Source organism: Massilia sp. IC2-278 (assembly GCF_020708045.1).
Lineage (GTDB): Bacteria > Pseudomonadota > Gammaproteobacteria > Burkholderiales > Burkholderiaceae_D > Telluria.
In genome coordinates, this window is sequence record NZ_JAJFES010000002.1 from 228,303 (window position 1) to 285,973 (window position 57,671).

Annotated in this window: 50 protein-coding genes and 1 tRNA gene (2 of these 51 cut by a window edge); 27 read left to right on the forward strand and 24 right to left on the reverse strand. The window is 63.5% G+C overall.

Annotation, left to right across the window (positions count from 1 at the left end):
• Positions 1-1,480 carry the 5' portion of an acyl-CoA ligase (AMP-forming), exosortase A system-associated gene (locus LK540_RS05880; RefSeq protein ID WP_229436112.1) on the reverse strand. Its footprint begins 95 nt before the window's first position, so the window shows 1,480 of its 1,575 coding nt (coding positions 1-1,480); it begins with the start codon at positions 1,478-1,480; its stop codon lies off the left edge, out of view.
• Positions 1,481-1,777: 297 nt separating this feature from the next.
• Here LK540_RS05880 and LK540_RS05885 point away from each other — a divergent pair, with 297 nt between their 5' ends.
• The 9 genes from LK540_RS05885 (at position 1,778) to LK540_RS05925 (ending at position 9,172) form a co-directional block, all read left to right on the forward strand.
• Positions 1,778-2,965, forward strand: coding sequence for a DegT/DnrJ/EryC1/StrS aminotransferase family protein (locus tag LK540_RS05885; RefSeq protein WP_229436113.1), 1,188 nt, complete (start codon positions 1,778-1,780; stop codon positions 2,963-2,965).
• Positions 2,962-4,035 (forward strand): GNAT family N-acetyltransferase, encoded by a 1,074-nt coding sequence (locus LK540_RS05890; RefSeq protein ID WP_229436114.1) that lies wholly within the window; start codon positions 2,962-2,964, stop codon positions 4,033-4,035. Before LK540_RS05885 ends, LK540_RS05890 begins: the two co-directional genes overlap by 4 nt.
• On the forward strand, positions 4,032-4,280 hold the full coding sequence (locus tag LK540_RS05895) for an acyl carrier protein (RefSeq protein ID WP_229436115.1): 249 nt from the start codon (positions 4,032-4,034) through the stop codon (positions 4,278-4,280). The genes LK540_RS05890 and LK540_RS05895 overlap by 4 nt, the downstream gene beginning before the upstream one ends.
• The gene (locus LK540_RS05900) at positions 4,281-5,120 is read left to right on the forward strand and encodes a hydrolase 2, exosortase A system-associated (protein ID WP_229436116.1); all 840 of its coding nucleotides are present in this window, start codon (positions 4,281-4,283) and stop codon (positions 5,118-5,120) included.
• Positions 5,113-5,988, forward strand: coding sequence for a hydrolase 1, exosortase A system-associated (locus tag LK540_RS05905; protein ID WP_229436117.1), 876 nt, complete (start codon positions 5,113-5,115; stop codon positions 5,986-5,988). Before LK540_RS05900 ends, LK540_RS05905 begins: the two co-directional genes overlap by 8 nt.
• 94 nt (positions 5,989-6,082) lie before the next feature.
• Positions 6,083-6,841, forward strand: a complete 759-nt coding sequence (gene modA, locus LK540_RS05910; protein WP_374041327.1) for a molybdate ABC transporter substrate-binding protein — start codon at positions 6,083-6,085, stop codon at positions 6,839-6,841.
• Between the two features lie 20 nt (positions 6,842-6,861).
• Positions 6,862-7,533, forward strand: a complete 672-nt coding sequence (gene modB, locus LK540_RS05915) for a molybdate ABC transporter permease subunit (RefSeq protein WP_229436118.1) — start codon at positions 6,862-6,864, stop codon at positions 7,531-7,533.
• A gap of 9 nt (positions 7,534-7,542) precedes the next feature.
• Complete coding sequence (locus LK540_RS05920; RefSeq protein WP_229436119.1) at positions 7,543-8,268, forward strand: sulfate/molybdate ABC transporter ATP-binding protein; 726 nt, start codon at positions 7,543-7,545, stop codon at positions 8,266-8,268.
• An 88-nt stretch (positions 8,269-8,356) separates the two neighbouring features.
• Positions 8,357-9,172, forward strand: a complete 816-nt coding sequence (locus tag LK540_RS05925) for a TOBE domain-containing protein (RefSeq protein ID WP_229436120.1) — start codon at positions 8,357-8,359, stop codon at positions 9,170-9,172.
• A 93-nt stretch (positions 9,173-9,265) separates the two neighbouring features.
• On the opposite strand, the gene LK540_RS05930 is transcribed toward LK540_RS05925, so the two are convergent.
• The 6 genes from LK540_RS05930 to LK540_RS05955 all read right to left on the reverse strand — a co-directional run bounded on the left by LK540_RS05930 (position 9,266) and on the right by LK540_RS05955 (position 18,149).
• The gene (locus LK540_RS05930; protein WP_229436121.1) at positions 9,266-10,684 is read right to left on the reverse strand and encodes a right-handed parallel beta-helix repeat-containing protein; all 1,419 of its coding nucleotides are present in this window, start codon (positions 10,682-10,684) and stop codon (positions 9,266-9,268) included.
• The gene (gene prsR, locus LK540_RS05935) at positions 10,681-12,042 is read right to left on the reverse strand and encodes a PEP-CTERM-box response regulator transcription factor (RefSeq protein ID WP_229436122.1); all 1,362 of its coding nucleotides are present in this window, start codon (positions 12,040-12,042) and stop codon (positions 10,681-10,683) included. Before prsR ends, LK540_RS05930 begins: the two co-directional genes overlap by 4 nt.
• Positions 12,043-12,096: 54 nt before the next feature.
• Positions 12,097-14,190: an XrtA/PEP-CTERM system histidine kinase PrsK gene (gene prsK, locus LK540_RS05940; RefSeq protein WP_229436123.1), complete on the reverse strand. Its 2,094-nt coding sequence runs from the start codon at positions 14,188-14,190 to the stop codon at positions 12,097-12,099.
• Positions 14,191-14,265: 75 nt separating this feature from the next.
• Positions 14,266-15,669: a TIGR03013 family XrtA/PEP-CTERM system glycosyltransferase gene (locus LK540_RS05945; RefSeq protein ID WP_229436124.1), complete on the reverse strand. Its 1,404-nt coding sequence runs from the start codon at positions 15,667-15,669 to the stop codon at positions 14,266-14,268.
• A 34-nt stretch (positions 15,670-15,703) separates the two neighbouring features.
• Positions 15,704-16,750: an SDR family oxidoreductase gene (locus LK540_RS05950; RefSeq protein ID WP_229436125.1), complete on the reverse strand. Its 1,047-nt coding sequence runs from the start codon at positions 16,748-16,750 to the stop codon at positions 15,704-15,706.
• A gap of 109 nt (positions 16,751-16,859) precedes the next feature.
• Positions 16,860-18,149 (reverse strand): nucleotide sugar dehydrogenase, encoded by a 1,290-nt coding sequence (locus LK540_RS05955; protein ID WP_229436126.1) that lies wholly within the window; start codon positions 18,147-18,149, stop codon positions 16,860-16,862.
• A 468-nt stretch (positions 18,150-18,617) separates the two neighbouring features.
• Between LK540_RS05955 and LK540_RS05960 the strand changes: the two genes are divergently transcribed.
• Positions 18,618-19,703 (forward strand): GNAT family N-acetyltransferase, encoded by a 1,086-nt coding sequence (locus tag LK540_RS05960; protein ID WP_229436127.1) that lies wholly within the window; start codon positions 18,618-18,620, stop codon positions 19,701-19,703.
• A gap of 100 nt (positions 19,704-19,803) precedes the next feature.
• Here the strand turns inward: LK540_RS05960 and LK540_RS05965 are convergent, their stop codons facing one another.
• The 3 genes from LK540_RS05965 to LK540_RS05975 all read right to left on the reverse strand — a co-directional run bounded on the left by LK540_RS05965 (position 19,804) and on the right by LK540_RS05975 (position 23,961).
• Positions 19,804-20,727, reverse strand: coding sequence for a hypothetical protein (locus LK540_RS05965; protein WP_229436128.1), 924 nt, complete (start codon positions 20,725-20,727; stop codon positions 19,804-19,806).
• 320 nt (positions 20,728-21,047) lie between these two features.
• Positions 21,048-22,076: a hypothetical protein gene (locus LK540_RS05970; RefSeq protein ID WP_229436129.1), complete on the reverse strand. Its 1,029-nt coding sequence runs from the start codon at positions 22,074-22,076 to the stop codon at positions 21,048-21,050.
• A gap of 1,192 nt (positions 22,077-23,268) precedes the next feature.
• Entirely contained in the window at positions 23,269-23,961 is a 693-nt protein-coding gene (locus tag LK540_RS05975) for a hypothetical protein (protein ID WP_229436130.1), read from the reverse strand.
• Positions 23,962-24,035: 74 nt separating this feature from the next.
• Here LK540_RS05975 and LK540_RS05980 point away from each other — a divergent pair, with 74 nt between their 5' ends.
• Positions 24,036-24,191 carry a hypothetical protein gene (locus tag LK540_RS05980; protein WP_229436132.1) on the forward strand — a complete coding sequence of 52 codons (156 nt, stop codon included), beginning with the start codon at positions 24,036-24,038 and terminating at the stop codon, positions 24,189-24,191.
• Positions 24,192-24,615: 424 nt separating this feature from the next.
• Positions 24,616-25,509, forward strand: a complete 894-nt coding sequence (locus LK540_RS05985; protein ID WP_229436133.1) for a DUF5677 domain-containing protein — start codon at positions 24,616-24,618, stop codon at positions 25,507-25,509.
• Positions 25,510-25,598: 89 nt separating this feature from the next.
• Here LK540_RS05985 and LK540_RS05990 read toward each other — a convergent pair.
• Positions 25,599-25,674: transfer RNA gene (locus LK540_RS05990), tRNA-Arg, on the reverse strand.
• 217 nt (positions 25,675-25,891) lie between these two features.
• Between LK540_RS05990 and LK540_RS05995 the strand changes: the two genes are divergently transcribed.
• Together LK540_RS05995 and LK540_RS06000 are read left to right on the forward strand one after the other, a co-directional pair.
• On the forward strand, positions 25,892-26,824 hold the full coding sequence (locus LK540_RS05995) for a cytochrome c5 family protein (protein WP_229436135.1): 933 nt from the start codon (positions 25,892-25,894) through the stop codon (positions 26,822-26,824).
• Between the two features lie 365 nt (positions 26,825-27,189).
• Complete coding sequence (locus tag LK540_RS06000) at positions 27,190-29,667, forward strand: hypothetical protein (protein ID WP_229436136.1); 2,478 nt, start codon at positions 27,190-27,192, stop codon at positions 29,665-29,667.
• 73 nt (positions 29,668-29,740) lie between these two features.
• On the opposite strand, the gene LK540_RS06005 is transcribed toward LK540_RS06000, so the two are convergent.
• The 5 genes from LK540_RS06005 to LK540_RS06025 all read right to left on the reverse strand — a co-directional run bounded on the left by LK540_RS06005 (position 29,741) and on the right by LK540_RS06025 (position 37,202).
• A complete protein-coding gene (locus tag LK540_RS06005) occupies positions 29,741-30,811 on the reverse strand; it encodes an acyltransferase (protein WP_229436137.1) in 1,071 nt (356 codons plus the stop codon).
• A gap of 189 nt (positions 30,812-31,000) precedes the next feature.
• A complete protein-coding gene (locus LK540_RS06010; RefSeq protein WP_229436138.1) occupies positions 31,001-33,070 on the reverse strand; it encodes a M13 family metallopeptidase in 2,070 nt (689 codons plus the stop codon).
• 117 nt (positions 33,071-33,187) lie between these two features.
• On the reverse strand, positions 33,188-35,242 hold the full coding sequence (locus tag LK540_RS06015) for a M13 family metallopeptidase (protein WP_267498685.1): 2,055 nt from the start codon (positions 35,240-35,242) through the stop codon (positions 33,188-33,190).
• A 68-nt stretch (positions 35,243-35,310) separates the two neighbouring features.
• Positions 35,311-36,414, reverse strand: coding sequence for an OpgC domain-containing protein (gene opgC / locus LK540_RS06020; RefSeq protein ID WP_229436139.1), 1,104 nt, complete (start codon positions 36,412-36,414; stop codon positions 35,311-35,313).
• Positions 36,415-36,617: 203 nt separating this feature from the next.
• The gene (locus tag LK540_RS06025) at positions 36,618-37,202 is read right to left on the reverse strand and encodes a hypothetical protein (RefSeq protein ID WP_229436140.1); all 585 of its coding nucleotides are present in this window, start codon (positions 37,200-37,202) and stop codon (positions 36,618-36,620) included.
• A gap of 301 nt (positions 37,203-37,503) precedes the next feature.
• On the opposite strand from LK540_RS06025, the gene LK540_RS06030 reads away from it, so the two are divergent.
• Both LK540_RS06030 and LK540_RS06035 read left to right on the forward strand, forming a co-directional pair.
• Positions 37,504-38,925, forward strand: coding sequence for a S41 family peptidase (locus LK540_RS06030; protein WP_229436141.1), 1,422 nt, complete (start codon positions 37,504-37,506; stop codon positions 38,923-38,925).
• Between the two features lie 362 nt (positions 38,926-39,287).
• Entirely contained in the window at positions 39,288-40,409 is a 1,122-nt protein-coding gene (locus tag LK540_RS06035) for a beta-ketoacyl-ACP synthase III (RefSeq protein WP_229436142.1), read from the forward strand.
• A gap of 171 nt (positions 40,410-40,580) precedes the next feature.
• Here the strand turns inward: LK540_RS06035 and LK540_RS25240 are convergent, their stop codons facing one another.
• The 6 genes from LK540_RS25240 to LK540_RS06075 form a co-directional block, all read right to left on the reverse strand.
• The gene (locus LK540_RS25240) at positions 40,581-42,611 is read right to left on the reverse strand and encodes an NADPH-dependent 2,4-dienoyl-CoA reductase (RefSeq protein ID WP_267498712.1); all 2,031 of its coding nucleotides are present in this window, start codon (positions 42,609-42,611) and stop codon (positions 40,581-40,583) included.
• A gap of 225 nt (positions 42,612-42,836) precedes the next feature.
• Positions 42,837-43,292, reverse strand: coding sequence for a hypothetical protein (locus tag LK540_RS06055; RefSeq protein ID WP_229436143.1), 456 nt, complete (start codon positions 43,290-43,292; stop codon positions 42,837-42,839).
• 16 nt (positions 43,293-43,308) lie between these two features.
• Positions 43,309-43,770: a DUF2721 domain-containing protein gene (locus LK540_RS06060; protein WP_229436144.1), complete on the reverse strand. Its 462-nt coding sequence runs from the start codon at positions 43,768-43,770 to the stop codon at positions 43,309-43,311.
• 68 nt (positions 43,771-43,838) lie between these two features.
• The gene (pip, locus tag LK540_RS06065; RefSeq protein WP_229436145.1) at positions 43,839-44,795 is read right to left on the reverse strand and encodes a prolyl aminopeptidase; all 957 of its coding nucleotides are present in this window, start codon (positions 44,793-44,795) and stop codon (positions 43,839-43,841) included.
• A gap of 51 nt (positions 44,796-44,846) precedes the next feature.
• A complete protein-coding gene (locus LK540_RS06070; protein ID WP_229436147.1) occupies positions 44,847-46,163 on the reverse strand; it encodes an amino acid deaminase in 1,317 nt (438 codons plus the stop codon).
• Positions 46,164-46,172: 9 nt separating this feature from the next.
• A complete protein-coding gene (locus tag LK540_RS06075; RefSeq protein ID WP_229436149.1) occupies positions 46,173-46,580 on the reverse strand; it encodes a DUF2750 domain-containing protein in 408 nt (135 codons plus the stop codon).
• Between the two features lie 118 nt (positions 46,581-46,698).
• Here LK540_RS06075 and LK540_RS06080 point away from each other — a divergent pair, with 118 nt between their 5' ends.
• Together LK540_RS06080 and LK540_RS06085 are read left to right on the forward strand one after the other, a co-directional pair.
• Entirely contained in the window at positions 46,699-47,316 is a 618-nt protein-coding gene (locus tag LK540_RS06080; RefSeq protein ID WP_229436150.1) for a nucleotidyltransferase domain-containing protein, read from the forward strand.
• Positions 47,317-47,397: 81 nt separating this feature from the next.
• A complete protein-coding gene (locus tag LK540_RS06085; RefSeq protein ID WP_229436152.1) occupies positions 47,398-47,676 on the forward strand; it encodes a hypothetical protein in 279 nt (92 codons plus the stop codon).
• A gap of 74 nt (positions 47,677-47,750) precedes the next feature.
• Here the strand turns inward: LK540_RS06085 and phbB are convergent, their stop codons facing one another.
• Together phbB and LK540_RS06095 are read right to left on the reverse strand one after the other, a co-directional pair.
• Entirely contained in the window at positions 47,751-48,491 is a 741-nt protein-coding gene (phbB, locus tag LK540_RS06090) for an acetoacetyl-CoA reductase (protein ID WP_229436153.1), read from the reverse strand.
• A gap of 69 nt (positions 48,492-48,560) precedes the next feature.
• Entirely contained in the window at positions 48,561-49,739 is a 1,179-nt protein-coding gene (locus LK540_RS06095) for an acetyl-CoA C-acetyltransferase (protein WP_229436155.1), read from the reverse strand.
• 384 nt (positions 49,740-50,123) lie between these two features.
• On the opposite strand from LK540_RS06095, the gene minC reads away from it, so the two are divergent.
• The 9 genes from minC to LK540_RS06140 form a co-directional block, all read left to right on the forward strand.
• Positions 50,124-50,924, forward strand: a complete 801-nt coding sequence (gene minC / locus LK540_RS06100; protein WP_229436157.1) for a septum site-determining protein MinC — start codon at positions 50,124-50,126, stop codon at positions 50,922-50,924.
• 34 nt (positions 50,925-50,958) lie between these two features.
• Entirely contained in the window at positions 50,959-51,774 is an 816-nt protein-coding gene (gene minD / locus LK540_RS06105) for a septum site-determining protein MinD (RefSeq protein ID WP_229436160.1), read from the forward strand.
• Position 51,775: 1 nt separating this feature from the next.
• Positions 51,776-52,027: a cell division topological specificity factor MinE gene (gene minE, locus LK540_RS06110; RefSeq protein WP_056340553.1), complete on the forward strand. Its 252-nt coding sequence runs from the start codon at positions 51,776-51,778 to the stop codon at positions 52,025-52,027.
• 543 nt (positions 52,028-52,570) lie between these two features.
• The gene (locus tag LK540_RS06115; RefSeq protein ID WP_229436161.1) at positions 52,571-53,260 is read left to right on the forward strand and encodes a response regulator transcription factor; all 690 of its coding nucleotides are present in this window, start codon (positions 52,571-52,573) and stop codon (positions 53,258-53,260) included.
• 296 nt (positions 53,261-53,556) lie between these two features.
• Entirely contained in the window at positions 53,557-54,840 is a 1,284-nt protein-coding gene (hemA, locus tag LK540_RS06120; protein WP_229436162.1) for a glutamyl-tRNA reductase, read from the forward strand.
• Positions 54,841-54,923: 83 nt separating this feature from the next.
• Positions 54,924-56,000 (forward strand): peptide chain release factor 1, encoded by a 1,077-nt coding sequence (prfA, locus tag LK540_RS06125; RefSeq protein WP_229436164.1) that lies wholly within the window; start codon positions 54,924-54,926, stop codon positions 55,998-56,000.
• Between the two features lie 119 nt (positions 56,001-56,119).
• The gene (locus LK540_RS06130; protein ID WP_229436166.1) at positions 56,120-56,590 is read left to right on the forward strand and encodes a disulfide bond formation protein B; all 471 of its coding nucleotides are present in this window, start codon (positions 56,120-56,122) and stop codon (positions 56,588-56,590) included.
• A complete protein-coding gene (gene prmC / locus LK540_RS06135) occupies positions 56,587-57,405 on the forward strand; it encodes a peptide chain release factor N(5)-glutamine methyltransferase (protein WP_229436167.1) in 819 nt (272 codons plus the stop codon). The genes LK540_RS06130 and prmC overlap by 4 nt, the downstream gene beginning before the upstream one ends.
• 260 nt (positions 57,406-57,665) lie before the next feature.
• Positions 57,666-57,671, forward strand: the 5' end (the start) of a protein-coding gene (locus tag LK540_RS06140) for a DUF885 family protein (RefSeq protein WP_267498690.1). 2,055 nt of this gene lie beyond the right edge of the window; the window shows 6 of its 2,061 coding nt (coding positions 1-6); the start codon lies at positions 57,666-57,668; its stop codon lies beyond the right edge, outside the window.

A 57,671-nucleotide genomic window follows, 5' to 3' on the forward strand; every position in this document is an offset into this window, starting at 1 on the left:
AGGCGATATGCGCCGGCACCATCCAGGCCGGCAGGCGGCGCTGGCATTCCTTCAGCAGGGCCTTGTCGCCCACATCCTCCTTTGGCAGGGCCAGCAGCACGATGGCCTGGCCCAGCTGCGGATGCGGCACGCCAAAGGCGACGGTTTCCGCCACCAGGCCGGTGGCGTACACCGCTTCCTCGACTTCGTTCGGGCTGACGCGGTAGCCCGAGACCTTGATCATGTCGTCGCTGCGGCCGATGAAGTACAGGTAGCCTTCCTCGTCCATGCGCACGGTGTCGCCGGACCAGACGGCCATCTCGACCAGCGGCAGGGCCGGATCGTGCCCCGGCGCCGGCTTGAAGCGCTCGGCGGTTTTCACCGGGTCGTTCCAGTAGCCGAGCGAGACCAGGGCGCCGCGGTGCACCAGTTCGCCCGGCTCGTGCGGTTCGCACGGCGTGCCGTCCGGACGCACCACCATCACCTGCGCGTTCGGAATTGCGCGGCCTATCGAATCGGGGCGGCGCTCGAGTTCCGACGGCGGCAGGTAAGTCGAGCGGAAGGCTTCGGTCAGGCCGTACATCAGGAACAGTTGGGCGCGTGGCAGCGCGGCGCGCAGGGCGGCGACCGTGGTGGCCGGCATGGCGCCGCCTGAATTGGTGAGATAGCGCAGCGTGCAATCCGCAGGCCAGGGCAAGGCGCACAGCTGGAACCACAGCGGCGGCACGGCGGCCAGGCCGGTGATGCGCTCGTCCACGACGGCCTTCAGCACGTCTTTTGCGAACAGGTGGTTCAGCAGCACGGCAGTGGCGCCGGCCAGGAAGGCACAGGTCAGCTGGCTCAGGCCATAGTCGAAACTGAGCGGCAGCACTGACAGGATGCGGTCTTGCGGCGCCATGTGCAGGTAGCTGGCCACGCTGCGGGCGCCGGCCACCATGTTCCGGTGCGAGAGCACCACGCCCTTGGGCTTGCCGGTGCTGCCCGAGGTGTAGAGGATGGCGGCCATGTCGGCGTCGATGGCGCGGCGCGCGGCCAGCACGGCCTGCTCCGGCGCTGCCTGCGCGGCATCCCAGCCGCGCACCTCGAAGCGCTCGGCTGGGACGGCGGCCCCGGTGACGAAAACGGTCTTCAAATCCGGACACTGCGCCAGCGCCTCACCCAGCTGCGCCAGGCGCTCGGGAGAAGTCAGCAGCACGCGCACATTGCAGTCGGCCAGGATGTGCGCGACTTGCTCGGCCTTCAGCTGCGGGTTCACCGGCACGAACACGGCGCCGGCCAGCGAGGCGCCGAACATGGCGGCCACGTTCTCGATGCGCTTTTCCAGGAACACGGCGACGCGCTCGCGCGGCTGTACCGCGGCGGCGATGAACGCGCCAGCCGCGCCTTCGACGGCGGCGGCCAGCGCGGTGTAATCGAGCCGCGCCGCGCTATACACAAGCGCTTCGGCGCCAGGCGTGCGGCGCGCGGAATCGAAGATGAAGTCGTGGATCAGGTCAGCCATGGCAAGGATTCGTGGGTCGCGCCGGCAGGGGACGCGCAGCCCGCAATCTTAACAGCTTGCAGCTTTTGACCGCAGCACGGTTTTTGGTTAGAGCCTATTCCAGCAGGTACGGGGAAGCGGATGGCGACAGCATGGCAAGCGCGGGCAAGGCGCGAGGAGGCCGCATGGTGGTTCCATGCAACGACGAGCAACGCCGCCCCCGCTTGTCAGGCGCGCCAGCAGCGACTCGGACCTGCTGGGATAGGCTCTAAACATGTTCCGTGGCAAATTATTCAACACAAGGTTTATACTGAAGCCATGCTTGCGTCTTCGTCTTCCACCCGTCCGGCCATTCCCCTCGCACCGGTCTTGTCCGCTTCGTCGTTCCGGCGGGCGGCGAGTGCACCTGCGCGCACGGTGCTCGATGCAGGGTCGTATCGGCTGGTGACGAGCGGACGCGTGGCGATTGCGCTGGCGCTGCGCGAACTCGGCATCCAGGCCGGCGACACGGTGCTGGTGCCGGCCTACCACAGCCCCTCGATGATCCCGCCGGTGCTCTGGCGCGAGGCCACGCCCGTGTTCTACCGGGTCGGCCCCGATGCGCGTGTCGACCTGGACGACCTGGCGGCCAGGATCGATGCCGGCACGCGCGCCGTGATGGTCACCCATTACTTCGGCTTCCCCCAGGACATAGCGCCGATCCGCGCCCTGTGCGACGCGCGCGGCATTGCCCTGGTCGAGGACTGCGCCCATGCCTTCATTGGCGAGCATGCCGGCCAGCCGCTGGGCAGCTGGGGCGATTATGCGATTGCTAGCAGCATGAAGTTCTTCCCGATCTACGAAGGCGGCGCGCTGGTCTCGAAAACCCGCAGCCTGGACAAGGTGCGCGTGCACTCGGCCGGCGCCGGCTTCGAGGCGAAAGCGCTGCTCAATTCGCTCGAACGCGGCTTCGCCTATGGCCGCCTGCCGGGCGTGCAGGCGGCCCTGTGGCTGCCGCTGCGCGCAAAGAGCGCCCTCTGGGGCATGCTCAAGCGCGGCCGCAAGACCCCGGCCAAGTCGCTGGCCCCGGATTCCTCGGACAGCAGCTTCAATTTCGATCCGCGCTGGCTCGACAAGCGCTCTTCCCTGTTCGCGCGCAGCGTGCTGAAGCTGGCCTCGCCTGCACGCATCCAGGCGCTGCGCCGCAGCCATTACGCGCGCCTGGACACAGCCCTGCGCGGCCTGCCTGGCGTACGCCCGCTGCATGCACGCCTGCCCGACGGCGCCTGCCCCTGGGTCTTCCCGCTGCTGGCCGACGATCCGGAAGCCCTGTGCGCGCGCCTGAAAGCGGCGGGCGTGCCGCTGACGCGCTTCGGTTATCCGCTGTGGGGAGGCATGGATGCGGACACCTGCCCGAACGCGGCCATGCTGTCGCGCCGGGTGCTGTCGCTGCCCTGCCACCAGGAGCTGCGCGAGGCGGAAGTCGACTGGCTGGTCCAGGCCGTGCGCAAGGCGGTGCTGGCATGAGCTGGCGCATTCATCCCGCGCGCGACTTCGCCCGGCATGCCGCCGACTGGGAAGGCCTGCACGCACGCGGCCCGGCCATCAGCCTGCTGGCGGCCGACTTCGTCGCGCCGCTGGTCGAACAGTTCGGCCGCGAGGGCGATCTGCTGGCCGTCTGGCGCAAGGATGGCACGGTCGGCGCCATGGCCATCGTGCGCCCGACCCGGCGCGGCGCCTGGGCCACCTTCCAGCCGGCGCAGGCGCCGCTCGGCCTGTGGCTGCAGCAGCCCGGCCTGGACACGGAAAAGCTGGCGCGCAGCCTGCTCGGCGCCCTGCCCGGCTTTCCGCTGATCTTTGCGCTGACCCAGATGGACCCGATGCTGATGCCGCGGCCCGCCGACGGCCCCTGCACCCGCACCCTCGACTACATCGACACCGCACGCGTGACGCTGAACGGCAGCTTCGACGACTACTGGGCCGGGCGCGGCAAGAACCTGCGCGGCAACCTGAAGAAGCAGCGCGCGCGCCTGGAGCGCGAAGGCATCGCCACGCGCCTGCAAATCGACCGCGATCCAACAGCCATGGCGCAAGCCGTGGCCGACTACGGCCGCCTGGAAAGCTCGGGCTGGAAGGCCGGCAAGGGTACGGCGGTCAGCGCCGATAACGCTCAGGGCCGCTACTACCGCGCCATGCTCGAAGCGCTGGCAAGCCGCAACGCAGGGAGCCGCATCTCCTCCAGTGTTTACCGGTATTATTTCAACGAGCAGCTGGTCGCGATGGACCTGTGCGTGGAAGACGCCGACAGCATCGTGGTCCTGAAGACCAGCTACGACGAAAGCGTACCGAGCAACTGGTCGCCCACGCTGCTGATGCGCGAGGAAGCAACGCGCGCCCTGTTCGACGCCGGCTGTTTTGCCCGCATCGAGTTCTACGGCCGCGTGATGGATTGGCACCTGCGCTGGACGGACGAGGTACGCACTATGTACCATGTTAATTATTACCGCTGGCCCGGACTGCGCCGCCTGCACGCCCTGCTCGATGCACGAACGAACGCGCGCAACCGCCCGGCCCCTACACCGACGACGAGCTTATGAAGTACCTTGAAGAAGTCAAAACCCTCCTGATCGACGTGCTGAACCTCGGCCCCGCCGGCCAGGCCCTGAACGCCGATTCGCCGCTGCTGGGCAGCCTGCCCGAGCTCGACTCGATGGCCGTGGTCACCCTGATCGGCGCCCTCGACGAGCATTTCGGCATCGCCATCGACGACGACGACATCAGCGCCAGCACCTTTGCCACGCTCGGCAGCCTGGCCGCCTTCGTCGAAGAGCGCGCACAGTAAATGGGCGCGCCCGGCCACGCTCCCGCCGACGCCTTTTTCCTCGACACAGCGGACGGCCCGCGCTTTTGCCTGTATCACGCCCCCGTGGGCGAGATGCGCGGCGCCCTGGTCTACCTGCACCCGTTCGCCGAGGAGATGAACCGTTCGCGGCGCATGGCCGCGCTGCAGGCACGCGCCTTCGCCATGCAAGGCATTGCCGTGCTGCTGCTGGATTTGCACGGCTGCGGCGACAGCGATGGCGACTTCGGCGATGCATCCTGGGATGGCTGGCTGCGCGACGTCGCGGCGGCGCGTGGCTGGATCGAACAAAAGACCGGCTGCACGGCCGGCCTGTGGGGCCTGCGCCTGGGCGCCCTGCTCGCGGTTTGCCACGCCCAGCGTGCACCGGTGCCACCGGCGCGGCTGCTGCTGTGGCAGCCAGTGACGATTGGCTCGGGTTACCTGAACCAGTTTTTGCGCCTGAAACTGGCAGGCGAACTGCTGGCCGGCGGCAGCGACAGCGGCGGCACCGACGCCCTGCGCGAAGCGTTAAAAGCCGGCGAAGCGCTGGAAATCGCCGGCTACACGCTGGGCCCGGCGCTGGCCGATGGCATCGACGCGGCCGATGCGCGCGCCCTGGCGCCGCGCTGCACTATCGACTGGTGCGAAGTCGTGGCCGCGCCGGAGCGCCCGCTGCCGCCGGCGGCTGCGCGCGTGGTCGATACCTGGCGCCTGCAGGGCAGCCGGGTGAATGTGCACCTGGCCGCCGGCCCGCAGTTCTGGGCCGCGCCCGAGACCGTCGATTGCCCGAACCTGATCGCGGCCAGCAGCGCCGCCCTGATAACCCATTCCCATGCCTGAAGAACGCGCCCTTTCCTTCCCCTGCGGCGACGCCTGGCTGTACGGCATCGTCAGCCTGCCCGCCGCAGCGAATCCGCCGCACCAGCGCGGCGTGCTGATCGTGGTCGGCGGCCCGCAATACCGCGCCGGCAGCCACCGCCAGTTCACCCTGCTGGCGCGCGACCTGGCCGCCGCCGGCGTGCCGGCGATGCGCTTCGACTACCGCGGCATGGGCGACAGCGAGGGAGACTTGCGCGCTTTCGACAGCGTCGACGACGACCTGCGCGCGGCGATCGACCGCTTCTTCCTCGAAGTGCCGGGCATGCAGGAAGTCGTGCTCTGGGGCCTGTGCGACGGCGCCTCGGCCGCCGCCATGTACGCGCCCCAGGATGCGCGCGTGGCCGGGCTGGTGCTATTGAATCCCTGGGTGCGCACCGAAGAAGGCGCGGCGCGCGCCACCATCAAGCATTACTATCGTGCGCGCCTGTTCGATGCGCGCCTGTGGAAAAAGGTTGCCAGCGGCCAGTTCGATGTGAAGGCCTCGGTGCGCGGCTTGTGGCAGGACCTGGGCAAGGCCTTCAGGCCGCGCCCGCCGGCCGAAGCCAGCGTCAGCCCTGGTACAACCGCGCCGGCAACTGCCCCACTGCCCGAGCGCATGCAGGCCGCGCTCACCCGCTTCGGCGGCCGCGTGCTGGTGGTGCTGAGCGGCGCCGACCTCACGGCCCAGGAATTCGCCGACCTGTCATCGCGTCCCGGCGCCTGGCAAAAGCTGCTCGCCGCACCGCGCTTCACGCGCCAGAAGATTGAGAAGGCCGACCACACCTTCTCGCGCCGCCCCTGGCAAGACCAGGTATCGAACTGGACACGCGACTGGCTGCGCTCCTGGTAAAGCAGCGCTCACCGGCTCATCCGCACGAAGCGCAATATACGGAAGTATATAACGCTGTTACACTGGCGGGAATAACCCATCAGGAGGACTTCCCGTGTCTGCTGTGACCACCCGCCGTTTCCTTGCCAGCGCCGTTCTGTTCGCGGCCAGTACCCTCTCCCAAGCAGCTGAAATCACCGTCTCGGCCGCCGCCAGCCTGACCGACGCCTTCAAGGAAATCGCGCAAAGCTATGAAGCCGCCCACCCGGGCAGCAAGGTGCTGCTGAACTTCGCCGCCTCGGGCGCCCTGCTGCAGCAAATGGCCAAGGGTGCGCCGGTCGACGTGTTCGCCTCTGCCGACCAGGAAACCATGGACTCGGCCGTCAAGCAGAAGCTGGTGGCGCCAAGCGAGCGCGTCAACTTCGTACGCAACACCCTGGTGCTGGTGGTCCCAGCCGACAGCACCCTGAACCTGAAACGCCTCGACGACCTGCGCCAGGAAAAGGTGACGCGCCTGGCCGTCGGCAACCCGGCCAGCGTGCCGGCCGGCCGCTACACCCAGGACGCCCTCGAAACGGCCAAACTGTGGGCGCCGCTGGGCCCGAAAATGATCATGACCCAGAACGTGCGCCAGGCGCTCGACTACGTGGCGCGCGGCGAAACCGAAGCCGGCTTCGTCTACGGTTCGGACGCCGTCTCCTTCAAGGGCAAGGTGAAAGTGGCGATGGAAGTGCCGCTGTCGACCGCGATCAGCTACCCGATCGCCGCCACCGCCGGCGCAAAGGACCTTGCCGAGGCACGCCGCTTCATCGCCTGGGTCCAGGCCCCGGCGGCGCAGGCCGTGCTGACCCGCTACGGCTTCCTCAAGCCTTGAACACGATTCGCTGATCCTCGATGCACCCGACCTGGACCGCCCTCGCCCTGTCGCTGAAAGTCGCCTGCTGGGCCACCGCGATTGCACTCGTGTTGGGCGTGGCGGTCGGCTTCCTGCTGGCGCGGCGCCGCTTTCCGGGCCGCGAACTGCTGGACACGATCCTGACCCTGCCGATGGTGATGCCGCCCACCGTGCTCGGCTACTACCTGCTGGTGCTGCTGGGCCGCAAGGGCTGGATCGGGCAAAGCCTGCAGGACTGGTTCGGCATCAACCTGATCTTCACCTGGCAGGGCGCGGTGATCGCCGCCGCCATCGTCGCTTTCCCCCTGGTGTTCAAGCCGGCGCGGGCCGCCTTCGAGACCGTCGACGGCCGCCTGGAAGACGCGGCGCGCGTGCTCGGCATCTCCGAGGCGGCGCTGTTCCTGCGCGTGACCCTGCCGCTGGCCTGGCGCGGCATCCTGGCCGGCGCCCTGCTGGCATTCGCACGCGCGATGGGCGAATTCGGCGCCACGCTGATGGTGGCCGGCAGCATCCCCGGTCGTACCCAGACGCTGTCGATCGCCGTCTACGAGGCGGTGCAGGCCGGGCAGGACGACATTGCGAATACCCTGGTCCTGATCACCTCGGCGGTCTGCATCGCCGTGCTGCTGACCGCGGGGCGGCTGGCCCCGGGCCGCGTTGGGTACCGCTAGAATCCCTTGATGCAATTCGATCTCGACATCCAGAAAACCCTGCGCTCCGGCAAACGCACGTTTCATCTGAACCTGCGCCTGCAGTCGGACAGCCAGCGCCTGGTCATCCTCGGTCCTTCGGGCGCCGGCAAGAGCCAGACGCTGCGCGCGATCGCCGGCCTGCTGCGCCCCGACAGCGGCCGCATCATGGTCGGCGGCGCCCTGCTGTTCGATGCGCAGCAGCGCATCAACCTGAAGCCGCAGGCGCGCCGCATGGGCTACCTGTTCCAGGACTACGCCCTGTTCCCGCACCTGAGCGTGCGCCAGAACATCGCCTTTGGCGAGACGCCGGGCTGGCGCAATCCGGGCAGGCGGGCCAGCAGCGAGGCGGTCGAACGCTGGCTGGCCGCCTTCCACCTCGAGCACCTGGCGCACCAGCTGCCGGGCGAACTCTCGGGCGGCCAGCGCCAGCGCGTGGCCCTGGCGCGCGCCCTGGTGGCGCAGCCGGCAGCCCTGCTGCTGGACGAACCCTTCGCCGCCCTCGACCCCGACCTGCGGATTGTGCTGCGCGGCGAATTGGACCGCCTGCAGCGCGAGCTGGCGCTGCCGATGATCCTGATCAGCCACGACGTGGCCGACGCCGAGGTCTTCGGCGACCACGTGGTGCGCATGCAGGATGGCGCCGTCCACCATGGCGCGCTCGTCGTGGATGCCGACATCGACCCCGTACTTGCTGAAAAGAAAACGCACAGGTAGGATCGCGCATCCTTGCGCGCTGCCTGCGCAACCTTACCGGAGCCACCATGTTCTTCATCTCTTTCCTGTCCTGCCAAGAGGCCGCCGCATGAGCGCGCCTTCCGACAAGCCCCTGGAACTGCAGGGCAAGCTGTGGCTGACCGTCGGCGGCGAAAACTTTGGCGGCGGCAACCGCCTGACCCTGCTGGCGAAGATTGCCGAGTGCGGCTCGATCACCCAGGCCGCCAAGGCCGCCGGGATGAGCTACAAGGCGGCCTGGGATGCCATCGACACCATGAACAACCTCGCCGGCGAGCCGCTGGTCGAGCGCGCGGCCGGCGGCAAGGGCGGCGGCGGCACCCGCCTCACGGCGCGCGGTGTCCAGCTGGTGCAGAACTTCCAGCAAGTGGAACAGGAACACCGGCGCTTTGTCGAACAACTCGGACGGCAGAGCGCAGGCCTGGCCGACGAATACCTGCTCATCAGGAGAATCAGCATGCGCACCAGCGCCCGTAACCAGTTCCTCGGTAAAGTTGCCTCGGTCAAGACCGGCGCCGTCAACGACGAAATCGCACTCGACGTCGCCGGCGGCCACCGCATCGTGGCCGTGATCACCCATGGCAGCACCCAGGAACTCGGTCTCAAGCCCGGCGCCGAAGCGTTTGCGCTGATCAAGGCTTCGTCGATCATCCTGGTTGCAGCAGACGAAACCGCGCGCTTCTCGGCGCGTAACCAGCTGCGCGGCACCGTGTCGCGGGTGCAGCCGGGCGCCGTCAACACCGAGGTCGTAATCGACCTGGACGGCGGCGTGGCGGTGGCGGCGATCGTGACCAACGACAGCAGCGAGGCGCTGGAGCTGGCGGTGGGCAAGCCGGTCATGGCCATTTTCAAGGCGTCGAGCGTGATCCTGGCGGTACCGGATTGATTCTCCGCTTATCGAAAGAAATCTTTCGTTGATGGCGGCACAGGCTGCTTTGAAAGGCTTATCGAAAGATATCTGTCGATAAGCCTTTCACGCTCACGGCACGGCGCGCAGGCACTGCCTGAAATCCTCGAATGCGCCGAAAGCGCGCTGTGCCCCGCGCTCCCGGCCACACAGATCGCTGCCAGGCTCCCCGGCTTGACGGCGTGGTGGACCCTCCTGCCAACGCAAATCGACACGCGCGCTATCGGCGAACAGCGCCCGCTGCGGATGCCGCCCCAGATACAGCTGCCAGATCGGCGTGACCAGGTTCTCTCCCAGCCGCACCACGCCGCCGGCATCGCTGCGGATCGGCCCGTCGACCAGGTTGCCCTCGAACGTGGCGCTGCTGGTGGGGAAGCGCACCTGCACCCCGGCCGTGTCGAGCAGGGTGTTGTCGACGATACGCGTGCCGGCCGCGCTGTTCAAATACATGCCGACGTCGGAACAGCCGGCCACCAGGTTGGCGCGCATGGTGCCGGCGTCGTGCTCGGTGATGCATTGGCGGTCGCGGCAATAGCGCTTGCCGGTGCCGCCGCCGCCGAACGACAGGCCGATGCGCTGCCCCCGCTCGCCCAGCAGCTTTTCCTCGCACAGCACCACGTTGCGTTCGAAGACCGTGCGCTGGGCGCCGCCCTTGGCATACGCGCCGTAGCTGATACGGTCGCCGCTGCCCTTGACGAAGTCGCGGATGATGTTGGCGCGCACCGTCCAGTCGCTGGCGCCGACCAGGTCGATCGGCGTCACCGGCCTGGCGGTGCGGCGCGCGCCCGTGTTGGACAGGGTGTTCGATTCGATCAGGCCGTGGTCGGGAAAGGCGCCCTTTTCGCCGTTGATCTTGAAGTGGGCGTTGAAGTCGGCCAGCGTGTTGTTCCGAGCGATGAAATGATGGGCATTGCCGACCACGTGGAAGGCATGCTGGCAGTTGTCGTCGTAGCGGCAGGCGCCGCGGATGCCCAGGTTTTCGAAACGCCAGTACGGCGCCGACACCACGAAGCCCTCGGCGCTGTCGAAGGCGATCCGCACCGTGCCGGGAAGCGCGGCGCGCACCACGATCGGCGCCTCCGCGCTGCCGGGCCGGCTGGCGAACAGCTTGCCCTTGACCGCATAGCTGCCGGGCAGGAAGGTGATGACGTCGCCGGGGGCGGCCGCGGCCAGCGCCCGCCGTGCTTCCTCGACCGTGGCAACCGGACGCGCGTTACCCCCTTCGCTGCTTGCGGCCTGCGGCTGGGCGCCGACCATCAGCGGCGGCATCGCCTGGCGCAGGTAAGAACCGCGGTCCAGACGCAGCAAGGTACCCGCCGTCACGCGGCCGGCGGCTTCGATCAGCGCGTTATGGCCGCTCGTGCGGTGCAGCAGGTAAGGCGCCAGCGCGCGCGGCGCCACGCCCTGCGCCTGCAGATACGCCAGCGCGCCGGCGACTAGACCCACGAACAGCAGCGCCAACAGCGCCAGCGCGCCGGCCAGGCGCTTCACGGTCCGGTCTTGATGTTATGGCGGCTCATCAGGTCGTACATGGTCGGGCGGCTGATGCCGAGGATCTCGGAGGCCTTGACGATGTTGCCGTCCACCCGCGCCAGCGCCTTGACGATGGCCTTGTACTCGGCCTCGTCGCGTACCTGGCGCAGGTTGATCGGTTCTTCTTCCAGGCCCTCGCCCGGCAGGCCCAGGTCGTCGGCGACGATGGTGTTCCCGTCGGCCATGATCACGGCGCGCTTGATGTAGTTTTCCATCTCGCGCACGTTGCCCGGCCAGTTGTAAGCCTCGATGGCGGCGATCGCATCCGGCGCGAAGTGCAGCGACGGGCGCGACTCGGCGGCGCAGAACTTGTTCTTGAAGTGGTGCGCCAGCAGGGCCGCATCGCCTTCGCGCTCGCGCAGCGGCGGAATGGTGACCACGATCTCGGACAGGCGGTAATACAAGTCTTCGCGGAAGCGCCCGGTGGCGCAGAGTTCCTTCAGCTTCTGGTGGGTCGCGCAGACGATGCGCACGTCGACCGGAATCTCTTCGTGGCCGCCGATGCGCTCGATCACGCGCTCCTGCAGGAAGCGCAGCAGCTTGGCTTGCAGCGGCATCGGCAGGTCGCCCACTTCGTCGAGGAAGAAGGTGCCGCCGTGGGCCAGTTCCACCTTGCCCTTGGTCTGCTTCGCCGCTCCCGTGAATGCGCCCTTCTCGTAGCCGAACAGTTCGGATTCGAGCAGGTTTTCGGGAATCGCCGCGCAGTTGATCGCCATGAAGCGTTCCTTGGCGCGCGGGCTCAGTGCGTGCACAGCGCGCGCCAGCACTTCCTTGCCGGTGCCGGATTCGCCCAGCAGCATGACCGAGGCCGAGGTCGGCGCCACCTTCTCGACGCTGCGGCAAATCTTCAGCATGCTCGGCGCACGCGAGATCACGCCCGACATCGGCGAATCGGCTTGCTGCTGCTGCATGCGGCGGTTTTCCTGCTGCAGATTGTGCAGGAAGAAGGCGCGCTGGATCACCAGGTTCAATACCTCGGGGTCGCAGGGCTTCTGGTGGAAGTCGTAGGCGCCCAGGCCGATGGCTTTCACGGCGTTCGCGTGGTCCTGGTTACCGGTGAGGACGATCACGCGCGTGTCCGGCGCCAGCGCCAGGATCTGCTGCAGCGTGGCCAGGCCCTCGGTCGAGCCGTCCGGGTCGGGCGGCAGGCCCAGGTCCATGGTCACCACCGCCGGTTCGTGGCGGCGGATCTGGGCCAGCGCCGCTTCGCGGTCGCCGGCCACGACCACGTCGTAGGCATCCAGGCTCCACTTCAGCTGCTTTTGCAGGCCGGGGTCGTCTTCGATGATCAGGAGTTTCGGTTTATTCTGTGTCACGGTGTTCCTTGTCTCTTGCTCTCGTATCGTCTCGTATCGTCTCGTACTCGTCGGTCAGGCTGCCCGCTCGAGCAGCGCATCGCGCTGGTAGAGCGGCAGGATGACCTTGAACGTGGTGCCGCGCGCCGGCTGGCTGCTGACTTCCAGGCGTCCACCCAGCTCGTTGATGTATTCGCGGCTCTCGAACACGCCGATGCCCATGCCGGCCGACTTGGTCGACTCGAACGGCTTGAACAGGCGCTCGCGGATGAATTCCTCGCTCATGCCTTCGCCGGTGTCGGCAATCTCGACCTGCACCGCCTCGCCGGCGCGCGCCAGCGAAATCGTCACGCTGCCCTCCTTCGGCGTGGCTTCGATCGCGTTCTGGATCAGGTGGCCGAGCACGCGTTCGAGGCGTTCGCGGTCGGCCAGCACGCGCAGGCCGGCATCGATTACCCGCAGCTGCGGGCGCGGCTCGAAGGCGGCCTTTTGCGCCATCGCCTGGCGCACCACCGTTTCCAGCGGCTGCGGCGCCGGCTTTTCCTGGACGTCGATGCGGCTCAGCTTTTGCAGCATCAGGCGCATTTTCTGCACCGACAGCGACACCGTTTCCAGCATGTCGGCCTGGAACTCGGGATTGTCCTTGTGCTTGGCGGCGTTGGCGTTCATCAGCGACAGCTGCGAGACCAGGTTCTTCAAATCGTGCACCACGAAGGTGGACATGCGGTTGAAGGACTCGAACTGGCGCGCCACCATCAGCGCGTTCGCCGCCTCCTGCTGCGCCAGGTAGCTGGCGGCCTGGCTGCCGGCGATGTCGAGCAAATCGATCACTTCCCAGTTCAGCTTGATCGGGCTGCGCGCAGTCTGCAGCACCACGAAGCCGAACAGCTTATTCCCCATCATCAGCGGCACCACCAGCCAGCCGCGCGGGTACTCCTTCAGCCACTGCGGCAGTTCCAGGCCATCGTATTTTTCCGGCTCGGTCACGATTTCGCCGAGGTCGATCACCCACTGCGTGCTTTCCAGGAAGCGGCACAGGGCCGAGTCGCCCGGCTCCTTGACGTCGACTTCCGGCCCCTGCCAGTTGGCGGCCGGCTCGTAGGAACCGACGCCGTCAGCTCCCCCTTCGCGGCGCTGCCACAGCTGCCCGCCCGGGCTTTCGACCAGGGCCGCCACCGCCTGGATGGCGCGCTCGCCGAGGTTCTCGCCGCCTTCCGACAGGGTGCGCGTAAAGCGCATCCACTCTTCGCGGTAGTCGTAGCCGTAGCTATAGAAATGCTTGCTGATGAAGACCTTCAGCCAGGCGCGGAAGGTGCCCGAGAACAGGATACCCGCCAGCAGCAGCAAGGCGCCGAACAGGAAGGTCACCTGCATCACCGTGCCCCAGCTGCCGCCGAAGTAGCGCAGGTAGTAGCCGGCCGAGCCCATTGCCAGCAAATAGATGGCGGAACCGAACAGCGCGGCCGAGTGGAACATGGCGCGGCGCGACACGGCCAGCGGCGAGCTCCAGGACTTGGCGCGCCGCATCGACACCGCGATCAGCGGCACCGTCAGCGCGTTCACCACGCCGCGCGCGGCCCAGATGTCGGGGTCGACTTCGCGGAACAGCATCGCGTGGCTGTACAAATAGAAGTCATACGCGAACATGCCGCCGATGGCCAGGCAGACGAACTTGATGGCCCAGCGTTCCTGCGCGGTCTTGTTGCGGTAGGCCTGCTCGACCAGCAGCATGCCGCCCACGGCCTGGGCCACGCGCGCGGTCACCGGCAGCACCGAGTCGAGCAAGGCCAGGTCCCAGTAGCCGGCAAAGGCAGCGCCCAGCGCCAGCAGGTAGCAGACGGCGGCGACGAACAGCGAGGGGCGCACGCCGAAAGGCAGGCGGCTGCCCTTCTGGTGGTAGTCGCCGAGCAGCACCACCAGGAACAGCGACCAGGCCGCATTGCGCGCCACTTCCATGGCGTCGCTAAGATCGGTCCAGAGCATGCCGTCGCTTGCGGCGGCGGCCAGCGCGGCGCCCCACAGCGCCGTGGCGACACAGGCCAGGGTCAGCACCGGCCCATAGGCGCGCCTGCGCCAGCCGGTCAGCAGCGGCACGGCAAGCGCCGCGAAGCCGATGGCGGCGAAGCCATAGCTGAACGCGGCAATACTGGTCAGGGAAACACTAGCCATGGTCGTGGAGGGTGCGCGCGGGAAGGACAAAAAACGCATCCCGGCCGGAGCCGGGACTGGTCGAACCGCAAACGCTTAGCGGCCGCTGCGGAACAGCACCACCTTGAGCGTGTCGATCAGGATCAGGAAGTCGAGGAACAGGCTGTTGTTCTTCACGTAATACAGGTCGTACTGCAGCTTTTGCAGCGCGTCCTCGGCCGAGGAACCGTAGCCGTAGCGCACCTGGGCCCAGCCGGTGATGCCCGGCTTGATGCTGTGGCGGACATTGTAGTACGGGACCACCTCGATCAGCTGCTCGACGAAATAAGGACGCTCCGGGCGCGGACCGACGAAGGACATCTCGCCCTTGAACACGTTCAGGATCTGGGGCAGCTCGTCGATCCGGGTCTTGCGCATGAAGTTGCCGACGCGCGTGACGCGCGGGTCGTTCTGCGCCGCCCACTGCGGCTTGCCGCTCTTTTCGGCGTCGGCGCGCATGCTGCGGAATTTATGGACGAAGAAGCTCTTGCCGTCCTTGCCGACGCGCTCCTGCGAATAAAAGATCGGGCCGCGGTCTTCCAGCCACACGGCCAGCGCCGCCAGCAGCATGATCGGGAAGGTCAGCGCCAGGATCGCGGTACTGCACACCAGGTCGAAGCTGCGCTTCATGAAGGTGCGCACGAAACTCTGGTCGAAGCCACCGCCGAACACCAGCCAGCTCGGCTGGATCGAATCGACGCGGATCTGGCAGGTCTCGCGCTCGAAGAAGGTGGCGGCGTCGGTGACCTTCATGCCCTGCAGTTTGCAGTCCAGCAGTTCCTTGATCGGGAAGCCGCCGCGGCGGTTCTGCACCGACACCACGATTTCCTGCACGTTGTACTGGCGCGCCAGCTTGACCAGGGAATCGCCCTCGCGCACCTTGAGCAGGCCGTTCTGCGGCACGCACAACTCTTCGCCGGCGCCCGGGATGAAGCCGGCGATGTCGTAGCGGTGGTAGCGTGCGGCGCGGTCGGCGAGGTCGGCGCATTCCTTGGCCAGCGGACCGCCGCCGAGGAACATGATGCGCGACTGCAGGAAGCGCGCCTCGGACGTCTTGAAGAAGATCATGCGCGCCAGGTAGATGCCCACCGCGGACAGGCCGAACACCAGCAGCAGGATACCGCGGCCGAGCGACAGTTCCGGCGCGATGTAGAACACCAGGGTCAGGATCAGGAAGCCCATCACGAACGATGGGAGGAGCTTCATCAGGAAGGGGTGGCGCAGGCCGTCCTCGAAGTCGAGCTGGTACATGCCCATCGCGCTCATGCTGAACACGATGGCCAGGGCAAAGGCGACGGCCGAGGTAAAGAAATGGTCGAGCGGCGGCAGGGTCACGCCGTTGCCGACGTCCATGTAGCGCAGGGCCGCGCCGGCGTAGGCGGCGCCGAGCAGCACCAGCACTTCCACGACCAGCAGTACGGAAACGATCTTCGACACGTAGTGGTTAGAGATTCTAAACACGTCAGCCCTCCAGTTCTTCTTGCTTTCTTCTTGCTTATTCGGATACCGCTTGCGAGCCCTGCAGGTCGCGGACATACCAGTCCATGGCTTGCCGCAGGCCTTCTTCGATGCGGTGCGTGGGCGCATAGCCCAGCAGCGTTTCCGCTTTCGTGATGTCGGCCTGCGAGTGGCGCACGTCGCCACGGCGGAAGTCGACGTATTCCGGGCGGTGCGCTTCCACGTGCGGGAAGCGCTCGGCCAGCAGGCTGCGCATCATCGCGTACAGTGCATTCAGGCTGGTGCGTTCGTTGAGCGCCACGTTGTACACCGCGTTGGCCGCTTCGCCCGGCGCCAGCGCGGCCAGCAGGTTCGCCTGCACCACGTTGTCGATGTAGCAAAAGTCGCGGCTGGTTTCGCCGTCGCCGTTGATGCGCAGCGGGGCATTGCGGATCAGCGCGGCCACCCACTGCGGGATCACGGCGGCATACGCGCCGTTCGGGTCCTGGCGCGGGCCGAACACGTTGAAGTAGCGCAGGCCGATCGACTCCATGCCATAGGTACGGCCGAACACGTTCGCGTACAGCTCGTTCACATATTTCGTCACCGCATACGGCGACAGCGGGTTGCCGATCACGTCTTCCACCTTCGGCAGGGCCGGGTGGTCGCCGTAGGTCGAGCTCGACGCGGCGTAGACGAAGCGACGGACTTTCGCGTCGCGGGCGGCGACCAGCATGTTCAGGAAACCGGTGACATTCGTTTCATTGGTGGCAATCGGATCGTCGATCGAACGCGACACCGAACCGAGCGCGGCCTGGTGCAGCACGAAGTCTACGCCCTCGCATGCCAGCGCACAGTCCGCTTTGTTGCGAATATCGCCTTCAATGAAATTAAATTTCATCCAGGCGTCGTTTGTGACAGATTCTTTCACCTGCTCCAGGTTGCGGCGATGCCCGGTCGCGAAATTGTCGAGCCCGGTCACGCGCTGGCCGAGCGCGAGCAGCGCTTCCACCAGGTTCGAGCCGATGAAGCCGGCGGCGCCGGTGACCAGCCAGTGGTGGCTGTGCTGGCCCAGATGCTGCCTTACGTCTTGAATCTTATTCACAGTTTTCCGAACACTTTCTCGATTGCGCCATGCAAGGAACCGCCGGGGCCGGAGACGGCGCAGCCGCCGCGCAGGCGGGCCCGCGCAGGCGGCCCGGGTACAGGCAAATTTACAGGCGCCAGACGCAGTAGCCGGCCTCGCGCAGGGCTGCCTCGTCGAATTGCGACTTGACGTCGATGAAGCAGCCGCCATCGTTCAGCTTGGCCTGGAAGTCGGTCAGCGACAGCGCCAGTACTTCCTTGTGCGGCACGGCGGCGATCAGCGCGTCGGCCTTTGGCAGGCTGTCCCAGGATTCCAGCTTGATGCCGTACTCGTGCTCGGCTTCGGCGCTTTCGGCCAGCGGGTCGTAGACGTGGACGTCGACGCCATAGCTTTCCAGCTCATGGACGATGTCGGCCACTTTCGAGTTGCGCAGGTCCGGGCAGTTTTCCTTGAAGGTCAGGCCGATGACGTTGACTTTCGCGCCCTTCACTTGGAAGCCAGAGGAAATCATGGATTTTACAGTCTTTTCCGCAACAAACTTGGCCATGCCGTCGTTGATGCGGCGGCCCGCCAGGATCACTTGCGGATGGTAGCCGACCATCTCGGCCTTGTGCGTCAGGTAGTAGGGATCGACGCCGATGCAGTGGCCGCCGACCAGGCCCGGGCGGAACGGCAGGAAGTTCCATTTGGTGCCGGCCGCTTTCAGCACTTCCAGCGTATCGATGCCAATTTTGTCGAAAATGATCGCAAGTTCGCTCATCAGCGCGATATTCAGGTCGCGCTGGGTGTTCTCGATGACCTTTGCCGCTTCAGCGACCTTGATGCTCGAGGCGCGGTGCACGCCGGCGGTGATCACCGATTCGTATAGCTGGGCGATCTGTTCCAGCGATTCGTCGTCGTCGCCCGACACGACCTTCAGGATCGTGGTCAGGGTGTGTTCCTTGTCGCCCGGATTGATACGCTCAGGCGAGAAGCCGACGTGGAAATCGTCTTTCCACTTCAGGCCCGAATGCTTTTCGAGCAGCGGGATGCAGACTTCCTCGGTGGCGCCCGGGTACACGGTCGATTCGAAGACGACGATCGCGCCCTTCTTCATGTGCTTGCCGACGGTGGTGCTGGCGCCGATCAGGGGGGTGAAATCCGGATTGTGGGCGATGTCGACCGGGGTTGGCACCGCCACCACCACGTAGTCAGCCTCGGCCAGCATGGCCGGGTCGGTCGTCACTTCCAGCTGGCTTGCCGCCTTCAACTGTTCGGTCGAGACTTCGCCGGTCGGGTCGATGAATTTCTTGTAGTTCTCGATTTTAGAGGCCGACAGGTCGAAACCGATCGTTCTTACTTTTTTGCCGAACTCCACTGCCAGTGGCAGCCCGACGTAACCCAGTCCAACTACTGCGACGACCTGATCTGCTTTCATTATCAGCTTCCGTTATCGAATAAAATTTTGCTATTATGCTAATTTTTAATATAGCATGGAAACAGGAGGCGCCTCAACACCGGGTTCCTGTTTGTAGAATACCAACAACAGACGTTTCTGGACGATGTTGTATTTGCATCTGAACGCTTTCCAAGGCTCCCGTTCCATGCATGCTGGATGAACTTGCCTGAAACATGGCGGCTGTGCCGGACGATGCGTAACCGGGCGCCGATGTCTGCCGTTCTTGTTGCGTGTCTGTGCAGGCTCGCTGCGGCGGCCAAGCGATGCGTTCACCGCAGGGCACCATGCAATATTAGCATTTTCTGATAAACAAGTTCCGTAAGAAAATGAATCGTGCGCAGGCCACACTTTTGCGCACCCTGGCCGGAAAGAAGTTGTCAATCGTATACAATCTGGCGCGATCAATCATGCACCGCCAGAAACGCCCGGTGCACACAGGAGCAGCGCTTGAACGACCTCGAATTCTCCTACCTCAGCCTCGATACCCCCGGCAACGACGAGCTCGATGCCTTTGCCCGCGCCTGCCCGGACGGCAGCGCCTATCATCTGGCGGCATGGCGCCGCGCGGTGACCGATGCCTATGGCTATCCGGGCCAGGCGCTGGTGGCGCGCCGCGGCGGCAAGCTGCTTGGATTCCTGCCGCTGTCGGCGGTCAACCGTCCGCTGGGCCGGCCGCGCTGGATTTCGCTCCCCTTCTGCGACCTGGGCGGCCCGCTGGCCGAGTCGCCGCAGGTGAGCGAGGCGCTGGCTGCGCGTGCACGGATGGATATCGGCGGCGCCAGGGCCAGCGGGCTGGAACTGCGCTGCTCGCATGAGGACGCGCTCGACGAAGCGGCGCTGGCAGGCCGCAAGGTGCGCATGTTGCTCGGCCTACCCGACAGCGCGGCGGCCCTGATGCAGAGCTATCCACCAAAACTGCGCAGCCAGGTGCGAAAGGCGGAAAAGAATGGGCTCACTTCGGAGGTGGCGGAAGGCGCCTCGGCAGTGGCCGAGTTCTACGATGTATACAGCCGCAACATGCGCCGCCTCGGTAGCCCACCGCACAGCCGCGCCTGGTTCGACGCGATCCACCGCCACTACAGCGCGGCCGGCGACATGCTCATCGTCATCGTGCGTCACGAAGGCAAGGCGGTCGGCGCCGGCTGGGTGCTGCTGTGCGGCGACAAGGCCGTGATTCCGTGGGCATCGACCCTCGCCGACTACAACCCGCTGGCGCCGAACATGCTGCTGTACTGGACGATCCAGTCGCAGCTGTGCGAGCGCGGCGTGCGCCAGTTCGACTTCGGCCGCTCGACCTATGGCGAGGGGACCTATAAATTCAAGAAGCAATGGGGCGCGCTGCCGGTGGCGCTCGACTGGCGCGAGTGGGATGGGCAAGGCGTGGCCTTGCAGGCCACGCCGATTGCCGTGCTGGGCCCCGGCGGAGGAATCAAGTCGAACTTGCGGCCGATGATCGAGAGTGCATGGCAGAAGCTGCCGCTGGCGGTGACGAACAGCCTGGGGCCGCGGCTGCGGCGGTATATCACTTTATGAGATGATTCCTAGGTTATCGCTGCAGCGGGCCTTGCCAGCCAAGCGTGTACTGCCGACGGCAAGCTACTCAAGCTTGCGCGCTGAATATCTTGCCAAGGAACTAAAATAGAGAGCGTAGAAAACCCGAGATTGGACTCGCGAAATACCAAATCCCTCCCGCTATGGCAGGGAAAGTATATTTTGGGCGGATGAGTCGCAAAATTTCCCAACCATAAGCAGGCTGCTTCCGAGTTTCATTCGCGGGAGATACTACAATTTTTCCACCGAATAAGAAAGGAATCCAATAGCTTTTCAAATGCTCCGTAGTAAAAAAGCCACTATGTCCGCATTCGTGAAAATTATCGTGTATTTCACCAGTACCAAATCCATACGTGCCGCTTGGACCGTATCCCCATGTAGAAATCTCGGCCATAACGGGAAGTCTATCCGACAATCCAATATCATTTAAAAGCCCACCGCGAGGCTTATTTGGAAGTCGAAGCCAATCGAAATTTGTTGGAATGATCGCGCCACATAATAATAGTCGGAACAACCGAATATCAAAGTGCTTCTTTAAAACTTTACTAATAATGTAAGTTCCAAAGCTATGAGCAACAACCGAAACATGAGCTGTTGGGTTATTAGCGATCAAAGCCCGAAGCTCATCACTTACTTTTCCAACAGGAACCCACCTGAACAGGAAAGTCATTGGAAACCAAAAGCTGATTAAGTCGAAAAACCCATATCGAATGGGCACGACCCGCTTACAGTACGGCGAAAGCTCCTTGACTGCAATACCCTGCCACTCAGCATTTGTGCGAATGCCATGGACGAGCATTACTATATGGTTAGGCCTTAACGTTGGATTAGCAGTCTTCGCGATAACCATACGGCCTAGGATTTCCTCTTCCTCAGCCGGAAAACCTAGCTCCCCAATATGCATCGTGATCGCGGCAATAGTGGGTACACCGTTTGATTGGTTCAACTTTGCGACTATCTGATCCGCCAGTTGCTCAAGGTCGAAATCAGACAGAGCCATTTTCACCACAAAACAGGTAATACGCTTTTGTATTCACAACGTTCGGTACAACTTCAATTCCATCTCGGTCGTAAAGCACCTCTGGAATCTCCGTAAGACTTTTGTAGCTTCGCGACGTGATGCCCGATCCATATTCCACACGGTAAACCTGCGTTAGCATCTGCCCAGCTACAAGATCCTGCACTATTCGGGATAGAGAGCTCAATGAGGTAGGGTTTGCTATCTCAAATAGGCGGTCAAACGAAAGCCAAACAGTCCGCCCTTCCCCTCTTATAGAAGAAAAATAGTCAGATAAGTTTTTTATCGCCTCGCTATCGAGGGGATAATTATGCATTAAACGCTCGAATTTCATTAAAAATGTGTTCGAACTCGACATGGCTGCACCTACCAGGAACAGCAAATTCGTTAATAACACTGGGCAGAATCACATGGATTTCTTTTGTAGGAAAAGCCGGATCGCCATGTGGCAAGAAATATAAATTCAAGCTGTCACAATAACCATCTTTTCCCCTGAACAAATCCAAGCTTTGAGTTGTTGCAGGGTCAGTGCCAACATTTCCGTCATCAGATGTTGCGATTCCACGCAAAGCATATCCATCATCGTTTTTCATCATAGAATCAACTACACGAAGTCGATCCCCCAGATTTTCCTTGTTCTTCCAAATATACTCTTTGGCTTTACGCAAAGAGTACGGCTTGAAGTTTCCCAGTGGTAGGAGAAAGTCTAGCATCGCGAACAAACGTGAAATATCTTCAGTATAACGTGTACTGGTAGAATGCGACGCCACTCTTAACTCAAGAATTCCATTGGGGTGCAGACGGAAAAGGTGCACAACTCGATGAGGCACCAATTTGTAGTTCCTGTTGAAGCCATCTGCGCTATGAATTGTTTCGTCTAACTTTGGCACAATTCGCTGCGCAACAATCTTGACTAGCAGAGCTTTATTCTCCCAGCGGACATCTACAATTTGTGGGACCGGTGTTTCTGCGACAATCAATGGGGCAGCAGCCACATGCGCTATTCCTGTTACCGCAAGCTTTTGCATTACCGCGGCTTGGTCCAGCATCGCTTTAACTAAATCAGGTTTACTTTCATACAAAAATACGTGTTGACGCCCAGATTCTTCTGCATGACGTAACAGATCCATCAACTCCTCAAGAGAAATCTGATTGTCACTGAAAGCAGGCTGAATACGTTTAGTCAATAAATCGTCCCACGACCCAGCAGAATGCTTCAGCCCCTTGCTCTTCAGATAACCCGATACTACAGAGATAGAACTAGTTTGCGTTAGCAAGTTAAAAATCTCAAGCATGCGTTTGTAGGCATCAGCACCGGTATGGGAAAGCTTTGTCATTGTTTAAGTTATCGATGGCAGTTCAGTGGACGAACCGTGAGAATTCTGCGGTTACTAACAGGATAGCATATTTTAGTTGCATTTTTACAATTAAGCTACTATATCGTGGTGCTCTATGCTCAATTGTTACTGCATCCCAACAACTTACTAGTCTACTTAACAACATTTATAAAAACATGTCATTACTAGCAGCCCTATGGAAGACATTGTGTCTGGTACTTATACTATCAGCGTTAAGCCAGGCTTCGGGTACGGCCTGCGAATGCAGAAGAGTAAGGAGTACGAAGGGGATATAGATGCTTAGTTTCGTACGGCCCTGTTCTATCTGGCTGGATTGGTCTCGCAGCACAGCGTTGACTACCAAAACATCACGTTTCACGCATCCTACGTGCTCAGCATACTACATGAGTGACGCCGCAGCGCCGAGGTACCTGCCGTCTAGCAGGCCATGGGCCGTTGAAAGACGTAAAGGCAGCGCGCATCGGTCTCTAGTAAAGATAGCGCTGAACCTTAGGCGGGAAGTCGTTGCCGCCGAGAGCAAGTTCGCTGGCTGAAACCGCGAGGGATGACCGGTTCCGACACCTGCTTAACCTCACGCTGCCCCCGGTGAATTCCCAACACGCTGTTTGCTAAAGTTCACGTAAACAGGCCAGGAAGCGAAGAATGGGTGGCCGAAAGGGTGTGATGACTGAACTCTTCGCGCATAAGATGCGCGAGGATGGAATCAATCGTGGTCGCTGCTGGGCCGGTACTTTGCCCCATCCCGTCCCAAATCTTGATTTTCAAAGAGAAAACTTAGCTGAGCGCGTGCCAGGCGTTCCAAGCTGAGGTGGCTGAATATAATCATAGCGGCCTCGCTCATGAAGCCAGCATTGCGGAACTCCTAGTCGCGAAACGATTTGGGTTGGCTGACTTGTTCTTCGATTTAGCTGCTGAGGAGGACCTATTGTGTGCAACCGTACAATATAGCAGCGTCGCCAGCAACACGGCATTTCCAATTAAAGGCTGAGGGTGGCCACAAAGGCCACAAGGAAGACATTCAGGGCAATGAGGCAATCATGATGATGCTGCAACGTAGAGATAGCTGGAATCTCGTCTGTTGCTGCCACTGGGCGTTCACGATCCACCCTTTCAAGGTTGTCGTAGTGATTACGTGAAGTCTGTGCGGAAAAGTAAGTCTGCAAACGATCCTTCAGGAACCTCCGTTGAGCATGGCAGAGCGATACTGGTCCGTTTTAATGCTGGTTTCGACCCATGAAAGCGTAAGACTGATTAACGCTTTCAGATCATTAATATCTCTGTCCGTCCACTTGCGAACGTAATGAGTTTCGTCGTTTCCAAGCCAAGTCGCTAGCTTCGCGCAGTCTCTAATGTTCTCATCAGTGACGTACCTATCAATACACGGTCCCAACATCGTCGCCCTAATTTTTTCGGCGTCGTCTGGTCGCTTTAGGCAGCAGTAGTCCTTCACTAAGAACTCTAATGCTTTTCGATACCCAACCCCAGCGACTTGATCCAGCTTTCGCTGGTCCGCTTCGGAAGCTTGCGAGTAGATTTCGTAAAAGTTCGGCGACAGCGAAATGATGCCGTCAAAGACTGCTGGTTTCTTCGGAGTTCGGGGCAACGCGGTAACTAGCTTATATACGTAGCTGTACCCGCGCCCCTGGCTAACCAGACTTTGCTCGTAATAGGCGATGAAGAACGACGTACACTCATGATTGGGACACAGGAATATAGCTTCCATAGTCAGTGTTCTACGCCTTGATGCCTCGACCACTTGCGCACCTATCGCTTTGGGGTGGATATGCTTGTTGCATCTTGGGCATTCGTCGGGAGAACTATTGACTTCAATGAATTCGCCTGTAGGCAAGGAAATAGTAGGCATGGGTTTCTAACAATGGCGTTGGTTGCGTCATCATACCGCACGGATGATGGACGCCCTTAACGGGATGCTGCTGGATGCTGGCCGCTATCGCGCGCAAGGGCTATACGGACCGTCGCAGGCATCAACAACAAGGCATTGAGAAGCTGAAAGCGGCAGGAGGCTACGAGGGCCGCAAAGAGGACGTACAGCGCAACGAGGCGATCATGACCATGCAGCAGCAGGGGAGATAGCTGGAACCACGTGATGACTGCTATAGGCTGTTCACGCTCGACCCTCTCCCGGCTGTCTCAGCGCATCCGTGGAACACTGGAAAACGCATAGCGACGCCGCAAGCACGCCTCCAAATGCGACAAGACCCAATTCAGATTTCTAATTGGGGAATCCGCTAGCAATTCGTCAGTTTGCCAAAGTTAACAGCACGGCAGACTTAGAAGGGTAAAGAGCATTGGCTTGGCGGCTTTTTTCCTATCCCTGCCAAAGTACCCTTGGGGGTTCGCTCAGCAGCCGATTTCAAAAAGGGGTTAAAGGTCAGATTTGGTTGTCGTTGTTGTTGGACATTCGACAGCAGGGTGCGGTTTTGTCCCAGCGGCAGCCCAAAGGTGTCAGTGCTGGCTGGTCTGCTCGTCGAAAATTGGCGATACGAGGAAGGACACCATGCTTCCAACCGCACAATATGCAGTTGCAATTGGCTACTCTATGACTTACACGCCCCTTGCACTTGGAGACCAAATGAGCTGGCTTGAAGATGGATTTCTTTCTGATGATGTTCAGGCATGGACCGACTCAATTCTTGAAGAACATGCGACGGAATTCGCTTTCGCGCACGAGCTGAACAGGGCAGCAATGTCTATGCTTCGCAAGACCGGGGTAGTCGGTGTACGCCAAATTCCAAGTGCAGCCTTTCTCGCTAGGGGGCTTCAGTCGTATCAAGCCGCCCTTCTGCTACTTGAGCGCGGAATGTTGGCCGATGCTCGGAACGTCGCTCGTAGCGTCGCCGAGACAGCAATAGTCATTGCGGGCCTCGCGCTTTTACATGACATGCCGCGTCGGTTAGCTGCCGACAACAACAAGCACTACAAAACACTCGCCATCCTCATGCTAGAAAATCCCCTCTTCAAAGACGTTATGGTGCCAGACGAGCGGAGCAGCCTACGACAGCTTCTAGCCGACGCTGAAACCTACATGCAGAAGCCGGATCGCTTAAATCTTGAAGGTGTAGCAAACGAAGTGGGGTTAGGCAGGTTCTACACTCTGGTCTACAGACCGCTGTCAGGTGACGCCGCACATCCGACCGTTGACGCGATGCAGCGACACATCGAATCCCTTGAGGGGGTCGGAATAAAGCTCATCTTCAAGCCTCAAGCTGATGACTTGGTGCCAACGCTTCAAATTGCGGCAACTGCACTTCTAACGTGCTTTGAGGCAGCAGCAGAGGCGTTCAGTAACGCTGAGATGCAAGCCTTCGCTGACATATGGCACATGCGTCAACACGACATGCTTTTAAAGACAACAACTGGTCAGCAAATGAGTACTCAAGGTCGAGAGTAGTTGAGAGCAACGAGTCGGTATAATTGAGTGTCGCTTAGGTGCAAGCCGTCCACCGACGACCCGGTAACTCATTGATACTCTAAAGGATGTGGTGCGGCTGGCTGGGATCGAACCAGCGACCCTTGGCTTCGGAGGCCAATACTCTATCCACTGAGCTACAGCCGCACGGGAAACTCCTGAGCGATGCGAAGGATACAGTCTTTCGCGCGTGGCGTCCACGGAAAGTGTCGCGCCGTGCCTTCTGCATATGCCATGGGGCATCTTTTGAGACTATAATCGCCCGTTGGCGGCCTTTGCAAAATGTCATGCAAGAAGCGTAAGCGCCGGACGGAACCAAGTTGCAAGTCTAGTGGCAGGTTTTTTTAATCGTATTAAGGAAATCATGAGCGACGCACACAATGAACAATCGTTTATCCGGACGCCCAAGCAGCTCATCGCGGTGGTCGCTGGCTTCTTCCTGGTAATCGTTATCGGCATCATCCTGCTGGTTTCCTTTGTCACCACCGACAAGCTCGAAGGCGCGGGCACACAGAGCCTGGGCGAAGAAGCCGTCGCGGCGCGCCTGCGTCCGGTGGCCGAGGAAGGCTTCACCCTGGTCGACGCGAATGCCCCGAAAGTGCTGCAGGCCGGCGACGCCGTGTACACCGCCGTGTGCGCAGCCTGCCACAGCGCCGGCGTGGCCGGTGCGCCAAAGGTAGGGGCAGCGGGCGACTGGACCGCCCGTCTGGCCCAGGGCTACGACACCCTGGTGAAACACGCCATCGAAGGCATCCGCGCAATGCCGGCCAAGGGCGGCAACCCGGACCTGGATAACCTGGAAGTGGAACGTGCGGTGGTCTACATGGCCAACCAGAGCGGCGCCAAGTTCAAGGAGCCGGCCGCTCCCGCAGTCCAGGCCGCAGCAGCAGCCGCCGCCGGTACGCCCGCCGAAGCCGCCGCTGCCCCGGCAGCCCAGAACGCCGCCACCGCCGCGCCGGTCGCCGGTACGCCAGCGGCTGCACCGGCGAGTGCGCCTGCGCCCGCCCCCGCAGCGGCTCCCGCAGCAGCGCCGGCCGTCGCCAGCGCCGACAGCGGCAAGACCCTCTACAACAGCGCCTGCGTGGCCTGCCACGGCGCCGGCATCGCCGGTGCGCCGAAGCTGGCCGACAAGGCAGCCTGGGCGCCGCGTATCCAGCAAGGCACGGCCGTGCTGTATGACCACGCGATCAAGGGCTTCCAGGGCAAGGCCGGCGTGATGCCACCAAAGGGCGGCGCCAGCGCGCCGGACGCCGACGTCAAGGCGGCCGTCGATTTCATGGTGGCTGCGGCACGCTAATGGGAAGTGCGCGATTGCCAGAGTGACATCTGGTTACACGCGATCTGGCGCAAAGTCCAGTCAATCCGATTGAGCCAGATTAAAACTCTGGCATTGAAACCGCCTGAAAAGGCGGTTTTTTTATTCTGCTACTGCTGAAAAAGTCAATATAAATACACAGCAAAATCGCTTATAAACCGAATAATGGTCGTGAAAAAAGCGATAATTTTATGTTGTATTTGGGCGAAATTGTGAACAGGCAGCTTGATTTTGCTGTTCCGAATTTTTGCTTTGGCGTAACCTTCAGGAATTCCCAGAGGCAATAATTTGTGCCTCTCAGTAACTTCCTGAAGACTGCCATGACTCTCCCACTCCATACTCTTGCAATGCGAATTGCCGCAATCGCGGCATTCGGTAGCACCCTGGTAGCCTGCGGCGGCGGCGGCGGCGGCTCGGGCTCGAACACCAGCCTGGCCGGCACCTCGGCAAGCATTCCTGCACCCGCACCGGTCGCCACGCCAGCGCCGGAAGCGGCCGTTCCGGCCAGCAGCGCCGATCCTGAAGCGATCGAGCTGACCGAAGAAAATACCGGTAGCAATGCCGCTCCCGAATCCGAGCCGGCCGAGGTCGAAACCAATGTGCCGGCCATCCCGGCCCCGATCGGTACCGGTCCGGTTGCAGCGGCTCCTGTCACCACGGCGCCCGTGACGACTGCACCGGTCACCACCGCGCCGGTTACCACTGTCCCGGTTGCCGACGTGCCCGCCAGCGGCGCCATTACCGCCCCGATCTCGGGTTCGATCCCGGCGCCCATGCCGGCTGTCATCGCCCCGCTCGTTCCGGTCGCAACGCCGGCCCCTAGCTACGCCGTGTACGGCCCGGTCACCGACGTGCGCCTGCAAAACACCGGCACCGCGGCCCAGGCGAATGCGCCGGTCACCTTCGGCCAGGTGTTCGCCGCCGGCGACCTGCTGCGCAACGAAATGCTGGTCGGCCGTCTCGACAACGGCACCATGGTCCCGCTGCAGCTCGACGTCAAGGCCAGCCACCCGGACGGTTCGGTGCGCCATGCCGTGATCTCGGCCATCCTGCCTGGCCTGGCCGCCAATGAAGCGCGCACCATGACGCTGCTGAAGACGAATGCGCCGGTCGCCCAGGCCGCACCGTCGCCGAAGACCCTGCTGTCGAACGGTTTCAGCGCCTCGGTGCATGCCACCATCAACGGCGTCGAGTATAAGGCTTCGGCCGACGACCTGATCAAGAGCGGCTGGAAATACAACACCTGGCTGTCGGGCGCCATCGCCAACGAATGGCAGGTCTCGGCGCCGCTGACCAGCGCGGCCGGCGTGGAACACCCGCACCTGAGCGCACGCTTCGCGATCCGCTGGTACGAGGGCATCAAGAAAGCGCGCGTCGACGTCACCCTGGAAAACAACTGGGCCTATGAGCCGAACCCGAGCAACATCACCTACGACGCGAAAGTCGTGGTGCGCGGCCAGGAAGTGTATAACGCGCCGGCCATGACGCACCTGCACCACAGCCGCTGGCGCAAGCTGTTCTGGTGGGGCGAGGCGCCGCAAGTGTACGTGCGCCACAACACCGCCTACCTGATCGCCAGCCGCGCCGTGCCGAACTACGACCAGACCGTGGTGACGCCGGAAGCGAGCCTGAAGAGCCTGATGACCAAGTGGACCGGCAAGGCCATCGAGCCGATGGGCGTGGGCCTGGCCAACTCCTACATGCCGAGCACCGGCGGGCGTAACGACCTCGGCATCATGCCTGGCTGGGCCGCGACCTACCTGCTGAGCATGGACCCGCGCGCCAAGACCGTCACCCTGGGCACGGCCGACCTGGCCGGCAGCTGGTCGTCGCACTACCGCGACAAGAACACGGACCGTCCGGTCAGCCTGGTCGACTTCCCGTACATGACCATCCTGGGCCGTTCGACCGACACCAAGAACCCGGCGACCAAGCAGTACGAAGCCTTCCCGGTGTGCCCGAAATCGGCCTGCACCACGCCGAACAGCCATGATGCCTCGCACCAGCCTGGCTTTGCCTACCTGCCTTACCTGGTAACCGGCGACTATTACTACCTGGAAGAGCTGCAGTTCTGGGGCATGTACAACGTGTTCCAGTCGAACCCGGGCTACCGTTCGAACATCAAGGGCCTGCTGCACCGCGACCAGGTGCGCGGCCAGGCATGGAGCATCCGTACGCTGGCCGAAGCGGCCTACATCACGCCGGACAGCGACCGCCTGAAGGAGCATTTCGCACGCATCCTGGAAAGCAACATGGAGTGGTACAACACCACCTATACCCGCAACGCCTCGGCCAACTTCTTCGGCGTGCTGGACATGGGTAGCGCGGTGATCTACAACAGCAAGCGCGGCATCGCGCCGTGGCAGGACGACTTCTTCACCCAGGCCGTCGGCCACGCCGCGGAACTCGGCTTCACCAGCGCCAAGACCCTGATGAGCTGGAAAGGCAAGGCGCCGGTCCTGCGCATGACCGACCCGGCGATGTGCTGGATCGATGCCTCGCTGTACTCGATGGTCATCCGCGAAACGGAAACCAGCCCGTTCTTCACCAGCATGGCGCCGTCCGTGACGGCCAGCCAGTCGGAAGGCTTCCGTGCCCTGGCCTGCGGCAGCTCGGCGATGGCGACCTTCCTCGGCCTGAAAGTGGGCGAGATGACCGGCTACTCCTCGAGCGTGACCGGCTACCCGTCGAACATGCAGCCGGCCCTGGCCTACGCCGCCGATGCAGGCTTGCCGAACGCGGCAGCCGCCTGGACCAAGTTCATGGCCCGTACCGTGAAGCCGAACTACGGCACCAGCCCGCAGTTCGCGATCGTGCCGCGCTGATCCCGGTCCCGCAGTAAAACAAAAGCCCCGGCCGCCGCAAGGCGCCGGGGCTTTTTTTCGTCCATTTACCCTGTCATTCGGCCTTGGCCAGGCTCGGCGCCGCCAGCGGCACGCCGTCCGCGCCGGGCTGGCGCGGCGGCGCCGTGGCGATCACGGCGCTGAAGGCGTTCGGCGCGATGCGCATCGCCAGCCGGTAGGCCACGACCAGCACGGCCGTGGTCAGCACCGGCGCCAGCAGCCAGTACACGGGATAAGGCACCGCTTTCGCCAGCGGCCGGTAGACGATCCAGGTGGCCATCAGCACCGGCGCGTGGGCGACGAACACGAAGAAGCTGTACTTGCTCATACGCGCCAGCCAGGCGCCGAAGGCGGTGCTGCTCAGGAGCGCGGCCGCCGGCCAGATCAGGAAGGGGCCGGCCATGCGCAGGTAGTTGGTATTGGCCACGCGGAAGGCCACTACCGCCGCGCACAGGCCCACGAACAGCGCCAGGCAGGGCAGCGCGTAGCGGTCCAGCGCGCACAGATTCCAGCGCCGCACCGCGGCCAGGCCGCCGAGGTAGAACACCGGCGCCATCACGTCGCGCAGCAGGAAGCGCCCGTCGAGGTTGTTCATGAAGACCAGCAGCACCGCGCCCAGGCCCAGCCAGGGGCAGTGGCGCAGCATCCAGCCGAACAGCGGCGCCACCAGCATCAGCATGATCAGGTCGCGCAGGAAGTTGAGCGGATAGTTGATCGGGGAATCGGTGAGGCCGAAGGCGGCGTTCGCCCAGCCGCGCGGATCGTCCGGCACCATGTCTTCGCCCAGGCTGACGTGCAGGCCGTTTTCCAGTAAATCGGCGGCGCCCAGCAGCAGCAGGTTGAAGAACAGGAAGGGCACGACGATGGTGCAGAATTTTTTCAGCGCCAGCTTGCCCGGTTTCAGGTCGAGCATCGAGCGGAACAGCAGGTAGCCGGAGATGCAGGTCAGCACCGGCACCGTGGTGCGGAAGGCGGCATTCTGGAAGAAGGACTTGATCAGGTCGAAGGTGCCTCCGCCCACCTCCTTGATCGGCACGAAAGGCGGGGTGTGCAGGAGCACGACACCGAAAATCATCAGGAAGCGCAGCATCGATATGCGCTTGCGTACCTCATCTTCATACTGCATCGCAGCATCCCCGTTTGTATTATTGAAAAAATAATAACGCAAGAGCGGGCTGAAGCTTGAAAGCTTTTCAATCGTGTGGGGGCTTTGCCACAGAATGATGCGGTGCAGAAATGAAAAAGCCGCCCAGCTTGCGCGGGGCGGCTTCGATCAGGCAAACAGCATTACCGGATGCGCATTACCAGATGCGCATTACCAGATAATCACGCGGTCCTTCGGCGCCAGGTACATCTTGTCGCCCTGCTTCACCTTGAAGGCTTCGTAGAAGCCCGGCTGGTTCTTCAGGGTACCGTTGGCGCGGTACTGGCCCGGCGAGTGCGGGTCGGTCTTCACCTGGGCGATCTGCGCCGGTTCGCGCATCTTCGAACGCCATACCTGGGCCCAGCCCATGTACAGGCGCTGTTCGCCGGTGAGGCCGTTGATCACCGGGGCTTTCTTGCCGTTCAGCGAGATCTGGTAGGCCTTGGCCGCAATGGCGAGACCCGAGTTGTCGGCGATGTTCTCGCCCAGGGTCAGTTCGCCATTCACGTGGTAGCCAGGCAGCGGCTCGAAGGCGTTGTACTGCTCGACCAGCATCTTGGTCTTGGCCTTGAAGTTCTTGTGGTCCGACGGGCTCCACCAGTCGCGCAGGTTGCCGTCGCCGTCGTACTGGGCGCCCTGGTCGTCGAAGCCGTGGCTGATCTCGTGGCCGATGACGGCGCCGATGCCGCCGTAGTTGACCGCGTCATCCGCGTTGGCGTCGAAGAACGGCGGCTGCAGGATCGCGGCCGGGAACACGATTTCGTTCATCTCCGGGTTGTAGTACGCGTTGATGGTCTGCGGCGTCATGCCCCACTCTTCGCGGTCGATCGGCTTGCCCAATTTGTTGAGCTCGCGGTCGGATTCGACCACGCGCGAACGCATCACGTTGCCGACCAGGTCGTCACGCTTGACGACCAGCGCCGAGTAGTCCTTCCACTTGTTCGGGTAGCCGATCTTCGGGGTGAACTTGGCCAGCTTGGCTTGCGCTTCCTTCTTGGTGGCCGGGCTCATCCAGTCGAGCTTGTCGATGCTCTGCTTGTAGGCGACCAGCAGGTTCTTGACCAGGGTTTCCATGCGCGCCTTGCGCTCGGCCGGGAAGTGTTCGGCCACGTACAGCTTGCCGACGGCTTCGCCCTGGGCACGCTCGACCACGCCGACGCCACGCTTCCAGCGCGGTTCGATCTGGGTCACGCCCGACAGGGTCTTGCCGTAGAAGTCGAAGCGCTGGTCGACAAAGGCCTTCGACAGGTAGCTGCTGTAGCTGTCGACCAGGTGCATCGCCAGGTAGGCTTTCCAGGTGTCGAGCGAAGTCTTGTTCGACAGCTCGGCGAAGCCCTTCAGGTAGGTCGGCTGGCTGACGATGACGTAATCGGTCTTGCCGGTGATGCCCGCGGTTTGCAGCCAGGTGGCCCAGTCGTAGTTCGGGGCGATCTTGGCCATGTCGGCCAGGTTGACCTTGTTGTAGGCCTTGATCGGGTCGCGCAGCTCGACCTTGGTCCACTGCACCTTGGCCAGCTCGGTCTCGAAGTCGACGATGGCTTTGGCGTTGGCGGCGGCGTTCTTGTCGCCGGCCAGCGTCAGGGTCTTCTCGATGTGGGTCAGGTACTTGGCTTTTACGTCCGCCAGTTTCGCGTCGTCGGTTTTCAGGTAGTAGTCGCGGTCGGGCATGCCCAGGCCGCCCTGGTAGATGTCGGCCACGTACTTGGTCGAATCCTTGTTGTCCTGGTGGATGCCGAAGTCGAACGGCACGTTGACGCCGATCTTGCCCAGGCGCGCCAGCACGGCCGGCAGCTCGGACTTGTCCTTGATAGCGGCGATCTTGCCCAGTTCGCTACTCAAAGGGGTGACGCCCAGCTGCTCGAGGCGCGCTTCGTCCATGAAGCTGGCCCAGAAGTCGCCGATGCGCTGGGCATCGGTGCCGGCGGCCGGATTGCCGGCGGCGGCCTTCTCGATGATGCCGCGGATCTGCGGCAGGGTGTTCTCGCGCAGTTCCATGAACGAGCCCCAGCTCGACTTGTCGGCCGGGATTTCGACGTTCTTCAGCCACTTGCCGTTCAGGTATTCGAAGAAGTCGTCCTGCGGGCGCACGCTCGATTCGATGTATTCGGTGGCGATGCCGGCCGACAGGACCGGGGCTTTCGCCGTCTTGGTGCTTGCTGCAGCCGCGGCAGCGCCGGATTCAGCTTGTGCGAAACCGGCGATCAGTGCCAGCGTCAGGGCGCTCAGCATGTGCTTTTTCATGTGTCTCTCCACTGTTTTGAATGATATCGGCCGGCACCTTGTGAGCGCCGGCCGTTTTCCGTCAGATATGCATACGTCCCGTAGATTCAGGCGTTCTGCACGATCAGACCGATGACTTTACCAGATCGAGACGCGATCTTTCGGCGCCAGGTACATTTTGTCGCCTTCCTTCACACCGAAGGCTTCGTAGAAGGCCGGGTGGTTCATCACGGTGCCGTTGGCGCGGAACTGGCCCGGCGAGTGCGGGTCGGTCTTCACTTGCACGATCTGCTGGGCTTCGCGCATCTTCGAGCGCCACACCTGGCCGAAGCCCATGAAGAAGCGCTGGTCGCCGGTCAGGCCGTCGATGACAGGCGCCGGTTTGCCCTTCAGCGAGATCTTGTAGGCTTTGTAGGCAATCGCCAGGCCCGAGTTGTCGCCGATGTTCTCGCCCAGGGTCAGTTCGCCGTTGACGTTATAGCCAGGCAGCGGGCTGTAGCTGTTGTACTGCTTGACCAGCATGTCGGTGCGCTTTTTAAAGGCGTCCAGGTCTTCCTTGGTCCACCAGTTGCGCAGGTTGCCTTCGCCGTCGGACTGGCTGCCCTTGTCGTCGAAGCCGTGGCCGATCTCGTGGCCGATCACGGCGCCGATGGCGCCATAGTTGACGGCGTCGTCGGCGCGCATGTCGAAGAACGGCGGCTGCAGGATCGCGGCCGGGAACACGATCTCGTTCATCGAGCTGCTGTAGTAGGCGTTCACCGTCTGCGGCGTCATGCCCCACTCTTCGCGGTCGATCGGCTGGCCCAGCTTGGTGATGTTGCGGTTGTAGCCGAACTCCGAAGCGCGCTTGACGTTGCCGATCAGGTCATCGCTGCGGATGGCGAGCTTCGAGTAGTCGCGCCACTTGTTCGGGTAGCCGACCTTCGGCACGAACTTCGCCAGCTTGGCCTGGGCTTCGACCTTGGTGGCCGGGGTCATCCAGTCGAGGTTGTCGATGCTTTCCTTGTAGGCGGCGGTGACGTTCTTCACCAGCTCTTCCATGCGCGCCTTGCGCTCGGCCGGGAAGTATTTTTCCACGTACAGCTTGCCGGCGGCTTCGCCCAGCGCGCCTTCGACCAGCGACACGCCCGACTTCCAGCGTGGACGGTTCTCGGTGACGCCGGTCAGCACGGTGCCGTAGAAGGCGAAGTTGGCGTCGACGAATGCCTTCGACAGGTAAGGCGAGTATTCGCGCAGCAGCTGCCATTCGAAGTAGGACTTCAGGGTCGCCAGGTCGGTCTTGGCCAGCACGGTGTTGAAGCCGGTCAGGTAGCTCGGCTGGGCGACGATGATGTAGTCGATCTTGTTACCGATGCCGGAAGCGTTGAGGGCGGCGTTCCAGTCGTAGCCCGGGGTCAGCTTGGCCAGTTCGGCCAGGCTCATCTTGTTGTAGCGCTTGACCGGGTCGCGGTTCTCGACCTTGGTCCACTGCACCTGCGCCAGTTCGGTCTCGAAGGCGACAATGGCCTTGGCTTGCGCCGCGGCGTTCTTCTCGCCGGCCAGGGTCAGGATCTGGGCGACGTGCGCTTCGTACTTGGCGCGGGTGTCGGCCATGCGCTTGTCGTCGAGCTTCAGGTAGTAGTCGCGGTCCGGCATGCCCAGGCCGCTCTGGCCGATGTAGGTGGCGTACTTGGTGGAGGCACGCGCATCCTGGCCGACGCGGATGCCGTACGGGGTCGACACGCCGATCTTCGACAGGTGGGCCACCAGTTCCGGCACGGCCTTTTTGTCCTTCAGGCCACGGATGCGCTGCAGCTCGCTCGAGAGCGGCTTCACGCCCAGGGTTTCGAGCCTGGCTTCATCCATGAAGCTGGCGTACAGGTCGCCGATCTTCTGGGCGTCGGTGCCGGCCTTCTTGCCCTGGTCTTTCTGGGCCGCCTCGATGATTTCGCGCAGGTGGGCCTGGGCGTCGTCGCGCAGCTGCATGAAGGTGCCCCAGCTGGCCTTGTCGGCCGGGATCTCGGTCGACTTCAGCCATTTGCCGTTCAGGTGGGTGAAGAAGTCGTCCTGAGGACGCACCGAGTTGTCGATGAACTGGGTGTCGATCCCGGAGATCGGCGCGGATGCCTGGGCGCTGGTCGGGGTGGCGTCGCCGGCGTGGGCGAACGCGGCCAGCACGGACAGGGTCAGGGTGCTCAGAAGGGTACGTTTCAAGATGATCCTCAATCTACAAAAAGAACGGCACGGGGCCGGGAGACGATGCACGTTACAAGACACCGGTATTACGAAGGCGGCCCGGGCTGGGCCAGCACGACAGGGGGAGCGCGCCTGACGGCACGGGCGCGGCGCTTCAGCACTTCCCGGTACAGCAGGGCGGGCAGGCTGAGGCTGGCGACGACCAGCATGTCGAAGCCGATGTTCGCCAGGAAGCCATACTGTTTGGCCACATGCATGGTCAGCGGCTCGGCCAGGTACACGACCAGCACGTGCCAGGTGAACACCTGCAGCGAATAGGTGCCGATGAAGCGGAACCAGGGCAGGCCGGCGTGGCGGTCGATCAGGCGCAGCAGGGCCAGCAGCAGCACCAGTTGGGCGATGACGTTCGCGAAGCGGAAGAAGCCGAGGTCGGACTTATCGAAATAAAACTGGATCCCCGCCGGCAGCACCACGATGCCATGGCGCGCCAGGATGCAGAACACGACGATGGCGGCGGCGATCAATACCGAGGCGCGGCTCGGCGCCAGGTCGGTGCGGCCCTGGTGCTTGTGCGCGTAGCCCAGGTACAGACCGGTGACCCACAGCAGCTGCCAGCCGAACAGGTTGAAGAAGCCGTCGCTGCCGCTGATGCCCGAGGCCTCGGCCACGGCCGGCACCGGGTCGAACAGCTGGCCGGCCATCCACAGCGCCACGCTGCCCAGCAAAACCCAGGCGCCGCGCCCCTTGCCTAGCGCGTACAGCAGCACGGGAGTGAGCAGGGCGAAGACGATGTACATCGGCAGGATGTCGAAGTAGGTCGGCTGGTGCACCAGCAGCAGGGCGCCGGCGACCGTCTTCATGACGGACTGGTCGTCGACGAAGGAATGGCCGAAATAGCGGTCGTAGGCTGGCACCGCCAGCACCACGGCCAGCAGCAGGAAGAACGACAGGATGTGATACTTGTAGATCTTGAAGGCGCGCTTGCCGGAGGTGCGCAGCATGGCCAGGAAGGAGACGTGCGCGATCTGCGAGGTGATCGCATAGGTGTAGGCGGACAGCAAAATAAAGCCTTCGGCCGCCGAGACGAAGCCGAAAGGCTGGCGGGTCGCCATCACGCCCAGGTGGTTCAGCGTCATGAAGGCCAGCAGGATTCCGCGCAAGGTGTCGAGCCGGATATCGCGTTTGCTCATGTTGTTATTGTCTGCTTGTCCTGTACCGATTGTTCAGTGCTTATTTTGCCAGTGCCGCAGTCCCTACGCCCTTCATCCTTCATCTTCGATTGCCGCGCCATGCTCCCCTCCCGGACATGGCACCTTATCAGCAAAACATTCTAGCAGCGGTCCGGGCCGGGAATGTGGCTGCCGGTGTCTTTGTTACGTTTCGATACACGGCCTCAGAAACCGATGGACGCGCCGCCCGGATTGCCGCCCATGCCGCCCGCGCCGCCGGGACGGCCCCGTCCTCCCGCCCCGCCGGGTCCGCCGTGGCCGCCGCCTTCACGCGGGCCGCCCTCCCCGCGCGGCGGCGCGGCGTCGCGCACCCGTTCGAGCTGGTCGGCCAGGAAGCGCAGCACCACGGCGCGCTGGCGGTCGTCGAGGGCGTCGTTCAGCAGCAGCCATTGCTCGCGCAGGGCCTTGTCTTCCTGTGCGCTCGCCTGCGCTTCGGCGTCGGCCGCCGTGCCCAGCTCGCGCAATTCGGCGCCCGGATTCCTGGCGAGTACTGCGGCCTGCGCCTGCAGGCGCTCGCGCCGCCCTTGCCGTTCGCGCAGCAGCGCGCGGGTGCGCTGTTCGCTTTGCTGCCACAGCAGCTGCTGGTTGGCATTCAGCGCCAGCGCCTTGCGCAGCTCCGGCGCCATTGCCAGCAGGTCGTCGGCGCGCAGGTCCATCAAGGGCGACGCCGTGGCGGCGCCGGCGTGCAGGACCAGGGCCAGGGCGGCGGCGCGTGCGAAATGGGCGGGGGTGAGACGGGTCAGGTTCATGAAAGCTCCGGGCAAAAAAAAGCCCATGGAGGGGGCCACGGGCAAAATCCACTGTTGGGGGTGGAGAGAGAAAAACTGCAATCCACTATAGGTCTGCCGCCGGGCCGCATCGGTGACTCTTACAATTGCTTACCGGACGCAAAGACGGCTTTACAATCGGCCTCGGCATCGGCTTGACAAAGCCACCACGGATCGCTTGCGCCCTGCGGAAGCGGGCGAATCGGGTTTATACTGGTCCCACGCTATCTCATGCGTGCCAGGCAGCCGCGCGTTGCCTTTATCACGCCGTCACTATTTACTTATGCGTTCCACTCTGAAAAACACCGGCTTGCTGGCTGTCGGCGTCGTTGCCGGCGTCGCGGTCACGATGCAGTTTTCCGCGCTTGCCTACAAGCCGGTCGAGCCGAGCATGCCGCTCGACGGCCTGCGCCAGCTGTCCAGGGTGGTCGACATCATCCAGTCCGACTACGTCGAGCCGGTCAAGGGCGACAAGCTGCTCACCGAGGCCATCAACGGCATGGTCGGCTCGCTCGACCCGCATTCCGGCTACCTTGATCCGGCCGCCTACCGCGAGCTGCGCGAAGGCACCGAGGGCCGCTTCGTCGGCCTGGGCATCGAGATCGGCCAGAGCGACGAGGGCTACGTGGAAATCGTCGCGCCGATGGAAGACTCGCCGGCCGAACGCGCCGGCATCCAGGCCGGCGACCTGATCACCCGCATCGACGGCGCGGATGTGCGCGGCCTGGGCCTGGACGAAGCGGTCAAGCGCATGCGTGGCACGCCCGGCACCCGCGTCACGCTCACCATCGCCCGCGTCAGCGCGCCGCAGCCGCTGGTGCTGACCGTCGAGCGCCGCGAAATCGTGCAGAAAAGCGTCAAGGCGAAGATCGTCGAGCCGGGCTACGCCTGGCTGCGCATCGCGCAATTCCAGGAACCGACCGTCGACGACATGGCCGCCAAGCTGGCCGAGCTGGCGCGCAAGGAGCCGCACCTGAAGGGCCTGGTGCTCGACCTGCGCAACGACCCGGGCGGCCTGCTGCAGGGCGCGATCGGCGTGGCCGCCGCCTTCCTGCCCGAGGGCGTGGAAATCGTGTCGACGAACGGCCAGCTGGCCGAGATGCGCCAGCGCTTCTATGGCCGGCCCGAGTACTACATGCTGCGCAGCGGGCGCGATCCGCTGGCCGGCGTGCCGAACCTCTTCAAGACCCTGCCGCTGGTGGTGCTGGTGAATACCGGTTCGGCCTCGGCCTCCGAGATCGTGGCCGGCGCGCTGCAGGACCACAAGCGCGCCAGCATCGTCGGCACCCGGACCTTCGGCAAGGGCTCGGTGCAGACCATCCGCCCGATCGGCACCGACGCCGCGGTGAAGCTGACCACGGCGCGCTACTACACCCCGGCCGGGCGCTCGATCCAGGCGCGCGGCATCGTGCCCGATTTTGCCGTCGACGAAACCGCCGAGGACGACGGCCTGAACGCCCTGCGCATGCGCGAGGCCGACCTCGAACACCACCTGAGCGGCGACGCCGAGGAAGCCACGCGCGAGGACGACATCGAGGAGCAGATGGCCTTGCTGGCCAAGCTGCGCCAGCGCAAGCCGCTGGCCTACGGCAGCGCCACCGACTTCCAGCTGGCGCAGGCGGTGAAGCATCTGAAAGGCGAAAGCATGCAGTTGTCGACGCGGCAGGACGGGGCGAAGCTGGCGGGGGCCGTGAAGCAGGATTAACGCCAACATACTTCCGTTGTTGACGGCAACCGTACGGTGGGCACTCCGTGCCCACGCGGAAGCTGGCATGGTGTTGGCTGCGTTTGGAGGTACCGACACGCTCTTAGACAGAGTATCTCGGAGCATGCCACGCGGCTCGGACCGGGGCCGACATGACGCCTCGTTCCGCGTGGGCACGGAGTGCCCACCGTACGGATGCGATATCGATACGAGATGCGTTACCGATATGGCAAAACCCCCCATCCAATCCGAATAATCTGCCTACAAAATAGTCACCCCGACAATTCCCAGGCTCCCCCCGATTGTGTAGAATCGCCGTCAGTCTTGGGGAAATACCCCTTATCTCCTTTGAAAGTCCGAACATGAAATCTGTCGTCATCAGCGGCACCGGCCTGTTTACGCCTCCGTATTCCATCTCGAACGACGAGCTGGTGACGGCGTTCAATGCCTACGTCGAGCTGCACAACACCGAACATGCCGCCGCGATCGCCGCAGGCGAAGTCACCGCCCTCGAACCGTCGAGCAGCGGCTTCATCGAAAAAGCCTCCGGCATCAAGTCGCGCTACGTGATGGAAAAGGAAGGCATCCTCGATCCGAAGCACATGACCTCGCGCATCGCCGAGCGCGGCGACGACGAACTGTCGCTGCAGGCGGAGATGTGCGTCGCCGCCGCCAAGGATGCGCTGGCGCGCGCCGGCCGCGTGGCCGCCGACATCGACATGGTGCTGGTCGCCGCCTCGAACATGCAGCGCGCCTACCCGGCGATGGCGGTCGAAGTGCAGGAAGCGCTGGGCATCGAAGGCTACGGCTTCGACATGAACGTGGCCTGCTCCTCGGCCACCTTCGGCATCCAGACCGCGATGGCCGCCGTGCAGACCGGCCAGGCGCGCGCCGTGCTGGTGCTGAACCCGGAAATCACCAGCGGCCACCTGAACTTCCGCGACCGCGACAGCCACTTCATCTTTGGCGACGCCTGCACCGCGATGATCATCGAAGCGGCCGACACCGCCGTCGGTGAGCACCAGTTCGAGATCCTCGACTCGAAACTGAAGACCAAGTTCTCGAACAACATCCGCAACAACTTCGGCTTCATGAACCGCTTCGACGAATCCGGCGTGGGCGCGTCCGACAAGCTGTTCCGCCAGCAGGGCCGCAAGGTGTTCAAGGAAGTGTGCCCGATGGCCGCCGAGATGATCCGCGAGACCGTGGAAGCGGCCGGCCTGGAAATCCCGCAGGTGTCGCGCTACTGGCTGCACCAGGCGAACCTGAACATGAACCTCCTGATCACCCGCACCCTGCTCGGCCGCGACGCCGAGCCGAGCGAAGCGCCTGTGATCCTCGACAGCTACGCCAACACTTCGTCGGCCGGCTCGATCATCGCCTTCCACAAGTACCAGGACGACCTGCCGCAGGGCGCGAACGGGGTGATCTGCTCGTTCGGCGCCGGTTACTCGATCGGCTGCGTTGTAGTGCGCAAAAAATAAGTACGCAAAAAATAAGTGCGCAAGAAGTAAGCACGCCGGCCGCCGGCCGAAACGACAAATGGACCGCTTGCGGTCCATTTTTTTTGCCCAATGCTTTCCGGCTGACGGCGCCCGTAGGGTGGACGGGTTCCCCGTCCACGCGTCCAACCCAAGCCTGCAGAGACGCACCCGTTACAAGCGCGCCGCCAGCTCCGCCCCTTCGCGGATCGCCCGTTTCGCATCCAGCTCGGCCGCCAGCACGGCGCCGCCGATCTTGTGGAAGGCCGGGCCGCCGGCCGCACCCGGCGCCGTCAGCTCGTCCAGGCTCTCCTGCCCCGCGCAGATCACCACGTTGTCCACTTCCAGCAGCTTCTGCTCGCCGCCGACCGTGATATGCAGGCCGGCGTCGTCGATGCGGTCGTACTGCACGCCGGCCAGCATGGTCGCGCCGCCGCGCTGCAGGGCCGCGCGGTGCACCCAGCCCGAGGTTTTGCCGAGTCCCGCGCCGGGACGCGTGGTCTTGCGCTGCAGGAGCCAGAGCTGGCGGAAGGGATGGGCCGGTACTGGTTTTACCAGCCCGCCCGGCGTGCCCACCTTCAGATCGACACCCCATTCGCCGGTCCAGGTGGCCACCGGCTGCGGCAGCGGATGCTCGGGGTCGTGCAGCAGGAATTCGCCGGTATCGAAACCGATGCCGCCGGCGCCGATGATGGCCACGCGCTTGCCCACGGGCGCCTTGTCGCGCAGGACCTCGAGGTAGGACAGCACTTTCGGGTGCTCGATGCCGGGAATCGCAGGTTTGCGCATACGCACGCCGGTGGCGACGATCACCTCATCGAAAGCCCCGTCCAGCAGTTCCTCGCGCGTGACGCGGCGGTTCAGTTGCACGTTTACGCCGGTCGTCTCCAGCTTGCGCCCGAAGTAGCGGATGGTCTCGGCGAATTCTTCCTTGCCGGGGACCTGCATGGCCACGTTGAACTGGCCGCCGATGCGGCTCGAGGCTTCGAACAAGGTGACCGCGTGCCCGCGCTCGGCCGCCACGGTGGCCGCCGACAAACCCGCAGGCCCGGCGCCGACCACGGCGATGCGGCGCGGCTTGCCGGTCCTTGCGTACACCAGTTCGGTCTCGTGGCAGGCGCGCGGATTGACCAGGCAGCTGGCGCGCTTGTTGGCAAAGGTGTGGTCGAGGCAAGCCTGGTTGCAGCCGATGCAGGTGTTGATCTCGTCGACGCGGCCGCTCGCGGCTTTCGCGACAAAGGCGGCATCGGCCAGGAAGGGGCGCGCCATCGACACCATGTCGGCGTCGCCGCGCGCCAGCACCTCTTCGGCCTCGCGCGGCATGTTGATGCGGTTCGAGGCCACTACCGGAATGCCTACCTCCTCCCGCAGCCGCCCGGCCACGCCGGCAAAGGCCGCGCGCGGCACCGAGGTGACGATGGTCGGCACGCGCGCCTCGTGCCAGCCGTAACCCGTGTTCAGGATGGTGACGCCGGCCGCTTCCAGCGCACGCGCCACGGTCACCACTTCGTCCCAGGTGTTGCCGCCTTCGACCAGGTCGAGCACCGAATGGCGGTACATGATGATGAAGTCAGGCCCGACGGCCTGGCGGATGCGGCGCACGACTTCCAGCGCCAGGCGCATGCGGTTCTCGATCGGGCCGCCCCATCGGTCCTCGCGTTTGTTCACGCGCGCGCACAGGAACTGGTTCAGCAGGTAGCCTTCGCTGCCCATTACCTCGACGCCGTCGTAGCCGGCCTGTTTTGCCAGCTTCGCACAGCGCGCATAGGCGCGGATGGTGGACTCGATGCCGCGTTCGCTCAGGGCCCGTGGCTTGAAGGGCGAGATCGGCGATTTTTTATCGGAGGCCGACACCACGAAGGGCTGGTAGCCGTAGCGGCCGGCGTGCAGGATCTGCAGCAGGATCTTGCCGCCCTCCTCGTGCACGGCGCGCGTGACGCGGCGGTGGTTCGGCACGTCGCCGAGGAAGTTCAGGGTGCCGCCCATGGGCAGCAGCCAGCCTTGCCGGTTCGGCGAAATGCCGCCGGTGACGATCAGCCCGACGCCGCCGGCCGCGCGCTCGCGGTAGAAGGCGGCGAGCTTGCCGTAGTTGTAGAAGCGGTCTTCGAGGCCGGTGTGCATCGAGCCCATGATCACGCGGTTCTTCAGGGTGGTGAAGCCGAGGTCGAGGGGCTGCAGCAGGTGGGGGTAGGCGGTGGTGGTCATCACGGCATTAGACCGTGAATCCGTGGAGAGGGGGTTCTAAACGTTGCTTCGTTTTCGATGTGCGAGCGTTGTACCGCGTGGGCACGAGTGCCCACCCTACAACGGCTGGTTTTCGATGTGCGTGCCTTGTTGTGGTGGGTTCGAGCCGCACGCGGACCGACCCACCCTACGCTATGGCGGTAGGGTGGGCACTTGTGCCCACGCGGTCGTACCTGTGCAAACCACTTACACCAAATGGCTCTCCGGCGCCCGCAACTCGGCAAACTGCTCGATGCTGCCGATGCGCACGACAACCGGATTCAAGCTCGCACCCGGCGACATCGAGCGCCAGGCGAACTGCCATTCCTTCTCGCGCGCCTGGCCCGGGCTCTTGGTGAACGCGGCGCCCAGTGGCGAGCGCGAACCGTATTCGATGGCGCCGTCGATGCCGGCCCAGTTAGGCAGCGCGCGCTGCACGGCGCGGTGCAGGCGTTCGCCGAATTCCTCGGTGTTGTGGATCACCAGGCAGCAGTCGGCCGGCGACAGGATCTCGAACAGGTTCTTGTTCCATTCGCGCGAGAACGACAGGGACAGGAAACCGCCGGACGGCAGCAGCGTGAATTTTCCGGCCGTGAGCGCCTGCTCGAGGTCGCTGCGCATGCCGTAGCTGTGCAAGGTGGGTGGGCGCTGGTAGTCGTGCATGTGGTGGTACTCGATTCTATGGTTGGGCGCGGCGCACCGGCGGCACCAGGCTGGCGTCGTGGCGCATGCGCATGAAGCGCGAGGAGATGAAGATCTCGCGCAGGAAAAAGACGAAGCTGCTGATCAGGCCACCCATCGCCAGCACGAAGGAGGCGGCGATGTACTTGTCGAGCTTGATGTTGGTGGAGTCGCCCAGGAACAGCATCGCAATCACCAGGCACACCAGAAAGCCGCAGAAGGTGCTCGAGGTGATGGCGTAGTTGATCAGGTGCGAGCGCTGGTAGAGGACTTCGAGTTCTTCGGTGTACTCGTCGTTGGCGGCGATGTGCAGCCGGTCTTCCAGCACGCGCGTGCGGTCGATGATGCGGGCCAGGCGGTTGGTCAGCACCGTCAGCTTGGTCGCCACGCCGGTCAGCAGGAACACGGGCGCGATCGCCAGCTGGATCATGTGGCCGATGTCGCTAATCTGGATATTCATGGGAACACGTTTCTTGGCGTTGTGGGTGTGTCAGGCGTAGTGTAGCAGGCGCGTGGAAGCGGAAATCGTCAATCGAAACGCCGGTTGCGCTTGAACTGCTCGGTGGCCCCGACCAGCGCGCGCGCGATGCCCGTCTCCAGCGCGCCGTGGCCGGCGTCGGGAATCATGCGCATCTTCGCGCCAGGCCAGGCCTTGTACAGGCGGTGCGCCGACAGCGGCGGGCAGATCACGTCATACCTGCCCTGCACGATCACGGCCGGCAGATGGGCGATACGGCCGATGTTGCGCACCAGCTGGTCTTCCGAGAGGAAGGCACCGTTCGCCATGTAGTGGGCTTCCAGGCGGCCCACGCCGAGGTCGAGCGTGTCCGACGGCTGCTCTTCTTCCTGCGGCAGCAGGAACACGCGCCGGCCCTCGAAGCGGCTCCAGGCGCGCGCCGCCGGCCAGAACACGGCCGGATCGTCGCACAGCAGGCGCCGCGCATAAGCCTGCAGCAGCTCGCCGCGTTCGCTTTGCGGGATCGGTTCGATGAATTCATCGTACAGCTCGGGGTAGAACCACTGCACGCCGTGCAGGAACCAGTCGACTTCGGCCTGCGTGCACAGGAAAATCCCGCGCAAGACAAAACCGAGGCAGCGTTCCGGATGCGCCTGGCCATAGGCCAGCGCCAGGGTCGAGCCCCAGGAGCCGCCGAACACCAGCCACTGCGAGATGCCGAACATCACGCGCAGGCGCTCGATATCCTCGATCAGCAATTGCGTGGTGTTGTTGCGCCACTCGCCCAGCGGCGTGGATTTGCCGGCGCCGCGCTGGTCGAACAGGATCACGCGGTAGGCTTGCGGGTCGAAGAAGCGGCGGTGCTGGGGCGACAGGCCGGCGCCGGGGCCGCCGTGCAGGAACAGCACCGGGATGCCGTTCGGGTTGCCTACCTCTTCCCAATAAATCGTGTGCAGCGCGTCGACCGCGAGCATGCCGTGGCGCAGCGGTTGAATCGGGGGGAACAGCGACGACGGGGTGGCGGGCATGGCGGCTCTCTTGAAGGTCGAGCAAGAATTGTAGCCTACCGCCCCCCGCTTTCAGAAGAAGGTGTTGATGGCGCCACGCACGGCGTAATCGTCGTCCACTTCGAGCAGCAGTTTCCACTTGTCGAAGGTCGTGCACGGGTGCGAAATGCCGCAGCCGACCAGGTCGCCCACGGCCAGTTCGCGGCACAGCGGGTGGCCCTCGGGCAGGCGCAGGTAGGCGTGCTGGTCGTTCATCTTGACGATGGCCGCGCCTTCGGGGATGGGGTGCGGTACACCCGGCCCCGGGCGGTGCCAGGCCAATGGCACGGGCAGGCCGGCGTCGTGGGAAGCGTCGCGCTTGCCCATGGTGAGGATCGCCAGCGTTGGCTCGGGGCGCGACTGCACCATGGACCACACTTCCAGCGCCGGACGCAGGCCCTCCTCTTCGTCTTCGCGCGCATTCAGTTCATGGATATGGCGTTCGTACAGGCCGTGGTCGCTCGTCAGGTAGCAGCCGCTGCGCAGGATGGCCTTTACCGGTTTCGACAGGCTGCCCGCCCTGGCGAAGCCGCGCGCCACCAGGTCGAAATACGACGAGCCGCCGGCCGAGAGCAGGATCTCCGTGCCCGTGAACAGGCCTTCGTCGTCGGCGCTTTGCGCCAGCGCCACCAGTTGCGCCAGGAATGCATCGACAGCGCTCAAGTCGGACTCGCGGTCGTCGGTGACCAGCAAGCCTTCGTAACCCTCGAAGCCGGCCAGCAGCAGACCGGGCGCGCCGGCGATGGCACGCGCCACCGTCAGCGCCTCCTCCGGCGTGCGGCAACCGGCGCGTTTTCCCGTCAGGCCCAGCTCGACCAGTACCGGCAGCGGACGCTGCAAGGGATGGGCCTCGACCGCCTGCGCCAGCCGCGCCACGCCGGCCAGCGAATCGGCCAGCACCACGCAGGCGAAATCCGGGTCGCCGCGCAGCAGGGCCAGGATGGCGCGGATGTCGGCTGGTGCGATCAATTGATTAGCCAATAAGACGCGCCGTACGCCGAAGCGGTGCGCGACCTGTACCTGGGTGGCGCTGGCCAGGGTGATGCCCCAGGCGCCGTTGGCGAGCTGGGCACCGAACAGCTGCGGACTCATCGTGGTCTTGCCATGCGGCGCCAGCAGCACGCCGTGGCGTTCGCAAAAAGCGCGCATCCAGTCCAGGTTGTGCTTCAGTGCAGCCGTTTTCAGCACGGCGACCGGGAAGCTGGTATCGGCATGCAGCACGTTCCAGCCCTGCACGCCGATCGCGCCCTGGCGCAGCGGCTCCGTGATGGGCAAACCTTTGTTACCTGGACTCAACAATTGTTCATCCAGGCTGGCCAGGGCCAGGCCGTCGTGTGGCAGCGTGTGCATGGTGTCGTGTTATTCGGTAGGGGTAGATGCTGGGTGTTCGCCGTGCTGGCGCATCCGCCATTCGAGGTCGGCGCGCAGTGTGGCGTGGGACGGCGTCAGCCCGTATTCGTCCGGTGTATAGGTAATGCCCGGCAGCACGCCATCGTCTTCCAGCTGCGGCAGCAATTCCCCGAGCAGCTCGCTCAATGCAAAGGCATGCGGTTCGTAACCCGTCCATTCGAGCACGGCGCACTGCTGGGCCAGCTCGGCCGTCGGCCACATCGGGAAGACCAGTGCGCCATCGTCGGTCTTGCCGATCGCCCAGCCGTCCTGGTACAGGCCCCAGACTTCGCCGGTGGCGGCCACGCGGCGCACGAAGTGCTCGTAGCGCAGTTGTTTGGGGAGAACGATGACGGAAGCGGTGTCGCTGGGTTCCATAGCGGCGGCGTTAAGGTGGGGTTCAGTGCAGGATACAAGCAATGCGGCGGATTGGCCGCGCTTTTGAGTAGAACGTTTGACCGTTCCCATTTTGGGTACTATCATTCCCAAAATGGGTATGATGCTCGATTTTCTGTTCACTTCTACGCAGCAGCGATTGCTGAGGATACTGTTCGGCCATGTTGATCGGTCGTTTTACGCAAACGAGCTGATCGCCATGGCAGGAATCGGAACAGGCGCCGTACAGCGTGAGCTGCTTCGTATGGAAAAGGCAGGCTTGGTATCGATTGAACGTATCGGTAACCAGAAACACTACCGCGCTAATCCGGCATGCCCAATCTTCGAAGAAATACGTGCCATTGTTCGCAAGACCCTGGGTGTTACCGACGTCTTGCGCAATGCGCTTGAGCCGGTGCTGGAGCAAATCGACTTTGCATTCGTATACGGATCGGTTGCGGAAGGCACCGAGCACGCCACTAGTGACATCGATGTGATGGTGATTACCGCGTCGCTGTCGAACGCGCAATTGCTGCGCATCCTGGCTCCGGCACAGGCAGAGCTCGGCCGTACCATCAATCCCACGCTTTACACTCCCGACGAATTTGTTCAAAGGGTGCGCGAGCGCCGCTCCGTTATACTGCGTGTACTCGCCAAGCCGAAATTGTTCATAAAGGGGGCGGAACGTGAGCTCGCCCAAATTAGCGAACCTGTCGAAGATCGGACAGCTCAAAGTTGAAGCGCCCGATGCCAATGAGCGCGCCGGTTTATTGCGTTCGGCCGTCGAACGCCTGCAGGATTCGCGGATCCCCAACTGTCGTTGGTAGGTCGTTTCGATCTCGCCTATAACGCTGCGCATGCAGCCGCTCTGGCGGCGCTCCGCGCACATGGCTACCGCAGCGAAAACCGCTACATCGTGTTCCAGTGCCTGGAACATACGGTTGGATTTACAGCTGAACAATGGCGCCTGCTCGACCAGGCTCACAGAAAGCGTAATCTTGCCGAGTATGAAGGCGATCTCGATGTCACTTCGGGTTTCGTCGATGAGCTGATTGAACAGGTCGCTGCGTTGATTGACGCCGTCCAAAAGCTGCCCTGATTTCAGTCACTAAACAAAAAAGCACCGCCCGGCCGAAGCCGCAGCGGTGCTTTCGCAACGGAGCACACTCCCAATCAAGACATGTGCTGCCCGCCATTGATCGCGATATTCGCGCCGGTGACAAAAGCTGCTTCGTCCGACGACAGGTAAGCCACCAAGCCGGCCACTTCTTCCGGTTTGCCCAGGCGGCCCATCGGAATCTGCGGCACGATCTTGGTTTCCAGCACGTCGCTCGGGATGTCCATGACCATCTTGGTGCCGATGTAGCCCGGCGAGATGGTGTTCACGGTCACGCCCTTGCGCGCCACTTCCAGCGCCAGCGCTTTGGAGAAGCCGTGCATGCCGGCTTTCGCGGCCGAGTAGTTGGTCTGGCCGAAGGCGCCCTTCTGGCCATTCACCGACGAGATGTTGATGATGCGGCCCCAGCCACGCTCGACCATGCCGTCGCAGACCGGCTTGGTCATGTTGAACACGGAATCCAGGTTGGTCTTCATGACCATGTCCCAGTTCACCTTGTCCATTTTCTTGAAGGTCATGTCGCGCGTGATGCCGGCGTTGTTGACCAGCACGTCGACCGGGCCGACTTCCTGCTCGATCTGCTTCACGCAGGCCGCCGCCGACTCGTAGTCGGCCACGTCGCAGGCATAGGCCTTGAAGTTGTAGCCCTGCTCGCGCATGCCGGCCAGCCAGCTTTCCGCCTTGGTGCTGCCCGGCGAGTGCGTGGTGACCACCGTATATCCCAGTGCGGCCAGCTTGATGCAGATTGCTTCGCCCAGGCCGCCCATGCCGCCGGTTACTAATGCCACTCTAGCCATTGTCTTCTCCTAGTTTTTTGTCCGTCGCTTTTAGAACTACCTGTTGCTGCTCTTTGCGATCAGTTGTAATCAGTCACGCTCGACCGCCAGCGCCACACCCATCCCCCCACCGATGCACAAACTGGCCAGGCCACGCTTGGCGTCGCGGCGCGCCATTTCGTGGAGCAAGGTCACCAGCACGCGCGCACCCGAGGCACCGATCGGGTGACCCAGGGCGATGGCGCCGCCGTTGACGTTGATCTTCGACGTGTCCCAGCCCATTTCCTTGTTGACGGCAATCGCCTGCGCGGCGAAGGCCTCGTTGATTTCCATCAGGTCCACGTCTTCGTGGGTCCAGCCGGCCTTTTGCAGACACAGGCGCGAGGCCGATACCGGGCCCATGCCCATGATGCTCGGGTCCAGGCCGGCCGACGAATAGGCCTTGATGCGCGCCAGCGGGGTCAGGCCGAGCTCGCGCGCCTTCGAGGCGCTCATCATGATGACCGCGGCGGCGCCGTCGTTGATGCCCGACGCGTTGCCGGCCGTGACTGTACCTTCTTTATTGAAAGCGGGGCGCAAGCTCGACAGTGCCTCGAGAGTGCTGCCGTGTTTCGGGTATTCGTCGGTATCGAACACGACGGCGCCCTTCTTCGACGGGATTTCCACCGGGATGATCTCGTCCTTGAAGCGGCCTTCCTTGACGGCGGCCTCGGCCTTCAGCTGCGACTGCAGCGCGAACTCGTCCTGCTCGGCGCGCGAGATGTCGTACTTGCGCGCGACGTTCTCGGCGGTGACGCCCATGTGGTACTGGTTATAGACGTCCCACAGGCCGTCGACGATCATGGTGTCGACCAGCTTGGTGTCGCCCATGCGGAAGCCGTCGCGCGAGTTCGGCAGCACGTGCGGCGAGGCGCTCATGTTTTCCTGGCCGCCGGCAATGACGATCTGGGCGTCGCCGCAGCGGATGGCCTGGGTGGCGAGATGGGTGGCCTTCAGGCCGCTGCCGCAGACCTTGTTGATGGTATAGGCAGGCACCATGTCGGGCAGCCCGCCTTTCAGCGCGGCCTGGCGCGCCGGGTTCTGGCCGACGCCGGCGGTCAGCACTTGCCCCAGGATGACTTCGCTGATGCTGGCCGGGTCGATGCCGGTTTTCGCCAGCAGCTGGCGGATCACGTGGGCGCCGAGCTCGGCGGCGGGAATCTTGGCGAGCGAGCCGCCGAATTTGCCGACCGGTGTACGGCCTGCTGCTACGATGACGACGTCTTCCATGCTTGTCTCCGGTATCTGGCTGGGCCAGGGTTGATGGGCGGCGATGCGGCCAATGATGGGCCATTGGCGAACACATCCAATGGCGAACACAACTGCAAAAGGCGGGCCGCGCCTTGGCGTTGCCGCGGGTTGGACCCGGCGCAAGCTCCGCATGTTAATTTTCGAGGCTGCGTTTTCGTTTGATCTAAATCAATCTTATCAGCTTATCCACGGAAAACAACCTGTATTGCCGGAGGGGCGACGCCCGGTATTTTTCCCGTTACGCTGGGCAAAATCCGGAACATGCCGGCATCCCCAATTGCCTATAGGAATGATGGTGAAATGCTGTCCTTTTCAGCAAATTTCACAGTAGAATGCACGGGCTATAGCCAACCAGAATTGTTTATGTCGAAAAGCCCGTCCAGCCTGCCCATCGAAATCAAGATCTCGACGGTTGTCGCTATCTCGGCGATCCTGCATTCGTCCGATCCGATCGCGATCGACGCGGCCCTGAAGCAGATGACCGGCGGCGTGTCGGACTTTTTCGAAGACGAATTCGCCGTCATCGACGTCGGCGCGATCGCCGGCGAGACCGCTTACCTCGACTGGCGCGCCCTGGTCGACCTGCTCAAGAAGTACCGCCTGAACGCGGTGGCCGTGCGCGGCGCCACGCCCGAGATGGCCGAGGCCGTCAAGGCGCTGGGCCTGGCGCTCGACGACGGCGCCGGCGCCGACCGTGCCCGCGAAGACGTGGCGGCTGCCACGGCGGCCACGGCCGTGAGCTTTGCGCCGGCCCCTGCGCCGGCGCCGATCCCTGCCCCCGCGCCAACGCCGGCGCCGGCTCCGGCCGCGCCGATCCCGGCCCTGATCGTCGACACCCCGGTGCGCGCCGGCCAGCGCGTGTATGCGCGCGGCTGCGACCTGATCATCACCGCGGTGGTGAACAATGGCGCCGAGATCATTGCCGACGGCAGCATCCACGTGTACGCGCCGATGCACGGGCGCGCCCTGGCCGGCGCCTCGGGCAATGCCAGCTCGCGCATCTTCGGCCTGTCGCTGCAGCCCGAGCTGGTGTCGATCGCCGGCGTGTACCGTACTTTCGACGAAGGTTTCCCGGCCGAGCTGGCACGCCAGCCGGCCCAAATCCGCCTGGTTGGCGACCGGATCGATATATCATCGCTGACCCCGGCGCCGGCCCGCGTGTAAGCAGCACTGACCAGTTACTGTAAAGGACATTTTTGTGGCAAGAATTATTGTTGTGACGTCCGGCAAGGGCGGTGTGGGCAAGACCACCTCGAGCGCCAGCTTTTCGACCGGCCTGGCCCTGCGCGGCCACAAGACCGCGGTGCTGGACTTCGACGTCGGCCTGCGCAACCTCGACCTGATCATGGGCTGCGAACGCCGCGTGGTGTACGACCTGGTCAACGTGATCAATGGCGAAGCGACGCTGAACCAGGCCCTGATCAAGGACAAGCACTGCGACAACCTGTTCATCCTGCCGGCCTCGCAGACGCGCGACAAGGACGCCCTCACCGAAGAAGGCGTCGAGCGCGTGCTCAACGAGCTGGTCAAGATGGACTTCGAATACATCATCTGCGATTCGCCGGCCGGCATCGAGCACGGCGCGCTGATGGCCCTGACCTTCGCCGACGAGGCGCTGATCGTGACCAATCCGGAAGTGTCGTCGGTGCGCGATTCCGACCGCATCCTCGGCATCCTGCAGGCCAAGTCGCGCCGCGCCCAGAGCGGCGGCGAGCCGGTCAAGGAACACCTGCTGATCACCCGCTACTCGCCGCGCCGCGTCGAGAACGACGAAATGCTGTCCTACCAGGACGTGCAGGAAATCCTGCGCATTCCGCTGATCGGCATCATCCCGGAATCGGAATCGGTGCTGCACGCCTCGAACCAGGGCAACCCGGCGATCCACTTCAAGGGCACCGACGTGGCCGAAGCCTACGAGGACGTGGTGGCGCGCTTCCTGGGCGAAGAGCGTCCGCTGCGCTTCACGACCTACGAAAAGCCGGGCCTGCTGCAACGCATCTTTGGGACCAAGTGACATGGCATTGCTCTCATTCCTGTTCCCCGAAAAGAAGAAGAGCGCGAACGCGGCCAAGGAACGGCTGCAAATCATCATTGCCCGCGAGCGCACCAACCGCACCGGCCCGGACTTCCTGCCGGCCCTGCACCGCGAGCTGATCGAAGTCATCTCGAAGTACACCAAGGTGAATGCCGACGACATCAAGATTTCGCTCGACCGCCAGGGCAACCTGGAAGTGCTCGACGTGAACGTGGTGCTGCCGGACGCCTGATCTCCCCCCTGCAGCCCGTCCGCCAGCCGGACGGGCTGACTCTCCCCTCCCGGGCGCCCGCCCGTTACCCCGCCGCCATCCCGACCGCCTGCCGCGTTATTCCGAGGCCGCGCAGCATGTCCCCCATTCGTTACCAATAGTCGCAATTCGCGTACATACAATCTGGCGCATTCCGGTTTTTTCGGAATATTCACATTTCACAGATTTCACTTTTTCGGACTTTACCGGTACGGATGAGCGCAGGAATTGCTCGCTGAATTGTTGAGCGATTTACAAAGGAATTGTGAATTCGTGGCCTTTTTCGTCGATTATGTTGTGTTTCTGCCGCATGTTGTGGTTGTTAAGCAGCTTTCTGAAAACTGTCGAAATTGAGCGCTTATAGAGTGAAGCACGAGTGAAACGTTAACAGCTTTCCTGCTCAACAATACCTTTCGGCAAAAAATTGGAAGTTAACGCGTAGCATTATTTTGTCAAAGTCTGCTATAGTCGGTTTAACGATGTAGGATTGCTCCTACATGTTATTTTTGACAACAGTGTGCCGCCATGAAAATAGCTGTCCTTGACAATGACCGTAGCCAAGCCGACCTGATTTGCCAGGTGCTCAGCTCTGCCGGACACAGCTGCCAGTCCTTCGATGGCGGCAGGGAAATGCTGAGCCAGATGCGCAAGGACAGCACCGATTTATTGATCATGGACTGGCCGGCGGGCGACGGCGAAGCGGCGGACATCCTGCGCCGCGCCAAGGAAAAGATGGTGCCCGATGCACCGGCGATGTTCCTGGTGGGCAGCGGCGCTGAGGACGACATCGTGGCCGGCATGGATGCCGGCGCCGACGACTACGTGGTGAAACCGCTGCGCCGCGGCGAACTGGTGGCGCGCGTTTCCGCCCTGCTGCGCCGTGCTTACCCGGCCCAGACCGGCACCGAACAATTGCAGTTCGGCCCTTATGTGTTCGAGACCCGCCCGGGCCGCTTGCTGAAGGATGGCAGCGTCATCGACGTCACCCAGAAAGAGTTTTACCTGGCCCTGCTGTTCTTCCGCAACATCGGCCGGCCGCTGTCGCGTGCTTATATCCATGAGTCGGTGTGGGTGCGCGAAACGGCCGTGCCTTCGCGCACCATGGATACCCACGTGTCGCGCGTGCGCAATAAACTGGCACTGCGTCCGGAGAATGGGTTCAGGCTGGTGCCGGTGTACAGTTATGGCTATCGCCTCGAAAAGCTTGGGGCGTAAGGCGGCGTGAACCGTATGGCGGGGTCGTGTTGACGTTGTTTGGAAAGCGCCAGCGAATACAAGCAGGCGTATCCAAATGATCATCAGGATACGCTGACTGGCGGCGTGATACACGATGAAAACATTGTTAGCGCTGCTCATCGTTCCGCGTGGGCACGGGGTACCCACCCTACGGCTAGCGTTTCGAGCCTGATCAGCGTCACGGTTAAAGCATTGCCAACGATCTTGGGGTCCCATGAAACCCTGCGCCCATAAGGGTATAATCTCCCCATCCCCTCCCACCGCCCTGTCTTGAAATGCAACTGCTCGCCGTTGGCCTGAATCACACGACTGCACCGGTCGCGCTGCGCGAACAGCTCGCGCTCGGCCCGGAGCAGCTCGGGCGTGCCGTGCAGTCCGCGCGCGAATGGTTCGGCCGCTTCGGCCAGCTCGAGCGCCGCGGCAGCGATGAAGCCGCGATCCTCTCCACCTGCAACCGCACCGAGCTGTATGCGGCTAGCGGCGTGCCCGATCCGCTCGACGCCTCGGCCCAGTTCCTGGCCCACTACCACGCGCTCAACTACGCCGAGCTGCGCCCCCACCTCTACATGCTGCCGCAGGACGAAGCTGTGCGCCACGCCTTCCGCGTCGCCTCCGGTCTCGATTCGATGGTGCTGGGCGAGCCGCAGATCCTCGGCCAGATGAAGGATGCGGTGCGCACCGCCGAGGAAGCCGGGGGCCTGGGCACCTATCTGCACCAGCTGTTCCAGCGCAGCTTCGCGGTGGCGAAGGAAGTACGCACTACCACCGAGATCGGCGCCCACAGCGTGTCGATGGCCGCCGCCTGCGTGCGCCTGTCGCAGCGCATCTTCGACCGCATCGCCGACCAGCACGTGCTGTTCATCGGCGCCGGCGAAATGATCGAGCTGTGCGCGGCCCACTTCGCGGCCCAGAATCCGAAGTCGATCACGATCGCCAACCGCACCATGGAGCGCGGCGAATCGCTGGCCACGCGCCTGAACGCCCGCGCGATCCGCCTGGCCGACTTGCCCGAGCAGCTGCCGCGCTTCGACATCGTGGTGTCCTGCACCGCCTCGACCCTGCCGCTGCTGGGCCTGGGCCTGGTCGAACGCGCGATCAAGGCGCGCCGCCACCGCCCGGTGTTCATGGCCGACCTGGCCGTCCCGCGCGACATCGAACCCGAAGTCGCGCGCCTCGACGACGTGTTCCTGTACACCGTCGACGACCTGGCGCAGGTGGTGCAGACCGGGATGGAAAGCCGCCAGGCCGCCGTGGCCCAGGCCGAAGCCATCATCGAGAACCGCGTCGCCTCCTTCATGCACTGGGTCGGCGACCGCGCCATGGTGCCGGTGATCCAGGACCTGCACGAGTCCAGCGAGGCCTTGCGCCTGGGCGAACTCGAACGCGCGCGCAAGCTGCTGGCGCGCGGCGAAGACGTCGACGCCGTGCTGGAAGCGCTGTCGAAAGGCCTGACCGCCAAGTTCCTGCATGGCCCGCAACAGGCGCTGCACCGCGCCCAGGGCGACGAACGTGCGCGCCTGGCCAGCCTCTTGCCCCAGCTGTTCCGCGGCCGCCGTTAGCGGCCCTCCCGTATTGCGCGCCCGGCATGCGGGCGCTTCCCCGCGCCCTCGTGCGCTCCCGTACACGTATCCAACAAGAGCCCATGAAACCATCGATGCTGGCCAAGCTCGACCAACTGGCGAATCGCCTGGTCGAACTCGACGAACTCCTGATGTCCGAAGGCGCCACCGCCAACATGGACAGCTACCGCAAGATGACGCGCGAGCGCGCCGAACTGGCGCCGCTGGTCGACGTCTACAAGCAGTACGGTGAGGCGAATGGCGACATCGCCGCGGCCCAGGAGATGCTGGCCGATCCCGACATGAAGGAGTTCGCGCAAGAAGAGATCGAGGCAGCCAAGGCGCGCCTGGCGGAACTCGACCTCGACCTGCAGAAGATGCTGCTCCCGAAAGACGAGAACGACGAGCGCAACATCTTCCTCGAGATCCGCGCCGGCACCGGCGGCGACGAATCGGCCCTGTTCGCGGGCGACCTGCTGCGCATGTACACGCGCTTCGCGGAGCGCAACCGCTGGCAGGTGGAGATGGTCTCCGAATCGGCGTCCGATCTCGGCGGCTACCGCGAAGTGATCGTGCGCGTGGTCGGCAACGGCGCCTACTCGAAGCTGAAGTTCGAGTCGGGCGGCCACCGCGTGCAGCGCGTGCCGGCCACCGAAACGCAAGGCCGCATCCATACCTCGGCCTGCACCGTGGCCGTGATGCCGGAAGCCGACGAAGTCGAGGACGTGGACATCAACCCGGCCGACCTGCGCATCGACACCTATCGGGCGTCGGGCGCGGGCGGGCAGCACATCAACAAGACCGACTCCGCGGTGCGCATCACGCACCTGCCGACCGGCATCGTGGTCGAATGCCAGGACGACCGCAGCCAGCACAAGAACAAGGCGCAGGCGATGAAGGTGCTGGCCGCGCGCATCAAGGACGTGCAGCTGCGCGAGCAGCAATCGAAGGAAGCGGCCACCCGCAAGAGCCTGATCGGCTCGGGCGACCGCAGCGAGCGCATCCGCACCTACAACTTCCCGCAGGGCCGCCTGACCGACCACCGCATCAACCTGACGCTGTATAAACTCGACTTCATCATGGATGGCGACCTGGCGGAACTGACGAATGCGCTGGCCGCCGAGCACCAGGCCGAACTGCTGGCGGCGCTGGGCGACTGAGCGGAGAGCGAGGCGGGAATTAAGTCCGCACTAAGTTGCCAATGTGAAAATACAGCCCTGCGGTCCTGGCCTTCGTGCGAGAATCGCCCCTGTTTCCTGACCATCGAGAGCCGAACCGCATGCCCGCTTCCCGTACCGTCCTCCTGATCGTCGCCGCGGTCAGCTTCGCGCTGATCGGCGCCGCCCTGTATTTGCAGCACGCCCACGACATGCTGCCCTGCCCGCTGTGCGTGATCCAGCGCTACCTGTTCCTGGCGGTCGGCATCGCCGCATTGATTGGCGCGTTTGCCGGCAAGATCAAGGCGGGCGCCGGCGTGGCCCTGCTGGCGGCCCTGGGTGGCCTGGGCGTGGTCGGCAAGCACCTGTACGTGCTGGCCAATCCCGGCTTCTCCTGCGGCATCGACCCGATGGAGACCATGCTGAACAAGATCCCCACCGCGACCCTGCTGCCCTGGCTGTTCCAGGCCGACGGCCTGTGCGAGAACGCCACCGACGGCTTGTTCGGCCTGTCGATCCCGCAGTGGTCGGCGGTGTGGTTCGTGCTGCTGACCGTTACCCTGGTCTGGGTACTGGTGCGGCGCGCACGATGATTGCCGCCGGCGCCAGCATCGGGTCCCTGCAGGCGGGCCTGCCCCTCGATCCGCTGGAAAACCGCATCCTGCTGTGCCACGCGCTGGGCATCACGCGCGTGGGCCTGATCACGCAGTCCGAGCGCCAGCTCACCGGGGAAGAAGCGGCGCGTTTGTCGGCCCTGGTCGGGCGCCGCATCGGCGGCGAGCCGATCGCCTACATCGTCGGCCAGCGCGAATTCTTCGGGCTGCCTTTCCGTGTTACGCCGGCGGTGCTGATTCCGCGTCCGGACACCGAACTGATTGTCGAACTGGCGCTCGAACGCTTGCCGGCGCAGGCACGCATGCTCGACATGGGCACCGGCAGCGGCGCGATCGCGGTGGCGGTGGCGCATACGCGGCCCGATGCGCAGGTAACGGCGCTCGACGTCAGCGAGGAAGCACTGGCGGTGGCGCGCTCGAATGCCGAGGCGAATGGCGCGCGGGTGCGCTTCCTGCGCAGTGACTGGTTCGCGGCGCTGGAAGATGAAACCTTCGAGCTGGTGGTGTCGAACCCGCCCTACATCGCTTCCGGCGACGAGCACCTGGCGCAGGGCGATTTGCGCTTCGAGCCGGCCGATGCGCTGACCGACCATGCGGATGGCTTGTCGGATTTGCGGACGATTATCGCGGGCGCGGCCACGCACCTGACGCCGGGCGGGTGGCTGCTGCTGGAGCATGGCTACGACCAGGCGGAGGCGGTGCGCGCCTTGTTGGCCGACGCCGGTTACCTGGAAGCGCAGAGCTGGCGCGACCTGGCGGGCATCGAGCGCGTCAGCGGCGGGCGGCGCGGCTGAGCATTCGGTGAGACAGCGTGGACACAGGTGTCCACCCTACGAAACCCTGCATTTGTAGGGTGGGCCGGGCCGCGCAAGGCACTTGTACCCACGCGGTACAACAGCGGCAACCCACCAGGTGTCCGGAGTTTCGTAGGGTGGACTCCCGAGTCCACGCTGTAGTACAGCAGCACACCGCAACGCCTCCCGAAGGCATCCCACCGCGCGCCTCCCTCTCCCACGCGTTGCTACAATGCTCACACCCCCACCACGCCTCCCCCATGCGC

Coding starts and splice junctions, on each gene's coding strand:
- LK540_RS06095 (WP_229436155.1), bottom strand. CDS start 49,739: ATGGAAGACGTCGTCATCGTAGCAGCAGGCCGTACACCGGTCGGCAAA.
- LK540_RS06115 (WP_229436161.1), top strand. CDS start 52,571: ATGAAAATAGCTGTCCTTGACAATGACCGTAGCCAAGCCGACCTGATT.
- LK540_RS05885 (WP_229436113.1), top strand. CDS start 1,778: ATGCTTGCGTCTTCGTCTTCCACCCGTCCGGCCATTCCCCTCGCACCG.
- LK540_RS06010 (WP_229436138.1), bottom strand. CDS start 33,070: ATGAAAAAGCACATGCTGAGCGCCCTGACGCTGGCACTGATCGCCGGT.
- LK540_RS05975 (WP_229436130.1), bottom strand. CDS start 23,961: ATGCCTACTATTTCCTTGCCTACAGGCGAATTCATTGAAGTCAATAGT.
- modB (WP_229436118.1), top strand. CDS start 6,862: ATGCACCCGACCTGGACCGCCCTCGCCCTGTCGCTGAAAGTCGCCTGC.
- LK540_RS05985 (WP_229436133.1), top strand. CDS start 24,616: ATGCTTCCAACCGCACAATATGCAGTTGCAATTGGCTACTCTATGACT.
- LK540_RS06035 (WP_229436142.1), top strand. CDS start 39,288: ATGAAATCTGTCGTCATCAGCGGCACCGGCCTGTTTACGCCTCCGTAT.
- prfA (WP_229436164.1), top strand. CDS start 54,924: ATGAAACCATCGATGCTGGCCAAGCTCGACCAACTGGCGAATCGCCTG.
- LK540_RS06030 (WP_229436141.1), top strand. CDS start 37,504: ATGCGTTCCACTCTGAAAAACACCGGCTTGCTGGCTGTCGGCGTCGTT.
- prmC (WP_229436167.1), top strand. CDS start 56,587: ATGATTGCCGCCGGCGCCAGCATCGGGTCCCTGCAGGCGGGCCTGCCC.
- LK540_RS06000 (WP_229436136.1), top strand. CDS start 27,190: ATGCGAATTGCCGCAATCGCGGCATTCGGTAGCACCCTGGTAGCCTGC.
- LK540_RS05980 (WP_229436132.1), top strand. CDS start 24,036: ATGCTGGCCGCTATCGCGCGCAAGGGCTATACGGACCGTCGCAGGCAT.
- LK540_RS05995 (WP_229436135.1), top strand. CDS start 25,892: ATGAGCGACGCACACAATGAACAATCGTTTATCCGGACGCCCAAGCAG.
- opgC (WP_229436139.1), bottom strand. CDS start 36,414: ATGAGCAAACGCGATATCCGGCTCGACACCTTGCGCGGAATCCTGCTG.
- LK540_RS25240 (WP_267498712.1), bottom strand. CDS start 42,611: ATGACCACCACCGCCTACCCCCACCTGCTGCAGCCCCTCGACCTCGGC.
- phbB (WP_229436153.1), bottom strand. CDS start 48,491: ATGGCTAGAGTGGCATTAGTAACCGGCGGCATGGGCGGCCTGGGCGAA.
- LK540_RS06025 (WP_229436140.1), bottom strand. CDS start 37,202: ATGAACCTGACCCGTCTCACCCCCGCCCATTTCGCACGCGCCGCCGCC.
- prsK (WP_229436123.1), bottom strand. CDS start 14,190: ATGGCTAGTGTTTCCCTGACCAGTATTGCCGCGTTCAGCTATGGCTTC.
- LK540_RS05925 (WP_229436120.1), top strand. CDS start 8,357: ATGAGCGCGCCTTCCGACAAGCCCCTGGAACTGCAGGGCAAGCTGTGG.
- LK540_RS06060 (WP_229436144.1), bottom strand. CDS start 43,770: ATGAATATCCAGATTAGCGACATCGGCCACATGATCCAGCTGGCGATC.
- LK540_RS05920 (WP_229436119.1), top strand. CDS start 7,543: ATGCAATTCGATCTCGACATCCAGAAAACCCTGCGCTCCGGCAAACGC.
- LK540_RS06080 (WP_229436150.1), top strand. CDS start 46,699: ATGATGCTCGATTTTCTGTTCACTTCTACGCAGCAGCGATTGCTGAGG.
- LK540_RS06005 (WP_229436137.1), bottom strand. CDS start 30,811: ATGCAGTATGAAGATGAGGTACGCAAGCGCATATCGATGCTGCGCTTC.
- LK540_RS06055 (WP_229436143.1), bottom strand. CDS start 43,292: ATGCACGACTACCAGCGCCCACCCACCTTGCACAGCTACGGCATGCGC.
- minE (WP_056340553.1), top strand. CDS start 51,776: ATGGCATTGCTCTCATTCCTGTTCCCCGAAAAGAAGAAGAGCGCGAAC.
- LK540_RS06075 (WP_229436149.1), bottom strand. CDS start 46,580: ATGGAACCCAGCGACACCGCTTCCGTCATCGTTCTCCCCAAACAACTG.
- LK540_RS06130 (WP_229436166.1), top strand. CDS start 56,120: ATGCCCGCTTCCCGTACCGTCCTCCTGATCGTCGCCGCGGTCAGCTTC.
- minC (WP_229436157.1), top strand. CDS start 50,124: ATGTCGAAAAGCCCGTCCAGCCTGCCCATCGAAATCAAGATCTCGACG.
- LK540_RS05900 (WP_229436116.1), top strand. CDS start 4,281: ATGGGCGCGCCCGGCCACGCTCCCGCCGACGCCTTTTTCCTCGACACA.
- LK540_RS05955 (WP_229436126.1), bottom strand. CDS start 18,149: ATGAAAGCAGATCAGGTCGTCGCAGTAGTTGGACTGGGTTACGTCGGG.
- LK540_RS05970 (WP_229436129.1), bottom strand. CDS start 22,076: ATGACAAAGCTTTCCCATACCGGTGCTGATGCCTACAAACGCATGCTT.
- LK540_RS06070 (WP_229436147.1), bottom strand. CDS start 46,163: ATGCACACGCTGCCACACGACGGCCTGGCCCTGGCCAGCCTGGATGAA.
- LK540_RS05895 (WP_229436115.1), top strand. CDS start 4,032: ATGAAGTACCTTGAAGAAGTCAAAACCCTCCTGATCGACGTGCTGAAC.
- hemA (WP_229436162.1), top strand. CDS start 53,557: ATGCAACTGCTCGCCGTTGGCCTGAATCACACGACTGCACCGGTCGCG.
- LK540_RS05890 (WP_229436114.1), top strand. CDS start 2,962: ATGAGCTGGCGCATTCATCCCGCGCGCGACTTCGCCCGGCATGCCGCC.
- pip (WP_229436145.1), bottom strand. CDS start 44,795: ATGCCCGCCACCCCGTCGTCGCTGTTCCCCCCGATTCAACCGCTGCGC.
- LK540_RS05905 (WP_229436117.1), top strand. CDS start 5,113: ATGCCTGAAGAACGCGCCCTTTCCTTCCCCTGCGGCGACGCCTGGCTG.